The organism is Streptomyces sp. NPDC090021 (assembly GCF_044748225.1).
In the GTDB taxonomy this organism is placed as follows: Bacteria; Actinomycetota; Actinomycetes; order Streptomycetales; family Streptomycetaceae; genus Streptomyces.
In genome coordinates this window covers 56,671-113,884 of the sequence record NZ_JBIVFO010000021.1, presented here as the reverse complement: position 1 = coordinate 113,884, position 57,214 = coordinate 56,671, and the positions used below count along the sequence as shown (strand labels likewise).

Sequence of the window (57,214 nt, the reverse complement as noted above, 5' to 3'; positions counted from 1 at the left end):
GCGCTGTTGGTGAGGCTGCGCTGGAGGGTCAGGGCGGCCTGGCGCTGGCGGGTGTACATGCGGGCGTTGTCGATGTTCAGGGCCGCGCGGGCGACGAGCTCGTCGACCAGGACGCACTCCTGCTCGTCGAAGGGCGGGCGTTCGCGCGTCCGGGTGACGGTGACGGCGCCCAGCACGGTGCCGCGGGCGACGAGCGGGACCAGGCGGGCGGATCCCAGGGTGGCCAGGTAGGCCCGCAGCGCGGCGGCGCGGGGGGAGGTGATCAGGGCGGGGATGTCGGAGACGTAGAGGTTCAGGGGCGTGCCCTCGGTGATGACCCGCTCGTAGACGGTGCCCGCGGGGATCTGGAAGGTCTGGCCGGTGGCGAGTTTCGCGGTGGGGGCGTTCGGGTCGGGGAAGCGGGCCGCGAGGCGGCGCAGGACCCCGCGGGTGGAGGGCGCGGGCGCCGCGCCCTCGTCGGGGCCGAGGACGGACTCCAGCAGTTGTACGTCGGCGGAGTCGGAGAGCTGCGGTACGAGCTGTTCCACGATCTCCTGGGCGGTCTGGTGCAGGTCGAGGGTCGTGCCGATGCGGGCGCCGGCCTCCGCGAGCAGGGCCAGGCGGTGCTGGGCCAGCTCGGCCTCGGCCTGGGCCTGCTGGCTCTCGGTGATGTCGATGAGGGAGGCGATCACGCCGAGGGCCCGGCCGGAGCCGTCCAGGAGGGGGGCGTAGGAGCAGGACCAGGTCCGGTCGTGGTCGGGGTCGGCGGGGGTCCGCCCGGTGCGGCGGACGTCGACGACGGCGGTGCGCCGGTCGAGGACCTGCCGCATCGTCGCCTCCAGGGCGACGGCGTTGACGCCGGGGACGACTTCGGTGAGCCGTCTGCCGAGGTGCTCGGCGGCGGAGACGCCGTTCATGCGGGCCAGCGCGTCGTTGACCCGGAGGAACCTCAGGTCGGGGCCGAGGGTGGCGAGCCCGATGGGTGACTGGGTGAAGAGGCTCTGCAGGGCGGCGAGGGAGTCGCGCATGTGGAGGACCTCGGAGGTCTCCACGGCGATGAGCAGGGCTCCCATCCGCCCGGTGGCGTCGACGGCGGGGACGATCCACATCTCCATCACGACGCGGTGCCCGTCGCGGTGGCGGACGGGGAGGGTGCCGACGACGGTCTCGCCCGCCTGTACCCGGCGGGTCAGCTGGTCGGCGAGTTCGTGGTTGGCCTCGGGGACCAGGACGGAGGCGCCGGGGCGGCCGATGATGTCCTCGGGGCGGTGCCCGAGGAGGTCCTGGGCGGCCAGTGACCACTCCACGATGCGGCCGTCGGCGTCCTCCCGCCACAGGGCGATCGGCAGCAGCTCGCGGAGTACGCCCGCGTAGCCGACAGCCGCCGCCGGCGGGTCCGGCACCGCGCTCGTCGACTGGTAAGTGTCCACACGACCTCACCCCGGGGGCCCGATTCCTACCGATTCACCCTATCCGAGGCGTCGGCGCAGGGCGCTGCGTCCGTCCGGAGGGGCGGGTAAGGACCAGTACCTCCGCCGGGGCGGCGGGAAACCGGATGGCGGGAAAACGGGCGTCGGGAGGCCGCGTGGGGCCGTGCCGGCGTGCCGGCGTCCGCTCGGCGGCCGGGGGCTCCGGGGACGGTCCGTCCGCCTCCGGAGCCCGGACCCCTCACGCGTGCGCCATGAGCTCCTGGACCCCGCCGCTGATCACGGCGGTCACCGGGATCCCAGCCCGGTCGATCAGGCCCGCCGCGACGGTCGCCCGGCGGCCGCTGCCGCACACCACCCAGATTTCCCGGTCCCTGGGCAGCTCGCCGATCCTGCGGGGCAGTTCGGCGAGCGGCACGGCGAGCGAGCCGGGTATGCCGCCCTCGGGGCGGTCCGGCCGCACGTCGAGCAGCAGTCCGCCGTCGAGGTGCCCGGCCGAGGCGGTGGCGTCCACGGTGCGGAAGGTGCGCAGCGGGCGGCCGGCGGCCGTCCAGGCGCCGGTCCCTCCCGCCAGGTATCCGGCGACGTCGTCGTAGCCGATCCGCAGGAGCTGGACCATCGCCTCGTGGGCGGCGTCCGCGGCCGGTTCCGGCAGCACGAGGACCAGGCGGGTGCCGAAAGGGACGACCTCGCCGACCAGGCTCGCGAAGCGGTCGTCGAGCTCGTCGCAGATCGAGTCGGGCAGATGGCCCGCGGCGAAGGCGGCCCGGTCGCGCCCGTCGACGATCTGCGCGCCGCCGCCGGCGAGCCCCTCCACCATGGCCGGGGTGAGCGGGCGCAGGGTGGGCGGGCCGCCGAGGACCCGTGGGCCGTGCCCGTTGATGGGGCCCATGTGGCGGTAGTAGGCGGGGTACGGGGGCAGGCCCGACATCCGTCCCCTGACGAACTCCTCCTCGTCCTGGGCGGTCAGTACGGGGTTGGTGCGCCGCTCCGCGCCGACCGTGCTGGTCCGCTCCCCCGACACCGGGCCGGCGGCGCAGGAGCTGCCCGCGCCGTGTGTCGGCAGGACGCGGGTGCCGTCGGGGAGCAGGGCGAGCCGGCGCAGGGTCCGGTACTGGGCCCTGGCGAGTTCCTCCGTACGGCCGCTGCCGGACAGGTCGGTGCGGCCGGCGTTGCCCACGAGGAGGCTGCCGCCGGTGAAGACGGCCGACGGGGCCCGGTCGGTGTCCTCGAAGACCAGGTAGGAGGTGTGTTCGGCGGTGTGGCCCGGGGTTTCCACGGCCCGTACGGTGATGTCGCCGACGCTGACCTCGTCGTCCTCGGCCATGGGCAGGTGGTCGAAGCCGTAGGGTGCGCGGGCCGGTCCCGCGACCGTGGCGCCGGTCGCCGCTCTGACCTCCAGCGCCCCGGAGACGTAGTCGTTGTGCACGTGCGTCTCCAGGACGTAGCGGATCCCGACGCCCTGGGCGGTACAGGACTCCACCAGGTCCCAGATGTCCCGCTGCGGGTCGACGAGGGCGGCCTCGTCGCCGCTGACGAGCAGGTAGCTGGTGTCCCCGAGTGACGGGGTGGCGATGACCTCGATCGTCGCCTCGGAACCGTTCATACGACCACCACCTCGACAGAGGCCACGGGGTTGCAGCCGTAGCCATGGGCGTTCCACGGGGCCTGCGGCGGCTGCGTGTCGCCGCGGGCGTCGGTCGCGCGGGAGAGCAGCCGGTACGGTCCCGGCTGCTGCGGGGTCCACCGGTGGGACCAGCTCCGCCAGGCGTAGGGCCCGGCGGGCGGTTCGAGGACGGCCTCGTGCCAGCCCCGGAGGTGGTCCGGGTCGCTGCCGTCGTCCTCGTGCGCGGCCCGCACCTCGACCCTGCGGACGGGCACTCCGTCGCCCGACCAGGCGTGGCCCCGGACCAGGGTCTCGTGGCCCCGGCGCACGTCGTCGTCCGGGGCGGGCTCGGTGATGAGCGACTTGACCCGCAGGGTGGTCACGGGGCCTTCGGGGGTGCCGTGCGGGTCGATGTAGAGGTAGTCCTCGGCCTGGAAGACCCCGGCGAAGGGGTCCGTCACGGCCCGTGCCCCGACCAGCCACTTCACATCTGCGACGGCGTACCGGCCGGGGACCAGCAGGCGGACCGGCGCTCCGTGCTCGGGGGTGAGCGGCTCGCCGTTCATGCGGGTGGCGAGGAGGGTGTCCGGGTGGCGGGCCACGGCGAGCGGCAGGCTGCGTTCGAAGGGGGTCCGGCGGCCGCGGACGGTACCGGAGTCGGCTCCGGTGAAGACGACCTCGACGGCCGCCGGGTCGATCCCGGCGCGGTCGGCGAGGAGGCGGAAGGGCACGCCCGCGAAGTGCGCGCAGCCCACGGCCCGCTGGCTCCAGGGCACACCGGGCGGGACCGGCCGCATCAGGCTGCGGCCGTTGCCCGCGCATTCGACGACGACGTCCAGCTCGCGGTGTTCCAGCGTGAGGAGCTCTGCGTGACCGACGGAGAAGGCGGTGGTCACGGCGCCGCCGATCCGCAGCCGCCACCGGCCGGGGCCGGTCGGCGGGATGCCGAAGTGATCGCGTACGAAGAGGGCGTCCGCGGGGGTGACCGGCTCGGCCAGCGCGGCCGACGGGGTCTGGGCGTTGTACGGGTCGGCGGTGACGGTCTCGGGTGCCCAGGCGGTGGCGCCGGGCCCGCGGGCGACCTGGAAGTCCGGCACTGCTGTCATGGCCACACCTCCCGTCGGCCTGGTCCGGAGCGCGACGCGAATTTCTTCCAGCCTACGTCCGCAAACCCCTTGACTCAGGACAAATAGGGAGGAGACTCGTCCATACACCGGATCACCGGAAAGAGCCGCACCTCCCTCAGGAGACGTCCTGGGGTTCGAGTGACTACTCTCCAGGCTCTGGCCAGGCCCCCGGCAGGACCTGTCGACCACGGGAGCCATCGGCGACGGCGGATGGCTCATGGCACCGACGGACTGCCGGGGACTGTCATGGCCTCGATCACGCGGAGGCCGGCCACGCGCGTACGAGCACCGAGGGCCGGATCACCACGCGCCCGAGAGCCGGGCCGAGCGGCAGGGTCGCGGACGCCACGTTCGGCCGACTCCGCTCACTCGCGCAGAACGTCCACGGCGCGCAGGCCGGATGCCGGCTCTCCGCGCCGCGCCGCACGCCCTGGCGGCCTCGCCGACGACGGCCTCAGGCGAAGGCCTCAGGCGAGTTCGCGGGGGCGGGGCGCCTCGGCGGTGTCGAGGACCGCCGCGATCCCCCGGGCCAGGCACGGGATCCGGTGGGCCGGGATGCCGGCGATGTTGATCCGCCCCGAGGTCGTCCCGTAGATCGCGTACTGCCTGCGCAGCCGCAGCATCTGGTTCGGGGTCAGCGGCAGCATCGAGAACATGCCCTTCTGCCGGGCCAGCGAACGGGCCTGCTCCGCGCAGCCGAGATTGCCGAGGTGGGCGGTGAGGTCCGCCCGGTTGGCCATGATCCGGCCGCGCATCACGTCCAGCTCGGCCCGCCAGGAGGCGCGCAGCTCCTCGTCCTGGAGGATCGTGGTGACGACCGCGGCGCCGTGCTCGGGCGGCATCGAGTACAGGGTGCGGGCGGCGTTCTGCAGGGCCGTCTCGGCGTGCCGCACAGCCCGCTCCGAGGAGCCGAGCACGATGGCGCAGCCGACGCGGTCGCTGTAGAGGCCGAAGTTCTTCGAGCAGCTCACGGCGATCAGCATCTCGGGCACCCGGGAGGCCAGCATCCGCGTGGCCAGCAGGTCGGCCTCCAGGCCGTCGCCGAGCCCGTGGTAGGCGAGGTCGACGAAGGGCACCCAGCCACCGCGCAGGGCCGACTCGGCCAGCGCCTCCCAGTCGTCCAGCAGCGGGTCGACGCCCGAGGGGTTGTGGCAGCACCCCTGCAGCAGGACGACGTCGTCGCGTCCCGCGTCCGCGAGCTCCCGCAGTACGCCCGCCGTGTCGAAGCCGCCCTCGGCGTCGCGCCACCCGTAGGTGCGGACCTTGAGCCCGGCGGCCTCCAGGATCGGCCGGTGGTTGACGTAGGCCGGGTCGCTGATCCACACCGTGGCACCGGGGCGGGTACGGAAGACCAGGTCGGCGAGGAGGCGCAGGGCGCCGGAGCCCGCGACGGTCTGGACGGCGGCGGCCCGCTCGGCGGGCCCGTCCGGGCCGAGGACCAGGTCGAGCAGGGAGCTGTTGAAGGCGGTGTTCCCCGACAGCCCGCGGTACTCCTTGGACTCGGAGCGTCGGGCGAGCCGGATCTCGGCCTCGCGGACGGCGGACATGACGGGGGTGGACCCGCTCTGGTCCCGGTAGACGCCGAGGACGAGGTTCAGCCGTTCGGGCCGCTCGTCGCCGCCGAACTCGTACGTCAGGTCCCACAGCGGGTCGGTGGGCGGCGTGGGAAGGAGCTCAAGCATCTGTGGGGACCTCGGGTCGGGGGCGGCGGTTGGCGAGGACGACGCCGGCGGTGATGAGGGGGACGCCGACGAGGACGGCGACGGTGGGTGTCTCGCCGAGCAGGGGGATCGCGAGCAGGACCACGGCGACGGGGCTGAGGCTGCCGACGACGGAGCTTCGTTCGGCGCCGAGGCGGCGGATGGCGAAGGCGTAGAGCAGGCCGGCGCACAGCCCCACCCCGAGGCCCTGTACGACCAGGAACAGTGCGATGTCGGTGCCCGCGGCGTGCGCCATCCCGGTGGGGAGGACCCCGGCCAGGACGAGCAGTCCGATGATCATGAAGGAGGGCAGGCACAGCAGCCCGATCGATCCGACGGGATCGAGGTCCACCTCGCGCAGCCCCACAGTGTAGAGGGCCCACAGGCCGCTGGCGACCAGGAGGATGCCGGAGCCGGCGAGGACGTCGGTGTCCACGGGGACGACGTAGCGCCAGACGAGGGCGAGGACCCCGGCCGCGATCAGCGCGAGGCCGACGGCCTGTGTGCCCCTGGGGACGCCGTGGCCGCGCCGGATCATGATCAGGGAGACGAAGAGCGGGACCATGCCGGGGACGATGGAACCGACGAAGGCCGCGGAGGTCAGCGCTCCGCCGTGCATCGCGGCCAGGAAGAAGGGCACCCCCGCACCGCAGACGATCTTCAGGGCGGGGCCCGGCCGTACCGCGGCGATGGCGCGGCGGCGGCGCCACAGGGCGGGGAGGAGCAGGACGAGGGGGAGGCCGAACCGCAGCAGCGCCGCGTCGGCGGGCAGCAGCGAGGACCTGCTGAGGGCGCGGGCGCTGAGCGCGAACGCCGCCCAGATCGACACCGTCACCAGCAGGGCCAGCATGCCCTGGGCCTGGGGGGAGAGCCCGCGCCGGCCGGGGTGTCCGGCGCGCGGGCCCGCCGCATCGGGAGGCAGGGTCGCCCGGGTGGTGTGCGTCGCGACCAAGGGATCCACTCCAGCCTCTGGAACACGGGCCGGTCCGGTCCGTTCGAGGGCAACGTTAGGGCTTCAGCCGGGGCAGCCGATTGCCAGTTCTGCCTCTCGGACTTACGTTTGGGGCAGGATCTGCCAAGGAGTGGCCATGGACGCAGTCGATCTGCAGATAATCCGGGAATTGCAGACAGACGGGCGCCTTTCCAACCAGGAGCTGGCCGATCGCGTCCGGCTGTCCCCGTCGCCCTGCCTGCGCCGGGTCCGGCGACTGGAGGAGGCGGGCCTGATCCGCGGCTACACGGCCATGGTCGACCAGGTCGCCTTCGGACTGCCGGTGACCGTCTTCGTCCGGATCCGGCTGGAGCGGCACACGGCGGAGGCGGTGCGGCTCTTCGAGGAGCACGTCGCGGTCATCGAGCACATCCAGGACTGCTATCTGATGGCGGGCAGCAGCGACTACCTGCTCCGGGTCGTCATCGAGGACCTGGAGGCCTACGAGGCCCTGGTGCGCCACCGGATCCACGCCATCCCCGGGATCGCCTCGATCGAGTCGAGCTTCGCGTACGGCAGCGTCAAGCAGACCAGGACCTATCCGCGCCCGGCGCCGGGCGCGCCGCGCCGGCCGGTGTGACCCCCTACCGGGTGGCTTCGACCGCCGCCTCGAACGCGGCGTGGGCGGCTTCGCCGAAGAGGACGAAGCGCACCTCCTCGACGTGGGTGCGGGCGGCCAGGACCGTACGGACCGCGATCCGCGCCCCGTCGTCCATGGGCCAGCCGTAGATGCCGGTGGAGATGGCCGGGAAGGCGACCGTACGGGCGCCGAGCTCGTCGGCGACGCGCAGCGACTCGCGGTAGCAGGAGGCGAGCAGTTCCGACCGGTCCTCCTCCCGCGACCAGACGGGGCCGACCGTGTGGATGACGTGTCCGGCGGCCAGCCGTCCGGCGGTGGTGGCGACGGCCCGGCCCGTCGGCAGGCCCTTGCCGTAGTGGCCGCGCCGCAGGTCCTCGCAGGCCGCGAGGATCTCGGGGCCCCCCTTGCGGTGGATGGCGCCGTCTACCCCGCCGCCGCCGAGCAGCGAGGAGTTCGCGGCGTTGACGATGGCGTCGGCCTCCTCGGCGGTGATGTCGCCGCGGACCAGGGTGATGCGGACCATGGGAGTCCTTTCGCGGGTGGGGCTGCGGTCTCAGGCGGCCGTGCGCAGGTGGCGCCAGACCGCCTTGGCGGCGTTGTGGCCGGACATGCCGTGGACGCCGGGACCCGGCGGGGTGGCCGAGGAGCAGAGGAAGACCGCCGGGTGGGCCGTCGTGTACGGGGAGAGGCTGAGCCGGGGACGCAGCAGGAGCTGGAGGCCGGAGGCGGCTCCGCAGGCGATGTCCCCGCCGATGTAGTTGGGGTTGCGGGCGGCGAGCTGGGGCGGGCCGGCCGTGGCGCGGGCGAGGACCAGATCGCGGAAGCCCGGGGCGAAGCGCTCCAGTTGGCGTTCGACGGCGTCGGTGAGGTCGCCGTCCCAGCCGGCGGGTACGTGCCCGTACGCCCAGAAGACGTGTTTGCCCTCGGGGGCCCTGCCGGGGTCGGTCAGGCTGGGCTGGGCCGTGATGAGGAACGGCGCGCGGGGTGCCCGGCCGCCGGAGGCGAGCTGCAGGGCGGCGTCGATGTCGCGCATGCGCGGGCCGACCTGGACGGTGCCGGCGCGGCGCGGTTCCTCGGCTGTCCACGGAACCGGGCCGTCCAGCGCGTAGTCGATCTTGAACACGCTGGCGCCGTACCGGTAGCCGTCGTACGCGCGGCCGAGCCGGGCGATCCTGGCCAGTGCGGTCGGCGAGGTGTCGAAGACGTAGGCGCGGGCGGGCGGGAGGTCGTCGAGCCGCTTGACCTCGAAATCGGTGTGGATCGACCCGCCGAGATCGCGCAGGTAGGAGGCGAGGGCGTCGGAGATCGACTGGGAGCCGCCGCGGGCCATGGGCCAGCCGTTCGCATGGGCGGCGAGGGCGAAGACCAGGCCGACGGCGCCGGTCCCGATGCCGCCCAGCGGGGCGATGACGTGGGCGACGAGCCCCGCGAACAGGGCCCTCGCCCGTTCGTCCTGGAAACGGCGCAGCAGCCAGGTCGAGGGCGGCAGCCCGGCGAGCCCGAACCGTGCGAGGGTGACCGGGTCGCGGGGCAGCGCGGTGTTCGGCAGGGACATGAAATCCCGGGCCAGAGTGTCCCATCGGCCGAGGAACGGCCCGACCAGACGCCGGTAGGCGCCCGCGTCGCGCGCCCCCAGCGACGCCGCCGTCTCCGCGACGGAGCGCGAGAGGACGGCCGCCGTGCCGTCGTCGAAGGGGTGCGCCATGGGCAGCGGGGCGTGCAGCCACTCCAGCCCGTACCGCTTCAGCGGCATCGTGGCGAAGACCGGCGAGCCGGCGCCGAGCGGGTGCACCGCCGAACAGGGGTCGTGCCGGAAGCCGGGGAGGGTGAGTTCCTCGGTCCGGGCCCCGCCACCGACCGTGTCGGCGGCTTCGAAGACGGCCACGGAGAAGCCGCGCCGGGCCAGTTCGACGGCGGCCGTCAGCCCGTTGGGCCCCGCCCCGACCACGACCACATCGAAAATCGACGGCACTTGCGACTCCTTCGTTTCCGGTGGTGGCGCCTGCACCCCCAGGATATGGCGACGCGTACGCGGTACCGGACCCCTTATCGGCCCCGGAGCAGTTCCCGGACGCGTACGGCGGTGGCCTCGTCGCGGCCGACGGCGAACGGCAGGGCGTTGTCCCGGTCCACCCGGAAGGGGACACCCTCGACGGTGCTCTGCGCGCCGCCCGCCTCGGCGACCAGCAGCAGCCCGGCGGCGTGGTCCCAGGCCGAGGGCCAGGTGAAGGCGAGGGCGTCCACCTCACCGCGGGCCACCTTCAGGTACTCCAGGCCGGCCGAGCCGCAGGGGCGGGCCGCGACGCCGGGCACGTCGAGCCGGGCCAGGGTGCGCTTGTTCTCGTCGGAGGTGTAGAGCGGGTGGGCGGTGGCGACCCGCAGGTCGGCGCCGACCTCGGGCGAACCGCTCTGGATCCGCTCGCCGTTGACGTACGCGCCACGGCCGCGGACGGCGGTCGCGAGCTCTTCCAGCGCCGGGGCGAAGGTCCAGGAGGCGAGTATCTCGCCGCGCACCGCCAGCGCGACCAGGGTGCAGAAGGCAGGGTCGCCGTTGACGAACTGGCGGGTGCCGTCGACGGGGTCGACGATCCACACGGGGGCGTCCGCGCGCAGCGCCTCGTACACGGTGGGGTCGGCGTGGACGGCTTCCTCGCCGACCACGGCCGAACCGGGCAGCAGCCGCGTCAGGGAGGCCGTCAGGTGCTCCTCGGCCTTGCGGTCGGCGACGGTCACCAGGTCGTGGGGGCCGCTCTTCTCGTCGACCTCGTGCTCGGCGAGCTGCCTGAAGCGCGGCATGATCTCGATCGCCGCCGCCTTGCGGACGGCTTCTTCCACATCGGGCAGGCCATGGGCCAGGAACTCATCGATCATGCCTCCAGCAAAGCACGCCCGGCCGACAAACCCCACCGCCGGTACCGGACACCCGGGCGGACACCGGGTGTCCTCCGGGTGAACGGCCCCGGGGCGGCCGGGTCCGGCGCCCTCCCCCGGCGCTCTCCCCCGGCGCCCTCCCCCGGCAGCCGCCCCGGCCCCGGCCGCAGCCGGGACCGGGGGCCGCGGCCGTGCGGTCAGGCGGTCAGGCGGTCAGGCGGTCAGGCGGTCAGGCGGTCAGGGCGGGGATGATCTGCGTGCCGTAGGCATCGATCGTGGACTCCTTCGCGTCGTGCATGTCGTACACGGCGAACTGGTCGACACCGAGGTCGCGCAGGGCGCGGAGTTTGTCGATGTGCGCCTCGGCCGGGCCCAGCAGGCAGAAGCGGTCGACGATCTCGTCGGGGACGAAGTCGGTGGACGGGTTCCCGGCGCGCCCGTGGTGGCTGTAGTCGTAACCCTGGCGGGCCTTGATGTACTCGGTGAGCTCCTCCGGGACCATGCTGGAGTGCTCGCCGTAGCGGGAGACCAGGTCGGCGACGTGGTTGCCGACCATGCCGCCGAACCAGCGGCACTGGTCGCGGGCGTGCGCGAGGTCCTCCCCCACGTACGCGGGGGCGGCGACGCAGATGGTGATCGCGGCCGGGTCCCGGCCGGCCTCCGCCGCCGCCTCGCGGACCGCCTTGATCATCCACTCGGTGAGGTAAAGGTCCGCGAGCTGGAGGATGAAGCCGTCGGCCTTCTGTCCCGCCAGGGCGAGGGCCTTCGGGCCGTACGCGGCCATCCAGACGGGCAGCTTCCCGTCCTTGATCCAGGGGATGCGGATCGGGTTGCCGTCGACGGACGCCTCGCGGCCCTCGGCGAGGTCGCGGATGACGTCCATGGCCTCGCCGAGCCGGGCCAGCGTGTTGGGTGCCCGGCCCGCGACGCGCATCGCGGAGTCGCCGCGCCCGATCCCGCAGACGGTGCGGTTGCCGTACATGTCGTTGAGGGTGGCGAAGGTGGAGGCGGTGACCTCCCAGGTGCGGGTGCCCGGGTTGGTGACCATCGGGCCGACGTGCAGCTTCTGCGTGTTGGCCAGGATCTGGCTGTAGATGACGAACGGCTCCTGCCACAGCACGGCGGAGTCGAAGGTCCAGCCGTAGCGGAAGCCGTTGCGCTCGGCGCGCTTCATGAGGCTGATGACCTGGGAGGCGGGCGGGTCGGTCTGCAGGACGAGGCCGAAGTCCATCGGGCGGCTCCTTGACGCTCTTTACAGGTACTGGCAGGTGTCGCGGTGGACGAAGGCCCCGTGGCCGGCCCGGCCGGTGTACTCGCGCCGGTCGATGACGAGTTCACCGCGGGAGAGCACGGTGTCGACGCGTCCGGTGATCCGCTTGCCCTCGTACGCCGAGTAGTCCACGTTCATGTGGTGCGTCTCGGCGGAGATGACCTGCTCGGCGTGCGGATCGTAGAGGACGATGTCGGCGTCGGAACCGGGTGCGATGGTGCCCTTCTTCGGGTAGAGGCCGAACATCCGGGCAGGCGTGGCGCAGGCGATCTCGATCCACCGGCGGCGGCTGATGTGCCCGTCCACCACGGCCTGGTGCAGGAGGTCCATGCGGTTCTCCACGCCCGGCAGCCCGTTGGGGATCTTCGAGAAGTCCCCCCGGCCGAGCTCCTTCTGGCCCCGGAAGCAGAAGGGGCAGTGGTCGGTGGAGACCACCTGGAGGTCGTTGGTGCGCAGCCCCCGCCACAGGGCGGCCTGGTGCTCGCGGGGCCGCAGCGGGGTGGAGCAGACGTACTTGGCGCCCTGGAAGTCCGGCTCGGCCAGGTTGTCGGTGGACAGGAACAGGTACTGCGGGCAGGTCTCCCCGAAGACCGGGAGCCCCTTGTCACGGGCGGCGGCGAGTTCCGCCACCGCCTCCTCCGCGGAGACGTGGACGACGTACAGCGGGGAGCCGGCGACCCGGGCGAGCTGGATGGCGCGGTGGGTGGCCTCGGCTTCGAGGAGCACCCTGCGGACCTCGCCGTGGTGGCGGGGGTCGGTCTCCCCGCGCGCCAGGGCCTGTTCGACGAGGACGTCGATCGCGATGCCGTTCTCGGCGTGCATCATGATCAGCCCGCCGTTGGAGGCGCCGCGCTGCATCGCGCGCAGGATCTGCCCGTCGTCGCTGTAGAAGACGCCCGGGTAGGCCATGAACAGTTTGAAGGAGGTGACGCCCTCCCCCACGAGGAGGTCCATCTCCTTCAGGGTGCCCTCGTTGACGTCCGAGAGGATCATGTGGAAGGCGTAGTCGACGGCGCAGTTGCCGTCGGCCTTGGCGTACCAGGTGTCGAGTCCTTCGCGCAGGGAGTGGCCCACGCTCTGCACGGCGAAGTCGACGATGGTGGTCGTGCCGCCCCAGGCGGCGGCTCTGGTGCCCGTCTCGAAGGTGTCCGAGGCGGAGGTCCCGCCGAAGGGGAGCTCCATGTGGGTGTGCGCGTCGACGCCGCCCGGGATGACGTACTTCCCGGACGCGTCGATCGTGCGGTCGGCCGTCCAGGCACCGGCGGCGGCGGAGCCGTGCGCGGCCAGTGCGGCCACGCGGCCGTCCTCGATCAGGACGTCCGCGTGCAGTTCGTCGGCGGCGGTGACGACCAGACCGCCGCTGATCAGAGTGCGGTTGCTCATGGGAGGTTCCCCCTACTCCACACGGTTCACTTGATGGAGTGCCTGTTCGAGGATCTCGGCGCCCTCTTCCGCCTCGGCGACGGTGAGGGAGAGCGGCGGCGCGACGCGCAGCACGCTGGTGTTGTGGCCGCCGCCCTTGCCGAGCAGCAGACCGCCTTCGCGGGCGGCCTCCAGGACGGCGGAGGCGGCGTCCGGGTCGGCCCGGTCGGTGCCGGGCCTGGTCAGTTCGATGCCCGCCATCAGGCCCCGGCCGCGGACCTCCCGGACGGCGGGGACGGTGGCGGCGATCGCGCGCAGCCGTTCCAGCAGCAGGCCGCCGACGCGGCGGGCGTTGCCCTGGAGGTCGTGTTCCAGGAGGTAGCCGAGGTTGGCGACGCCGGCCGCCATGGTGACCGGTGAGCCGCCGAAGGTGGAGATGGAGTTGGAGTCGAGGCAGTTCATCACCTCGGCGCGGGCGACGACGCCGCCGATGGACATGCCGTTGCCGATGCCCTTGGCGAAGGTGAGGATGTCCGGCGGGCCGTTCTGGGCGTGGGCCTGCCAGCCCCAGAAGTGGTCTCCGGTGCGGCCCCAGCCGGTCTGCACCTCGTCGCTGATCCACAGGATGCCGTGGCGGTCGAGGACCTCGCGGAAGGCGCCGTACAGGCCGTCGGGCGGGGAGGTGAAGCCGCCGACGCCCTGGATCGGCTCCGCGATGAGGGCGGCCACTCCCCCGCGGGCCTGGCCCAGTACGTCCTCCAGGTCCGCGACGGCCGCGGCGGTGAAGGCGGTGTCGTCGAGGTGGGCGAAGGGGCCCCGGGTGCGGACCGCGCCATGGACGTAGTACGTCTGCAGCGGGGACAGGCTGGTCGGGGACCAGCCCCGGTTGCCGGTGATGGAGACGGTGGAGAAGGACCGGCCGTGGTAGCTGTTGCGCATCGCCAGGATCTGGTTGGAGCGGCGGTACGTCGTCGCGAGCAGCAGGGCGGTGTCGTTGGCCTCGGTGCCGGAGGTGGTGAAGAAGACGCGGGCGTCGGGGATGCCGGACAGGGCGGCCACGCGCTCGGCCAGCTCGACCATCGGCCGGTTGAGGTACAGGGTGGAGGAGTGGATGATCCGTCCGGCCTGCTCGGAGACGGCCTTGGTGACCTCGGGCAGGGCGTGGGCGGTCATGGTGGTGAGGATGCCGCCGAAGAAGTCGAGGTAGCGGTTGCCGTCGGCGTCCCAGACGTGGCGCCCTTCGCCGTGGGTGAGCTCGATGGGGTTCTTGTAGTAGAGCGCGAGCCAGTCGGGCAGGACGGTGCGGTGGCGGTTGTGGAGGGGGGTGGGGTTGGTCACGGCTGTACGAGCCCTCCGTAGGCGTCGGGACGGCGGTCGCGGTAGAAGGCCCACTGGTCGCGGACCTCCTTGATGAGGTCGAGGTCGAGGTCGCGGATGAGGAGTTCCTCGTCCTTGTCGCTGGCGACGTCCCCGACGAACTGGCCGCGCGGGTCGACGAAGTAGCTGGTGCCGTAGAAGTCGTTGTCGCCGTACTCCTCCTGGCCGACGCGGTTGATGGCCGCGATGAAGTACTCGTTGGCGACGGCCGCGGCGGGCTGTTCCAGCTGCCAGAGGTGGGCGGAGAGGCCGCGGTGGGTGGCGGAGGGGTTGTAGACCAGCTGGGCGCCGGCCAGACCGAGTTGGCGCCAGCCCTCGGGGAAGTGGCGGTCGTAGCAGATGTAGACGCCGATCCGGCCGGCCGCGGTGTCGAAAACGGGCCAGCCGAGGTTGCCGGGGCGGAAGTAGTACTTCTCCCAGAAGCCCTTGACCTGCGGGATGTGGTGCTTGCGGTACTTGCCGAGGTAGGTGCCGTCGGCGTCGATGACGGCAGCGGTGTTGTAGTAGAAGCCCGCGTTCTCCAGCTCGAAGACCGGGACGACGATGACCATGCCGGTCTCGCGGGCGAGGTCCTGCATACGGCGGACGGTCGGGCCGTCGGGGACGGCCTCGGCCCAGCGGTAGTGCTCGGGCTCCTGGACCTGGCAGAAGTAGGGGGCGTTGAACACCTCCTGGAAGCCGATGACCTTCGCACCCTCGGCGGCGGCCCGGCGGGCGTAGTCCTCGTGCTTGGCGATCATCGATTCGGTGTCTCCGGTCCAGGTGGCCTGGACCAGCGCGGCGCGGACGACTTGGGCCATGAGCTGCTCCTTGCGACGGGAACGCCGGTTCTACGCACGTAGACGGAGTGCGTAGGGAGTAGAACGTAGGCCTCGTCACTGCGCGGGGCAAGACCGCCTTGCACAGTTGGAGCAGTCGGTCACGTTACGTCGCGGCGCGGTCGTTTGCGGTCAGCAGACGAGAGTTTGACGACATGGAGCCGGGAGGATCCGGGCCTCGGCCCACGGCCCCGCCGGCCCGGGTGGCGCGGGGCGGGCGGGGCGGGCGGGGCGGGGGCGGGGTGTCGCGGAATCGGGCGACAGGGCCTACCAGGGGGTGGCGATGCCGGCCACGCGGAGGGCGTGGACGAGGTCTCGGTGGCGCGCACCGGGGAGTAAGCCGGCCACGCGGAGCAGCAGCGGGGTGAGCCACTGGGGGTCGTGCCGGGCCAGGGCGGCGGCCTCCTCGGCGGTACGGACCCGTACGAAGGCTCCGAGCAGGGCTTCGGCCTCACGGGTGCGGCCGGCCGTGCCGAGGGCGAGGGCCGCGTCCGCGACCTCGGCGGCGGGGCGGGCCACGCCCTGCCGCAACAGGGCGTCGCGGTCGGCCTCCCGGTCGGCGTCGCCGAGGGCGGCGGCGGCCGCGGCGAGCCGGTCGGGCGGCAGGGAGGCCGCCTCCCACAGCAGGGTCGTCCAGTCGGCCGCCAGGCCCGCACGGGTCAGTTCGGCGGCCAGGTGGGGCAGTTGCCCGGCGGGCCAGGCCGCGGCCTGGCAGAGCAGGGCGTGCGCCTCCCCGCTGCGGCCCTGCGCGCGCAGCGCGATCAGCTCGGCGGCGACGGCCCGCGGCGAGCCGGCCGGCTGTGCGGGCGCGGGCTCCGGTACGGGTACGGGTACGGGTGCGGGCTCGGGTACGGACGCCCGCTCGGGCCGCGGCCGGCCGAACCGGGCACCGCGCGGGGCGCGATGGACTTCCGGGCTCCCCGGCCCGCCGGGAGCCTCGGCGTCCGGGTGGCCCGGCGGCGGCGTGAAGGCCGGGGCCCCGGGAGCCGCCGACCCGGCGTAGCGGGCGCCTCCGGCCCGCCGCGCCCCCCGCAGCCACCGCCCCTCGGCCCGCCCGACGGGCGGCAGCACATCCGTCTCCCGGGCAGCGGCGCCACCCTCGTCCGCGGGCGGCGACTCCTGACCGTGGGCGTGGCCCGCGCCCTCCCCGGGCACCCGCCCCGGCACACGCGGAGCGTCGCCGTCGGCCGGGCTCCCGGCCCGGGGGCCACCCGGAGACGCATGCCCCGGCCCCGCCGCCGCCGTCGGCGCCTGCGTACGCGGGTCCGCCCAGGCCCGGGCCCCGCCCTGCACCGTCTCGGGTGTCTCCTGTGCGGGTGTGCCGAGCCGGGGCCGGGTCTGCGGGGCCGGGCTCGCCTGGGTCGGGCCCGCCTGGGCCGGGGCCGCCGCCTGCCGGGGTGCGCCGGGGTGGGGGGCGGTGTGCAGGGCGGCGAGGCGGGCCGCCAGGTCTTCGTGGCGGGCCGCGGCGCGGGCCATGTCGTCCTGGGTCCAGGACAGCTCCCGGGTCAGGGCTTCGGTCTCGGCCCGGTCGGCGGTCCCGCCGAGCCGGGCGGTCAGGCTGCGCAGGGCCTCCTCCGACTCGGCCCGCTGGGCGGCCGCCGCCGCCAGCAGGGTCCGCAGTTCGTCCGCACCTCCCGGGAGCCGGTCCCACACGGCCACGGCCGTGGCCCGCAGCTTCGCCGCGTATCCGGTCTCCCGCGCCGCGAGTTCCGCGCCGCCCGACTCCGCCAGGTCCCTCAGCAGGGACTCCACGACGTCCCACGGGGGTATCGCCGCCCCGTTGAGACAGGCCCGCATGCCGTCCGGATCCCGGCGCAGGAACTCCCCGTACCAGCCTGCCCCGGCATCCAGTCTCTGCGTCAATCCCCGCAAGTATCCGGAGAGTTGACTGATCGCCAGTGAAGTCGCGGTCTCCATGACCGCATTGGACCCCACCCGTGTTACGGGCGGGCTACGGGAGTCTCAAAGCTTGACGGCGATCGCGGTGTGCGGCCGCTTCCCGCGCCGCACCAGAGCGGCGGGCACGTCCACCGTCCAGAACTGCCAGGTGTACTTGCGCGACATCAGCCTGCGCACCCGGCGCAGGCCCTCCTCGTCGAGCAGCCGGGCCCGCCCCTCGACCGCGGACACCCCTTCCTCGACGCGTCCCCTAACGTCGCACGGGGCGACGGTGACCCGTCCGTCGTTGCGGATGCGCTTGACCTTCCAGGAGTCGCTGCGGGTCCACACGTACAGCTCACCCCCGTCGGCGACCGCCCACACGGGGGTCGCCACGGGCGTGCCGTCCTTGCGGAAGGTGGTGAGGCTTACGTACCGCGCGCTGCCGAGCTCCTGGAGACCCATACCCGGACCCTAGCGCGCCGGGGCGCTGTGCCGCGGCGTGGTGCTACGGCCTGCCGTGCGGGTGGACGACCATGGCCGAGCCGCCGCCGCGCCGGGAGGTCTCGGCCGCAGCCAGCCACCGGCCGTCGGGCAGCCGCTGGACCCCGGTGGCGGCGCCGATCTCCGGGTTCTGCCGGAAGCCCTGGCCCAGGGCCTCCAGCTCGGCGCGCAGCGGGCTGTTCCACAGGGCCGGTTCCAGGTCGGTCGTGGCCTGGTTGCGCTGGCTGGCCCGCGGCGCGGCGATCGCGTCGACCAGCGGCAGGCCCCGGTCCAGGTGGCCGGTCAGGGTCTGCAGGACGGTGGTGATGATGGTGGCTCCGCCGGGTGAGCCGAGCGCGAGCACCGGCCGGCCGTCGTCCAGCACGATCGTCGGGGACATGGACGAGCGCGGGCGCTTGCCGGGGCCCGGCAGGTTCGGGTCCGGGACGCCCGGCGCCGCCGGGGCGAAGGAGAAGTCGGTCAGCTCGTTGTTGAGGAGGAAGCCCCGGCCGGGGACGGTGATGGCGCTGCCGCCGGTGGACTCGATGGTCAGGGTGTAGGAGACGACGTTGCCCCAGCGGTCGGCAACCGTCAGGTGCGTGGTGTTCTCCCCCTCGTACGTGGTCGGCGCGGCCTGTCCGGTGGAGGCGCAGGGCACCGGGTGGCGCGGGTCGCCGGGGGCCAGCGGGCTGGTCAGGGCCCGGTCCGGATCGATCAGGCAGGCGCGGGAGTCGGCGAACCGCTGGGAGAGCAGTCCACGCGTGGGCACGTCCACGGCGGCCGGGTCGCCCACCCAGCGGCCGCGGTCGGCGAAGGAGATCCGGGAGGCCTCGATGAAGCGGTGCAGGTACTGCGTCTCGGACAGCTTCGAGAGGTCGGTCCGTTCCAGGATGTTCAGGGCCTCGCCGACCGTGGTGCCACCGGACGAGGAGGGCGCCATGCTGTAGACGTCCAGGCCGCGGTAGCCCACCCGGGTGGGTTTCTGCCGCTTGGTGCCGTACGCGCGCAGGTCGCCGGAGGTCAGGTCGCCGGGCCGGACCCGGCGGGTGGCGGCGGGGTCCACCGGGGGCGTGCGGACCGTGCGGACGATGTCCTCGGCGATGGGACCCCGGTAGAGGGCGCCGGTTCCCTTGCGGGCGAGTTCGGCGTAGGTGTCGGCGAGGTCGGGGTTCTTGAAGGTGGAGCCGACGACCGGGAGGGAACCGCCGGGCAGGAACAGCTTCTTGCTGTCGGGGAAGTCCCTGAACCGGGCCTCGTTGAGCTCGGTCTGGGCCCGGAAGGTGGCGTCGACCGTGAAACCGTCTCGGGCCAGTTTCTCGGCGGGGCGCAGGAGTTGGCGCAGCGGGCGGCTGCCCCAGGCGTCGAGGGCGCTCTTCCAGGTGGCGGGGGTGCCGGGGACGCCGACGCCGAGGCCGCTGGTCTGGCCCTCCGCGAAGGGGATCGGCTGTCCGTTCTCCTGGAACAGGGTCGCGGTGGCCGTGGCCGGGGCGGTCTCCCGGCCGTCGATGGTGTGCACCCGGCGCGAGCGGGCGTCGTAGTAGACGAAGTAGCCGCCGCCTCCGATGCCCGCCGAGTAGGGCTCGGTGACGCCGAGGGCCGCGGCGGTGGCGACGGCCGCGTCGACGGCGTTGCCGCCGGAGCGCAGTACGGCGATCCCGGCGGCCGAGGCGTCCGCGTCGACGCTGGCGACGGCTCCGCCGTAGCCGGCGGCGACCGGTACCTTCGCCGGCGGGGCGGGGGCCGGCGCGGCGGGCGGGGCGGCGCCGGTCGTCACGAGTGCGGCGGCTACGGTCAGCAGCGGTAACGTGCGGGCGACGGCGGGACGGTGCATCCGGACCTCCAGTGGCAGCGTGGGCCGAGCCTAGCGCCGGGCCCGGCGCCCCGTCAGGGCGTCTGCCGGGGCGCGCCGTCGGGCGGTGCGCGGTCCGGCGGGGCGCGCCACCGGCGGGTTGCAGGGCACCGCAGGGCGGAAGGGGCGGAAGGGCACCGGGGCGGTGATCCCGGCCGCCGGCACCGCTAGCATCCCGCGCATGAACGACGACGTGCGCAACATCGTGCTCGGGGTGATAGCCACCGCCGTCAGCGGCGGGTTCGGCTGGTTCTCGCGGACCTATCTCTGGCGGCGCGCGCTCCGCCGCAAGCAGGCGTTCTTCGGACTGCCGGCGGGCTCCGACTGCCTGTTCGTGGTCAACCGGCAGATGGGCGGGAAGGAGTCCTCCCTGCATCGCAACGACGCCTTCGCCCTGCTGGAGATCTCCGCCCTGATCAAGGACTGCGGGGCGAACATCCAGATCGTCACGCACGACACCGCCCGTCAGGGCTTCGGCGACCGGGCCGAGTTCTGTGTCGGCGGGCCGACGTCCAACGCCCGCACCACGGCGCATCTCGCTTCCATGCTGCCGGGCATCACCGTCACCATCGACGCCGAGCGGCCCGAGGACCGGGGCGCGATCGAGGTGGGCGGCGAAACTTACCGGTGGCGCAAGGGACTGGAGGAGTACGTGGTGCTGGCCCGGCTGGCGGGCGGAGAGGGCGGGCGGCCGGTGTTCCTGCTGTCCGGGCAGACGGCGGTCAGCAACCAGGCGGCCGCCCGGTACCTGAACCGGCACCACACGCGGCTGGCCCGCAGGTACGGGGCGGAGTCCTTCTGCCTGGTGCTGAAGGTCGTCAACTCCGACGCCTACGGGCCGGACGTGACCGAGCTGGTCGCGGACGTCACCCGGCCGGCCCGGACACCCGCAGCGGCAGCCGTGTGATCCCGTTGACGAAGTGGGACACCAGCCGCCGCGGCGGGCCCGCGAGTTCCGGTACGGGCATGGCCGCGCACCACTCCACTCCTCGTAGAGGGTGCGCAGCTGCCGCGTCAGCGCCGCGGGTTGCAGTCGGCGGCGGGGAGGGTGGTGTCGGTGCCCTGGATGGCGACCGGGATGAGGGTGTCCGGCACGGCGGAGACGCCGAAGGTGCACACCAGCTGTTTGCGGGCCAGGTCGGACAGACCGGCGACGGGGAACGGCACACTGACCGTGATCCCCTTGTCCGGCACGTACGTGCTGACCTCCGCCGTCTCCGACTGCGCGTCGGACACCTTGGGCAGGGCCGTGGTGAGTCCGGCCGCCGAGGCCGGTCCGGTGGGGCCGTCCAGCAGGATCCGCAGGAGCGGCACGGGCGCGAGCATGTAGTCGGTGCCGATGGAGAAGGGCACCGGGACGACCCGGTCGCCGTCCTTGGAGACGTAGTAGAGGGTGGCGGCGTTCTTGCTGCCGGGCACCTTGACGGTGGCGGCGTGGCCGCTCTCGACCACCCCGGTGCGTTTGATCCCGCAGCCGGCGAGCAGCAGGGCGCAGCCGGTCAGGGCGGCGGCGGCCGTGGCGCGGGATCTCGTCGTGCGCCCGGTCACGAGCGGGCCTCCAGCGGCATGTCGAGGGTGAAGAGGGCGCCGCCCGAGGGCCGGTTGGCCGCGCGGAGGGTGCCGCCGTGCAGGCGGACGTTCTCCAGGGTGATGGCGAGTCCGAGGCCGCTGCCGGCGGAGCGGGTGCGGGCCGCGTCGGCCTTGAAGAAGCGGTCGAAGATGTGCGGCAGGACCTCGGGGGCGATGCCGGGCCCGCTGTCGGCGATGTCGATGAGGAGCCGCTCGCCCGCCGCGCCGGGTGCGGTCCGTACGGTGACGCCTACGGGGGCGCCGCCGTGCCGCAGGGCGTTGCCGACGAGGTTGGCGAGGATCACGTCGAAGCGGCGCGGGTCGAGCCGGGCGCGTACCCCGTCGGGCAGGTCGGTGACGACGCGGTCGTCGTCCCAGTGGCGTCGTTCGAGGGTCTTGCGGACGGCTTCGGCGATGTCGACGTCGTCGAGGTTGAGTTCGGCTGCCCGGGCGTCGAAGCGGGAGATCTCCATCAGGTCCTCGACGAGCACGGCGAGTTTGCCGGTCTCGGCGCTGACCAGGTGCAGGGCCTTGGCGGTGTCGGCGTCGAGGCGGGCGGCGTCCTCGTCGAGGACCTCGGTGACGGCGAGCATCCCGGCGAGCGGGGTGCGCAGTTCGTGGGAGACGTCGGAGGCGAAGCGGCGGGCGCGGGTCTCGGCGTCCTGGAGCTCGCGCACGGACTGTTCCAGGGCGCGGGCGGTCTCGTTGAAGGTGCGGGCGAGTCCGGCGAGTTCGTCGGCGCCCCGGACCTCGATGCGGGTGTCGAGGTGGCCGCGGCCGAGGTTCTGGGCGGCGCGCCGCATGTCGCGGACCGGGCGCAGCACACTGCGGGCGGCCAGCAGGGCGGGGATGACGGCGATGGCCAGGCCCGGGACGGCGCCCTGCTGGGCGGCCTCGACCATGGCCTCGACGGTCTGCTTCTCGTTGGAGAGCGGGACGCTGGCGTAGAAGACGACGCCGGTGGCCTCGGTGTATCCGTTGTGTTCGAAGACGGCGGGGACGCCGATGGTGAGCCAGGGGTTGCCGCGCTGGTCCTCGGCGCGCTGGAAGGCGGCGTACTGGTTGTTGCGGACCCGGTCGCGCAGGCTGTCGGTGATCACGGTGGAGGTGGGTGTGCCGGGGTTGGTGGAGACGCGTACGCCGCCGTATTCGCCGAAGATGATCCACGGGTGGGGCTTGCCGCGTTTGCCGAGCTCGATGACGATGCGCTGGAGTTCCTGCTGTTCCATGGGGAGGCGGATCTCCTGCTGCTCGACCTGGTCGCGCAGGGTGCTGACGGCGGTGTCCTGGGTCTGTTTGAGGATGGCGTTGCGGGCCTGCTGGTAGGTCAGGGCCGCGGTGCTTCCCGCGCTGATGGCGGCGACCAGGAGGAAGGCCGCTATCAGCCGGGTGCGCAGCCCGAGGGGTGCTATGCGTCGCACCGCGGCCTACAGGGGGCCGAAGCGGTAGCCGAAGCCGCGGACGGTCTGTATGTAGCGGGGGCTGCGGGCGGGGTCCTCGATCTTGTGGCGCAGTCGGCGGACGCAGGCGTCCACGAGCCGGGCGTCGGCGTGGTAGCTGTGGTCCCAGACGTACTCCAGGAGCTGCTGGCGGGAGAAGACCTGCTCGGGCGAGGCGGACAGGTGCAGCAGGAGTTTGATCTCGCTGGGTGCGAGGGCGACGCGTTCGCCGTTCTTGGCGACGGTCAGTCCGGCGCGGTCGATGGCGAGTTCGCCGTGGGTCTCGATGCCGGGGCGGGTTCCCACCGGGTCGCTGAGCCGGCGCAGCACGGCCTTGATGCGGGCTTCGATGACCTCGGTGCGGGCGGGTTTGACGATGTAGTCGTCGGCGCCCGCCTCCAGGCCGATGACGATGTCGAAGTCGTCGCCGCGTGCGGTGAGCATGATGATCGGCACTTCGCTGGTCTGGCGGATGCGGTGGCATATCTGTACGCCGTTGATGCCGGGCAGCATCAGGTCGAGCAGGACGAGTTCGGGGTGGAAGGCCGCCATCAGGGCGAGTCCCTCCTCCCCCGTCTCGGCGGCCTGCACGTCGTGGCCGCGGCGGCGCAGGCCGAGGCCCACCCCTTCGCGGATGGAAGGGTCGTCCTCGATCAGCAGTACGCGTGGCATCCGGTCAGTATCCCAGGGTGGTCTTCGGCTTCTCCTCCCGCTTCCGGCCGGTCTTGCGCCGCAGGGAGTCCAGCAGGTCGGTGATCTCGGCCAGGCGCAGCGGCCGGGCAAGGAGGACGACGACCAGGGCGAGGGCGGCGGTTCCCGCTCCGACCGCGGCGAAGTCGCCGAAGCCCTCGGCGGCGCGGGCCGCCGCGTACGCCGCCGCGGCCGCGGGCGCGCAGGCCGTCAGCAGCCGCAGGTGGGTGCGTACGGCGGTGGTCCGGCGTTCGCCGCGGCTGCCCGTGCGCGGGCCGAGCCTGCGGGAGAGGGCGTACCCGGTGGCAGCGGCGCCCGCGAGGAAGGCGACGGAGGAGGCGGCGGCCATGCCGGTGACCGCCCAGCGCGGGGAGAGCAGGAGGTAGGCGGCGGCCGACAGGCCGGCGTTGACGGTGACGATGACGAGGTTGAGGAAGAAGGGGGTCCGGGTGTCGGAGAGGGCGTAGAAGCCGCGGGAGAGCACGTACTGCGCGGAGAAGGCGACCAGGCCGGGGGCGAAGGCCGTGAGCATGCCGGCCATGACCGCGATGTCGGCGGCGCCGGTGCGTCCGTAGCCGAAGACGCTGCCCATCACCCAGGGGGCGAGGGCGGCCATGAGGGCGGCGGCGGGGACGACGAGGGCGGCGCTGGAGCGCAGGGCGTAGGAGACGTCGCGGCGGACAGCGCCGAGGTCGCCGTCGGTGGCGGCGGAACTCATCCGGGGCATCAGCGCCGTCACGAGGGAGACGGTGATGATGCCCTGCGGGACGATCCACAGCTGGTAGGCGTTGCTGTAGGCGGTGTATCCGGCGCCGCCCGCGAGGCCGGCGTCGACGGCGCGCTGGCCGGTGGCGGTGGAGAGCCGGGTGACGACCCAGTAGGCGAACTGGTTGGTGAGGACGAGCAGGACGGTCCAGCCCGCGTTGCGCAGGGGGCGGCCGAGGCCGCTGCCGCGCCAGTCGAAGCGGGGGCGCCAGCGGAAACGGGCCGCGCGCAGTGAGGGGATCAGGGCGAGGGCCTGTACGACGATGCCCGCGGTGGTGCCGAGGCCCAGGAGCCGGGTCTCCGCGGCGGTGAGGCCGGTGGCGGCGTCGTGGGAGACGTACAGGAACAGCCCGAAGACGGCGGTGATGACGACGTTGTTGAGGACCGGGGTCCACATCATCGCGCCGAACCGGCCGCGGGAGTTCAGGACCTGGCCGAGGAGGGTGAAGAGCCCGTAGAAGAGGATCTGGGGCAGGCAGTACCGGGCCAGGGCCACGGTGGTGTCGGCCTGGGCGCCGCTGTAGCCGGTGTACGCCGAGACGATCAGCGGGGCGGCGATCACGGCGGTGGCGGTGAGGGCGACGAGGGCCGCGGTGCAGGCGGTGAGCAGCCGGTCGGTGTAGGCGGCGCCGCCGTCGGCGTGTTCCTTGGCGGCCCGGACCAGCTCGGGTACGAAGACGGCGTTGAGCGCGCCGCCGACGAGCAGGATGTAGATGATGTTCGGGACGGTGTTGGCGACGGCGTAGCCGTCGCCGAGCAGTCCGGTGCCCAGGGCCGCGACGACGACGGCGGAGCGGATGAAGCCGGTGGCGCGGGAGACGATCGAGCCGGCCGCCATGAGCGCGCCGCTGCGCAGCACCGAGGTCTTGCGGGGTGCCGCGCCGTCGGTGCCGGGGCCCGCCTGTCTGGTGTCGGTGGCCGTCACCGGCGGGCCAGGTAGGCCTGGAACGCCTTGTAGAGGGTCGCGTTGGCGACTCCGTCCATCGGGATCTCCCATTCACCGAGCGTTTCGACGACCTGTCCGCCGGTGCCGAGCTTCCAGCGCAGCAGCCCGAAAGAACGTTCGTCGGGGTCAAGGGTGGAGGGTACCCCGCGCATGTCGTACTCGTCGGCGCCGAGGGCGTGTGCGTCGCGCATCATGCGCCACTGCAGGGCGTTGCTGGGCCGTACTTCGCGCCGGTGGTCGGCGGAGGCGCCGGTCTGGTACCAGACCCTGCCGCCGGTGCTGATCATGGTGTGGGCGGCGAGGATCTCGCCGTCGTGGACGGCCAGGTAGAGCCGCATCCGGCCGGGCTGTTCCTCGTTCAGGACGCGGTACTGCCGCTCGTAGTACGCGAGGGAACGGCCGAGCCGGAAGCCGTCGCGCTCCTCGGTGATCCGCAGCAGCCGGTAGAACTCGGGCAGGTCGGCGGCGGAGCCGAGGACGGTCTCCACTCCGGCCTTGTCGGCCTTGCGCACGTTGCGCCGCCATTCCTGGTTGAGGCCGGACCACAGGTCGTCGAGGCTGCGTCCGGCCAGCGGCACGCGGAAGACGTGGCGGGGCTGGGCGTCGCCGTCGTCCTCGCCGCCGCAGCGCTTCCAGCCGCGGGTGCGCAGCCGGTCGGCGAGGGCGGCGCCCACGGGGTCGACCTCGGTGGCGAGGACGTCGGATATCCGGCGGCCCGTTCCGGTACCGGCTTTGGCGGTGGCCGCGTCCCAGCGGCGGTAGGCGGGGCTGGGGCCGATACGGACGGCGAAGGCGCCGGCGGCGCGCAGGTGGCGCATGAGCGGGTCGAGCCAGCGGTCGATGCGCGGGTCGGACCAGTCGGCGACGGGCCCTTCGGGCAGGTAGGCGAAGTATTTGCGGGTGCCGGGGAATTGCCGGTAGAGAACGAGTCCGGCACCTTCGATCTCGCCGCCCGGACAGTGCCATCCGACCATTTCCGAGCGCCAGAGATCCTTCACCCGGCCCCATGACGGGTGCTGGAGAAAGCTCGCCGCGGGGGTCCTGGAGAGGAAGGACTGGTATTCGGGGACGGACAGGGTGCGCACCCGGAGCTCGTGGTCCTGGTCCTGCCGGGCGGGGGTAACGAGCAGTGCGCACACGGCTGACGGCCTTCCTGATCGTCCTGAGGGGTCGTTCACAGGACTCTCACAGCCGGCCGTGACCGAAGTGCGCGGCGAATGTGACCGGATGATGACCGTTTCGCTGCGGTCCACGTCACAAGAGAAAGAGCGATCTTTTCCGTGGTTTGTGCAACCTAAAGTCGTCCCGTTCCCATCCTCTTTTGCGAACGTTCACCACCACCACGACTCGAAGGGGCCCTTCGTTGAGCCGCACACGCCGCACCGCCATTGCGGGCACCGCATTTCTGGCCGCCGCGCTGACCGCCTGCTCGGGCGGGAGTGACGGTGGAAGCGACGGCAAGGGCACGGAGGAGTCGAAGCCGAAGGCGCCCATGGCGGTCTCGGTGAACCTCACGGGTGATCAGGTCAAGGCGGGCCGGCCGGTGACGGTGACCGTCGCCGAGGGCAAGCTCGCCGCGGTGAAGGTGACCGACGCCAAGGGGGCGGAACTGCCGGGCAAAATAGCCGACGACGGGAAGACCTGGACCTCGGAGCGCAACGCCCCGGCCGGCGCGGAGTACAGGGTCGAGGCGCAGAACACCGACAGCCAGAGCGCGAGCACCCAGTTCAGGACCAGTGCCGCCGACAAGGTGAACAAGGTCTCGATCAACATCCCCAAGGGCAGCACGGTGGGCGTGGCGATGCCCGTGTCACTCGTCTTCGACAACCCGGTGACGAACAAGGCCGAGGTGGAGAAGCAGCTCAAGGTCACCACCTCCGACAACACCGAGGGCTCCTGGGGCTGGATCAAGGACCACTCCGGCAACGACCGCGTCGACTGGCGTCCCAAGGACTACTGGAAGTCCGGCACCGACGTGAAGGTCGAGATGAACCTGAACGGTGTGGAATCCGGCAAGGGCGGCGGGATGTTCGCCCGGGACTACAGCACCGAGTTCAAGATCGGCAAGGACCGCCGGGTCCAGGTCAGCCTCGACACCAAGAAGCTGACGGTGACCGAGGACGGCCGGACGCAGAAGACGATCCCGATCTCGGCCGGCACCCCGGGCGGCAAGAAGGCGTCCTGGTCCGGGAAGATGGTGATCATGTCGAAGGAGGGCACCATCCGGATGGACTCCCAGACGGTGGGCCTGGACAACGCCTACGACAAGATGGTCGATTACTCGATGCGGATCACCTGGTCCGGCATGTACGCGCACGCAGCACCGTGGAACGAGGCCAACTTCGGCCGGAGCAACAGCAGTTCCGGCTGCGTGGGGATGAGCGACGCCAACGCCAAGGAGTTCTTCGCCCAGTCCCAGATCGGCGATGCCTTCGAGGTGGTCGGCGAGGGCTCCAAGGGCGTCGCCGACATCGGCAACGGCTACGGCGAGTGGAACCTCTCCTGGGACCAGTGGAAGGCCAGGAGCGCCCTGTCGGGCACCCCGCAGAACGACTGACCCGCGAACCCCTCCTCCTGACTCTCGTTCAATTGTTACCACCACGTAACTTACCGACGGGTTACCTTCGGTAAGTCGCTCCCGTTACCGTCGGGTCACTTTCAGGACTCCCGGTGCACGCGAGGAGCGACCGATGGAACGCACCACCACCGCCGCAGCCGTGGCGGCACTCCTGGCGGCGACCGCCCTGGGCCTGGCCCCCCACCAGGCCCAGGCGGCTCCCGCCGCCGCCGCGGCGACCGCTGCCACCACCGCGCGGACCGCCGCCGCGGACCTGCGCTTTCACGACATCCCCGGCTCCGGCGGCATCACCCTCAAGGGCAACGTCTTCACTCCGGACGGGGCCACGACCGGCCGGAAGTATCCGCTGATCGTGCTGCCCACCAGCTGGGGCATGCCGCAGATCGAATACATCACCCAGGCCAAGAAGCTCGCCGACTCCGGCTACGTCGTGGTCAGTTACACCTCCCGCGGCTTCTGGCTCTCCGGCGGGCAGATCGAGGTGGCCGGGCCGCCGGACATCGCCGACGTCTCGGCCGTCATCGACTGGGCCCTCGCCCACACCCCCGCCGACGCGGACCGCATCGGCCTCGGCGGGGTCTCCTACGGCGCCGGCATCACCCTGCTGGCCTCCGCGCACGACCCGCGCGTCAAGGCAGTGGTCGCGATGAGCGGCTGGGCCGACCTCATCGAATCCATCTACTCGGGCCGCACCCAGCACCGCCAGGCCGCCGGCCTGCTCGGCGCCGCGGGCTACCTCACCGGCCGTCCCGGACCCGAACTCCAGTCGATACTGGGCGACTTCCTCGGCTCCCGGCTGGACCGCGAACAGCAGATGATCGAGTGGGGCAGGAAGCGGTCGGCCGCCGAACAGGTGGACCGGATCAACGCCAACGGCGCCGCGATCATGCTTGGCAACGCCTGGGGCGACACGGTCTTCCCGCCCAACCAGTACGCGAAGTTCTACGAGCGGCTGACCGGCCCCAAGCGGCTGGAATTCCGCCCGGGCGACCACGCCACCGCCGAGGGCACCGGCCTGCTCGGCCTGCCCAACGACACCTGGACCAACGCCCACCGCTGGTTCGACCACCACCTCAAGGGCGAGCGCAACGGCATCGACACCGAGGCCCCGGTGCAGATCAAGTCCCGCGGCGACGGCGGCTACGAGGGCTACGCCGACTGGGCGTCGGTGGGCTCCGGCGGCATCGAGAAGCTCGCCCTCACCGACAGCGAACACCTCTTCGCGAACGTCGACTCCGGGGCCAACGGCGGCGTCGTGATCCTCTCCAGCGTCCTGGACCAGTTCTTCACAGCACCTCCGATCGCCTCGATCCCGCTGCTCCCCCGCTCCTTCGCCGCCGTCTGGCAGTCGGGGCGCCACGGCGAGGCCCGCCGCATCCGCGGCACCGTCCGGCTGCACACCACCGTCACGCCCACCAAGGGCGACGGCACCTTCGTCGCGTACCTCTACGACGTCGGCCCGCTCGGCATCGGCAAGCTGGTCAGCAACGCCCCGTACACCTTCCACGGCAAGACCCCGGGCCAGGCCTTCGGCGTGGACCTGGAGCTCTTCTCGACCGCCTACGACGTGCCCGCGGGCCACCGGCTCGCCCTCGTGGTCGACACCGTCGACCCGCTCTACATCGAGCACAACCCCACCGGTGCGCAGCTGACCTTCTCCTCGCCCCCGGGCGATCCCAGATACGTCGCGGTGCCGCTGCGCGAGCGGTGACCGACGGCGGCGGCCGGGCCGCCGGTGGTGTCAGCCCTCGGAGGCCTCCGCGTACGCCTGGCTGAGCTCGGGGGAACCTGTCATCGCCCAGGACACCCCCGACTCGATCACGTTCAGCTCCCGGCCCGACGCCAGGCGGATCGCCGGCTGGCCGTTGGGCCACACCTGCCAGGCGCTCCCCGGGACCGTCCGGACGATCACGGTGCCGAGGTAGAAGCCCGCGTCGTTGCCGAGCCAGGGCACCACCTCGGGGTCCCGCCGCCAGCGGGGCATGAGCTGGTCGAGGGCCTCCAACGAGGTGGGGCTCCCGTCGAGTTCGAGCCCGGCCGCCCGCGCGTGGACCCGCAGCATCTCGCACTCCGCGAACAACTCGGCGACGCCCTCGGGATCGTCCACGAGGGCGGCCGCGAGCCCCGCACCCTGTTCCGTTTCACGCCGGTTCAGCCAGTTGTCCAGGAAAGGGATGTTCATACCGCCCAGCGTCGCACCAGGATCCGCCGGTGGCCACAGGGCGCGCCTGATCCGTTTCGGCGGGCCGTCGGCCTACCGGTCGAGATCGAGGTCGACGACGACCGGTGCGTGGTCGGAGGCGCCCTTGCCCTTGCGCTCCTCGCGGTCGACGTAGGCGTCGGTGACGGCCTTGGTGAAGGGCTCGTTGCCGTAGACCAGGTCGATACGCATGCCCTTGTTCTTGGGGAAGGCGAGCATCCGGTAGTCCCAGAAGGTGTACGGGCGGTCGTACTTCAGCGCGCGCGGGAAGACGTCCGAGAGGCCGGTGGCGCGCAGCACCTCCAGGGCAGCCCGCTCGGCCGGGGTGACATGCGTCAGTCCCGCGAAGACGGCCGGGTCGTAGACGTCCTCGTCGGTCGGGGCCACGTTGAAGTCGCCGAGCACGGCGAAGGGACGCGGGCCGGCCGCGTCCTCGGCGACGGCCGTGGCCAGGGAGCGGAACCAGTCCAGCTTGTAGCCGTAGTGGTCGTGCTCGACCTCCCGGCCGTTGGGCACGTACACCGACCAGACCCGGACCCCGCCGCAGGTGGCGGAGATCGCCCGGGGCTCCTGGACGCCCTCGTAGTCGGGGCCGCCGGGCAGCCCCGTGACCACGTCGTCCAGGCCGACCTTGGAGAGGAGGGCCACGCCGTTCCAGCGGCCGGTGGCGTTGACCGCGGCCTCGTAGCCCAGCTCGCGCAGCTGCTCGTGCGGGAACTGCTCCGCCGAGCACTTGGTCTCCTGGATGCACACGACATCGGTGCCGGAGCTCTCCAGCCAGGCCAGCAGGCGCGGCAGCCGGGCCGTGATGGAGTTGACGTTGTAGGTGGCGATACGCATACCTGCCAACCTACCGCCCGGCACCGACAGCGGCCGTTACACCGAGGTGCTGTCCCCGGCGGTGAGCCGCCCGTGGTCGGTGCCGCCCAGCTTGTCCAGGGCGAAGTCGTAGACCGGCCGGGCGATGTCGGCGAGGTAGGCGTCGTGGATGTCGAGGGCCCGGCGCGGCTTGACCTCACGGAGGTAGTCGATCACCTCGGAGACCTTGTTCCAGGGTGCGTGCACCGGCACCATCAGGGTCTCCACCGGGACCCCGGGCACGGTCAGTGCGTCGCCGGGGTGGAAGAGGGACCCGTCGACGAGGTAGCCGACGTTGGTGACCCGCGGGATGTCCGGGTGGATCACGGCGTGCAGCTCGCCGTGCACCTGCACCTCGAACCCGGCCGCGGTGAAGGTGTCGCCGTGGCCGACGGTGTGCACCCGGCCCGGGTAGGCGGGGGCGAGCCGCTCGGCAACGCTGCGCAGGGTCCACAGCCCGGCCGCCGGGTTCGCGTCGAGGGCGGCCCGCAGCCGCCCCTCCTCGAAGTGGTCGGGGTGTTCGTGCGTGACCAGCAGGGCGTCCGCCCCCAGGCCCGCGTCCGGTTCGCTGAAGGCGCCCGGGTCGATGACGAGCGTGCGCCCGTCCTTCTCCAGCTGGACGCAGGAGTGCAGCCGCTTGGTGAGCTTCATGATCCCAGGCTAGCGGTGGGCAGGCCGGGTCACGGAGTGGCCGTGGAGACCACGTAGACCCTGGGGTGCCCGGGGTCCGTGAGGTCCACCGTGATGTCCCGGCCGGGGCGCGGGTCCTCCTGCTCCAGGCTGGTTCCGTACCAGGTGGCGCGGGGGCTCCAGCTCCAGCCCGCGACCTCGGAGTCGTGGGGGGAGATCGTGACGTCCCCGGCGACCAGCTCGGCGCGGCTGGTGCCGACGGAGGCGAGGAAGCCGTCCAGGTCGGCCGGGGTCACCGCGAACTGGGTGAAGAGCCTGCTGGTGCGCCAGTTGTTGGTCTCCAGGAAGCCGACCTTCCATGCCTTCGCCGGGATCGGCACCTCGTAGATGCTGCGCTGCACCTTGGAGGGCCAGCCCGGGCGCACCGTGGACGCGCCGACCTTGGCGGCCTTGTCGCGTCCGCTCTCCCGGCTCTGCTGGGTGGAGATCGCGAGGTAGCCCGCGGGTACGCCGATCAGCAGGACGATGATGATCGCGGTGATCCAGCGGCGCTTGACGACGTGCCTGCGGTCCTCGGGGGTGGGCCGCGGTGTGCCGCCCTCGTCGGGGGCGGAGGCCTGGTGGGGCAGGGTGGGCGGGTTCACGACTGGGGGTCGTCCTTGGAGTCCGTGGGTGCGGTGGTCTCGCGCCTGCGGCCCAGCTGGCCCAGCTGCGCGTAACGCTCGTAGCGCTCGACCCGTCGGCGGGTGGCGCGGCGGAAGCGCCGGGCGACGAGCCGGGCGAGGTCGGCGGCACCGACCATGCCCGCCTCGGGGCCGAGCTGGGCCTTGGCGATACGGGCCTCCGGGCGGTAGCCGCGGCCGGTGAGGTGGCGGCGGAAGGCGTCCCGGGCGGGGCCGATCAGCAGGTCGTCGGCGGCGCTGACGCCACCGCCGATGACGAAGCAGGACGGGTCGAGGGCGGCGGCGAGATTGGCGATGCCGACGCCGAGCCACTGGCCGATGTCCTGGAGCAGCTCGACGCACATGGCGTCGCCCTCGCGGGCCAGCTCGGTGATCAGCGGCCCGGTGATCTCGGAGACGTTCCCGCCGACCCTGGCGATGATGTTGTACGCGACCGGGGAGTCCGCGGCGGCCAGCTCGCGGGCCTCGCGCACCAGGGCGTTGCCGGAGCTGTACTGCTCCCAGCAGCCGCGGTTGCCGCAGGGGCAGCGGTGACCGCCGGGGACGACCTGCATGTGGCCGAACTCGCCGGCGACCCCGTACCGGCCGCGCTTGACCTGGCCGCCTTCGAGGATGGCGCCGCCGATGCCGGTGCCGAGTGTGATCATGACGAGGTGGTCCTCGCCGCGTCCGGCGCCGAAGCGCCATTCGGCCCAGGCGGCGGTGTTGGCGTCGTTGTCGACCATGACGGGGACCGCGAGCCGGGACTGCAGGGCGTCGCGCAGGGGCTCGTCGCGCCAGGCCAGGTGGGGTGCGAAGAGGACCCTGGAGCGGTCGGCGTCGACCCAGCCGGCCGCGCCGATGCCGACGGCGTGCACGTCGTGCCGGTCGGAGAGGTCCAGCACGAGCTCGACGATGGTGTCCTCGACGACCTTGGGGCTCTTGGACTTGTCCGGGGTCTCGGTGCGGATCTTCTCCAGGATGACGCCGTCGGCGTCGACGACCCCGGCCATCACCTTGGTGCCGCCGATGTCGATGCCGACGGTCGGGACGCGCGGGGCGGTCAGGTGCGACCGCCGCTCACGGGTCCCGATGGTGCGCAGGACGGTGCCTCGCGCCGACCCCCGGTGGGTGAGCGTGAAGTCCCGGTACGTGCTCATCGAGTCGTGTCGTCCCTCGTGGGTGCGGTGGTGCGGGAGGCCTGGTCGGCCGGGCCCGCCGGTCCGGTGCGGCCGGCTCCGCGGGCCGTGGCGTCCGTGACGCCCGGTCCCGATTCTGCCACTCGCTCCAGTTCGTGGCTCAGTTCGTCGAGCTCGGAGCCGCCCGCCATCTGGCGGGTGAGCTCGTCCAGGGTGATCGAGTCACGGGTGTGACTGCCCGCCATGGCGCCGCGCTTGAGCAGCACGAAGCGGTCCCCGACCAGGTAGGCGTGGTGCGGGTTGTGGGTGATCAGGACCACACCGAGACCGGCGTCGCGGGCCGCGGCGACGTACTTGAGGACCACGCCGGACTGCTTGACCCCGAGGGCCGCGGTCGGTTCGTCGAGGACGAGGACCTTCGCCCCGAAGTAGACGGCGCGGGCGATGGCCACGCACTGCCGCTCGCCGCCGGACAGGGTGCCGATGGGCTGGTCCACGTCGCGCAGGTCGATGCCCATGCGCAGCAGCTCGTCGCGGGTGGTGCGGCGCATGAGGTCCACGTCCAGGCGGCGCAGGGGGCCGCGGCCCTTCGTCGGCTCGGAGCCGAGGAAGAAGTTGCGCCAGACCGGCATGAGCGGGACCACGGCGAGGTCCTGGTACACGGTCGCGATGCCGCAGTCGAGGGCCGCGCGCGGGTTGGCGAGCACGGTCTCCTCGCCCTCGATCTCGAAGGTGCCGGCGTCGTGCCGGTGCAGCCCCGCGATGATCTTGATGAGGGTGGACTTGCCGGCGCCGTTGTCGCCGAGGACGCAGGTGATCTCGCCCGCGGAGACCTCCAGGGAGACGTCCTGGAGGGCGCGGATGTTGCCGTAGAACTTGGCCACGCCGGTCAGTCTGACCAGGGCGCTCGTGGCGGCCGGGGTCGCCGTGGTGGTGCTGTCGGTGGTCACTTACTCGCCTCCGCCCGCTTGCGGACCCATGCGTTGAGCAGCGTGGCCAGCAGGAGCATCGCGCCGAGGAAGAACTTGAACCAGTCCGGGTTCCACTGCGCGTACACGATGCCGTTGCTGGTCATGCCGAAGATGAAGGCGCCGACCGCCGAGCCGATGGCGGAGCCGTAGCCGCCGGTCATCAGACAGCCGCCGATGACCGCCGCGATGATGTAGAGGAACTCGTTGCCCACGCCCTCGCCCGACTGGACCACGTCGAACGAGAAGAGGATGTGCTGGCCGGAGATCCAGGCGCACAGGGCGACGCCCATGTACAGGCCGATACGGGTCTTCACGACGGGTACGCCGACGGCGCGGGCCGCGTCCGCCCCGCCGCCCACGGCGAAGATCCAGTTGCCGGCGCGGGTGCGCAGCAGGATCCACGTGGCCACGGCGACCAGGGCCAGCCACCACAGGACGGTGACCTGCAGGGTGACCGCGCCGATCTCCCACTTCGAGGCGAAGACGGCGCGGGCGGAGGGGAAGCCCTCCATGTCGGCGATGGACTTGGTGGAGACCGTGCCGCTGATCAGCTTGGTGAAGCCGAGGTTCAGGCCGGTCAGCATCAGGAAGGTGCCGAGCGTGATGATGAAGCTGGGCAGCCTGGTGCGGGTCAGCATGAAGCCGTTGAAGAAGCCGATGGCCAGGGTGACCAGCAGGGACACTCCGACGCCGACCCAGACGTTGGCGGTCATCTGGTAGCTGAACATCGAGCTCACCAGGGCCGAGGTCGTGACCATGACACCCGCGGAGAGGTCGAACTCGCCGCCGATCATCAGCATCGCCACGGGGGCCGCCATGATCCCGATGGTGGAGGCCGAGTACAGGATCGTGCTGAGGCTGGAGGCCTGGAGGAAGGTGGGGGCGGCGACGGAGAAGAAGACGAACACGGCGACGGCCCCGACCACCGCGCCCAGCTCGGGCCGCCCCAGCAGCCGGCGGACGAGCGAGGCCGGCGCGAGCCGCTCGTCGACGGCGGTGGCGGCGCTCATCGGCTGCCCCGCTCGATGTACTCCTCCAGCTCGGCGGCCTCGGCGGCGGTGACGATCTGCGGTCCGGTGAGCACCGGGCGGCCGCCGCCGAGCACGTCCGCGTTGTAACGGTAGAGCCAGAGCAGGTCGACGGCCTCGTACCCCTGCAGGTAGGGCTGCTGGTCCACGGCGAAGCCGAGGGCGCCGGACTTGAGGTCGCGGGCCACCGCCTCGTTGAGGTCGAAGGTGTCGACCTCGGCCTTGCTCCCGGCGGCCTCCTTGGCCTTGACCGCGGTGGGGGCGAAGGGCGCGCCGAGGGTGACGATCGCGTCGATGGACGGGTCCGCCTGCAGCTTGGCCTGGACGGCCGCCTGGACGGAGGGCATGTTGGTGCCCTCGACGTAGAGGTTCTCCATCGTTCCGGGGAAGGTCTTCTTCGCGCCGGCGCAGCGCTGCTCGTGGCCGACGTTGCCCTGCTCGTGCAGGACGCAGACGGCATTCCTGCGGCCGCGCTTGCCCAGCTCCGTGCCGACCGTCTCGCCGGCGATCGTCTCGTCCTGGCCGATGTGGGTGAGCGCCCCGTACGCGGCGGACTGCGCGGACCCGGAGTTGACCGTGACCACCGGGATGCCGGCCTTGACGGCCTTGGCGACGACGTCCTTGAGGGCTTCCGGCTTGGCGAGGCTGACGATGATCCCGTCGACCTTCTGGTCGATGGCGTTCTGCACGAACTGCGCCTGCTGCTGCGCCTGGTCGTCGTGGGCGTAGACGAAGTTGATGTTGTCCTTCGCCGCGGCCTCCTTGGCGCCCTTCTGGACGATGTCCCAGAAGGTGTCGCCGTCGCCCGCGTGGGTCACCATCGCGAAGGTCCAGCGCGGGGTGGAGACGGCGGGGCGGCCCGCCTCCGCGGCCTTCGCCCGCTCCTCGGCGCGCTTGCCGCCCGTACTGCTGCAACCCGCGAGCGAGGCCCCCAGTACCGCCGCGAGCACGGCGCCCACGACGCGTACCCCTGTCCGAACCCTAGCCACGTCGCCGCGCCCTTCCCTCGTCCGTCTCATCCGTCGTCCCGGCGCTCACGCCGTCCGTCATCATTCGGTCATTCCGGTTTCAGCCGCCCAGTATCCGCCACAGTGGACCATGAAGGGCCATCGGGGCATGCACCCGCAGACCGACACGACGGGATCGCGGATCGGCACGGGAAATCCTCAAGATCGATGCGAGCGGATTGACAGGTTCCCCCGACGGGGCCAGGTTGAGTCCATGCGCATCGGGCTCATCGGAACCGGCCGGATCGGCTCGTTCCACGCGGCCGTCCTCGCCCGCCACCCGGAGGCCGGCTCGCTCCTGCTCGCGGACTGCGACCCCGCGCGGGCGGCGCGCCTCGCCGACCGGCTCGGGGCCACGGCCGCGCCCTCCGTGGAACAGGTCTTCACCTGGGGCGTGGACGCTGTGGTCGTGGCGTCCTCCACCGACGGGCACGCGGAGCTGGTCGTACGGGCGATCCGCGGCGGCCTGCCGGTGTTCTGCGAGAAGCCGGTCGCCCCCGACCTGAACCGCACCCTGTCCGTGCTGCGTGAGGTCTCGGCCCTGGGCGGGCTGCTCCAGGTGGGCTACATGCGCCGCTTCGACGCGGGCTACCTCACGGCCCGGGAGCTGGTCCGCTCCGGCGCCCTGGGCCGGCTGCACACCGTACGGACGATGACGGCCGATCCGGCGCCGCCGGCCGCCGACTACCTGGCGACCTCGGGCGGCCTCTACCGGGACTGCATGGTCCACGACTTCGACATGGTGCGGTGGGTGACCGGGCACGAGGTGGTGGAGGTGTACGCGGCCGGGTCGGACGCGGGTCCGCCGCAGTTCCGGCAGACGGGGGACGTCGACACGGCGGCCGCGCTCCTCGTCCTGGACGACGGGACCCTGGTCACGTCCACCGGGACCCGCTGCAACGGCGCCGGCTACGACGTGCGGATGGAGCTGGCCGGGGAGCGGGACCAGGTCTCCGCCGGCCTCGACGACCGGACGCCGATCGCCTCGACCGAGCCGAACGGGCCGCCCCCCGCGAGCAAGCCGTGGACCGGCTTCCTGGAACGCTTCGGCCCCGCGTACGAGGCCGAGCTGAACGCCTTCGTGCACCTGGTGCGCGGCGAGGGCGAGAACCCCTGCGACGGACGGGAGGCCCTGGCCGCGCTGCGGGTGGCGGAGGCGTGCGAGCTGTCGCGGCGGGAGCGGCGCCGGGTCCGGCTGGAGGAGCTCCCGGACCTGCCGGGCCGGTAACCGGAGCCGTGACCGGTTCGGTGACCGGTTCGGTGACCGGTTCGGTGACCGGTTCGGTGAGCAGGGCATCCGGCCACCCTACGGTGGCCCTCCCCGGCTGACTGCGGCGCTTTCCGGACACGCTCAGGCAGGTGCCGCGGTGACCGCCCGCCGCCCCCAGGCGGTGCCGGCGAGGACGAGGAGCACGCCGGCGTATCCGAGGGGCCCCAGGTGCTCGCCGCCGACGGCGATGCCCGCCACGGCCGCCCACAGGGGCTCGGTGCCGAGCAGCAGGCTGACCCGGGAGGGCGAGGTACGGCGTACGGCCCACATCTGCACGAAGAAGGCGAAGAGGGTGCAGAAGACGGAGAGGAACGCCAGCCCGGCCCACTGGGCGGGCCCGAAGTCGGCCGCGGCGGCCCAGGGGCTCGCGCCGGTCCCGGGTACGGCGGCCAGCAGGGCGAAGACGAGCACGGCCCCGCCGAGCTGCACGGTGGTCAGCGACAGCGGATCGGCACCGCGCACGCCCTCGGACCGGGCCATCAGCAGCACGTGCAGGGTCCGGGCGAGGGCGGCGCCGAGAATGAGCAGGTCACCGAGGCCGGGCACGGTGAAGCCGGCGCCCTGGGTGAGCAGCACGACGCCGAGGACGGACAGCGCGGCGGCGCCGAGGAACCCGGCGGACGGAGCCTTCCGCTTCACCGCGGCATCGGCGAGCGGGGTGAAGATCATGGTCAGGCTGATGATCAGCCCGGCGTTGGTGGCGGAGGTGTGGACGACCCCGTAGGTCTCCAGCAGGAAGATCCCGCCGAGTACGAGCCCCAGCAGCCCGGCGCCGCGCAGCTGGGCGGGGGTGAGCGCGCGCAGCCGCGCCCACCCGGCGACGACCAGCACGGGCAGCACGAGCGCGAACCGCAGCACGAGCACGGCGATCACGGTGTGCGCGGTGGTGATGCCCTTGGCGGCCAGATAGCTCCCGCCCCACACGACGGCGACGGCCAGCACGGGCAGATCGGCGAGCCACGCGCGGCGGGGTGCGGCGTGCAGGGTGGGCGAGGCGACGGCCACGGAGGTCTCCAACGTCACTCGGGAGGTGGAGACATCGGCGGCTCGCACGGTTGCGGGGCACACCGTACCGGAGCCGATCATGCGGGGCGACCCGTTTCCGGGCCTCGCGCCCCCGGCCCGTAGAGTCGGGCGCATGGCTGATCTTTACGCCGTGGATCTGGCGTTCGACCTGCTCGACACCACGCCCGACGCCGTACTCGCGGAGGTGCGCCGCCACCTGACGGGGGACGGCCTGCTCGCGCCGCGCGGCGCGGCGTGGCACATCGGCGGGATGCTCGTGGGCGAATTCGGCCCGGCCGAACGCGACGGCTGGGCCCTGACGGCCCGCCAGGAGATCCATGAGGACCAGCTCCCGGCCCTGGAGGACCTCCTCCTGCTCCTCACCCCGCACATCCGCCCGCCGGGCCCGGTCGGCCGCATCCGCCACCACGCCCACGAGTCCCCGGACCTCCTGGTCCTGCGGGAGGGCCGCGTGGTCCAACTGGCCCTGGACCGGCGGTAGCGGAGCAGTCCGACGGCCTTCCGGCGCGTGTACGCCGAACCGGACCGGTACGACGGCCCGCGCGCGGGCCCGGCCGACGCGGACGGCGGCCCGCACGACGTCCAGGGCCACGGCGGCGTCGACGCCCGCTACGACGAGCCGACCGGGCTCCTCGCCGCGCACGGGCGGCGGCCCGCCGATGCGCGGCGCCTGGTCGGAGAGCCGGGCTTCGACGCGGGCGACCGCTACCGCGCCGACGGGCTCGACCAGTGGTCCCGGCGGCATCCGGCCGGGTGCGGCCGGTCAGGAGCCGACGGTGCCGAACGACGCCCGCCCGGTGGGCCGGTAGGTGTGGATGGCCGTCCCGGCGGGGGTCGTGCGGGACGCCGTCAGCTCGTACGCGGTCGGCAGCCCGCCGGTGGGGAACAGCCTCCTGCCGGCCCCCAGCGCCACGGGGAACACCATCAGGTTGATCTCGTCGACGAGATCCCGGGCGAGCAGCCACTGCGCGAGCTGCCCGCTCCCGTGCACCTGCAACTCCCCCTCCAGCGCGTCCTTGACCCGGACGATCTCGCTCTGCAGGTTCTCCCCGTCGAGCACGGTCGCCGGCCCCCAGGCCGGGTCCTCCAGGGTGGTCGAGGCCACGTACTTGGGCAGCCGGTTCAGCCCGCCCGCCACGGGGTCGGCGCTGTCGTCGTGCTCGGGCCAGTAGCCGGCGAAGATCTCGTAGGTCCGCCGCCCGAGCAGGAACGCCCCGGCCCGGCCGAACACCTCGGTGATGAACTCCCCCATCCCCTCGTCGACGTACGGTGCGACCCACCCGCCGTACTCGAACCCGTCGCTGCGGTCCTCGTCGGGCCCGCCGGGCGCCTGCATCACGCCGTCCAGCGTGACGAAGGTGGTCAGTGTCAGCTCGGCCATGCCTCTGCGCTCCTCGCTCGATCGTCCCTGCACGAAGGCAGACTCCCGGACCGCCCGGAACTCATCTCCCTCCGCCACGCGAACGACTGCCCGAACGGCGCAGCACCTCCGATCCCCGCCGGGAACGCGGAGTCGGATTCCCGCCAGCAGCGGTCGCGGCCGGTCCCGGGCCGCCGGTCCCGGGCGGAGCGGTCCCGGGCGGGCCGGCCCCGGGCACGATCGCAGTGGCTCCGGCCGGCCCGTCCGGCCGCCTCCGGCCGTGGACCACGGCCGGCGCGAACCGTCGCCGCCGCCGGGGCGCACCGGCGGCGGTGCGCCCCGGCGGGACGTGCGGGCCCCGGGGGTGTCGGCCCCCGGGGTGGTCAGGGGTACGGGGTCAGCCGCCCAGCTCCTGGTGGCGGGCGGTCAGCGCCGCCGCGCCGGCCTCGGTCAGCGAGCCGAAGAGCCGCAGGCGGGAGAAGCCGCCGTCCGGGAAGATGTCGATCCGTACGTGGGTGCCCACCGCCGGGGTGTCCAGTACGAAGCGGTGGTTGGTGTCGGGCTGCAGGCGGGTGCGCGGCAGGAACTCCGTCCACTCGCCCTCCTCACCCGTCTTCACCGACAGCGAGGCCCAGCCGGCCGAGTTGCCCTTGAGGTACGCGGTGTCGATCTCGACGGCGCGGATCTCGGACTCGGTGACGAGCTGGTAGCGGATCCAGTCGTTGCCGTTGTCGCGGCGGCGGGCGGTCTCCCAGCCGTCGTCCATCTTGCGGGAGCGGCCCGGGTTGATGGTGTTGGTCGGCGGGGAGTAGAAGCGGTTGGAGGCGTCCTGCACGGAGCCGCCGTTCTCCAGCGCCACCACGTCGAAGGAGCCGAGCGCCGCGAGCCACTTCGGGTCGGGCAGGACCTCGCCGTGGACGCGCAGGCGGGCGATGCCGCCGTCGGGGTGCTGGTTGACGCGCAGGTGGGTGAAGCGCTGCTCGGTGTCGACCTCGAAGCCGTTGGCGGCGTGGCCGCCGACCGCCGTGCGGGGCACGATGGTCGTCCACTTCACGTCGTCGCCCTGGAGCTCCTCCGGGGTCGGCGCGAGGGCGCCCTCCCAGTTGGTGGCCTCGATGGAGACGGCCTGCGGCATGTTGCCGCGGAAGTGGGCGGTGTCGACGACGATGCCGCGGATGACGCCGGGCGCGCCCAGGCGCACCAGTGCCCAGTCGTGGTCCTCGGGGGTCGGCCAGGGCTGGGTGGCGCAGACGCCGCGGCGGCGGCGGGTCTCCCAGCCGTCCATGACCTTGCCCTTGTGGCCGAAGTCCTCGGGGTCGAAGTGCGCGGCCTCGGAGATCAGGAGGTTCTCGCGCTGGGCGAAGAACTCGTCGTTGGCGGCGATGACACCGGCGCCCAGCTCACGGGCGGCGAGGTTCGCGTACTGGGTGAAGGGGAAGTCCGCGGTGCGGTAGTCCGCGTACGGGTCGCCGCCCCCGTACGGGTTCGCGTTGCCGGTGAAGGATTCAATCGCCACTGGTCAGTTCTGCCTTTCGAGGAGGAGGCCCGTGGGCTCGGTCGGGGTGCCGTGGTCGGCGATCTGCGTGCCGCGCAGCCAGGTGGACTTCACGACGCCGTGCAGGGTCCTGCCCGCGTACGCCGTGACCTGGTTGCGGTGGTGGAGTTCGGCCGGGTCGACGGTGAACATTCCTTCGGGGGCGAGCACGGCGAAGTCGGCGTCACGGCCGGCCTCGATCGCGCCCTTCTGCGCCAGCCCGGCGAGGGCGGCCGGGGCCGCGGACATCCAGCGGACGACGTCCTCCAGGGTCCGGCCGCGGCGGCGCGCCTCGGTCCAGATGGCGGGCAGGCCGAGCTGGAGGGAGGAGATGCCGCCCCACGCGGTGGAGAAGTCGCTGGTCTTCAGGTCCGCGGTGGAGGGCGAGTGGTCGGAGACGATGCAGTCGATGGTGCCGTCGGCGAGCGCGTCCCACAGCAGGTCCTGGTTGGCGGCCTCGCGGATGGGCGGGCAGCACTTGAACTCGCTCGCGCCGTCGGGCACTTCCTCGGCCGTCAGGGTGAGGTAGTGCGGGCAGGACTCCACGGTGATGCTGACGCCCTCGGCCTTGGCGGCGGCGATCAGCGGCAGCGCGTCGGAGGAGGACAGGTGCAGGACGTGGACGCGCGCGTTCAGCCGCTTGGCCTGGGCGATCAGGTTGCCGATGGCGGTGTTCTCGGCGTCGCGCGGCCGGGACGCGAGGAAGTCGGCGTACTTGGGACCGGGGACCACGGGTGCGGCATCGAGGTGGTGCGGGTCCTCGGCGTGCACGATCAGCAGGCCGCCGAAGCCGGTGATCTCGGCGAGGGAGGTGGCCAGCTGCTCCTGGTCGAGCTCGGGGAACTCCTCCACGCCCGACGGCGACAGGAAGCACTTGAAGCCGTAGACGCCGGCTTCGTGCAGCGGGGCCAGGTCCTTGACGTTGTCCGGGAGGGCGCCGCCCCAGAAGCCGACGTCCACGTGCGCCTTGGTGCGGGCGACCTCCTGCTTGACGCGCAGGTTGTCGACCGTGGTCGTCGGCGGGAGGGAGTTGAGCGGCATGTCGAGGATCGTGGTGATGCCGCCGGCCGCGGCGGCGCGGGTGGCGGTCCAGAAGCCCTCCCACTCGGTGCGGCCCGGGTCGTTCACGTGGACGTGGGTGTCGACCAGGCCGGGGAGCAGGACGTCGTCGCCGAAGTCCTGCAGCCGGGCTCCGGCCGGTACCTCGGCGTCGTGTGCCAGCACGGCCGTGATCTTCCCGCCGGCGACGGCGACCGAGGCGGCGCGCGTCCCCTCGGGGGTGATGACGCGCGTCGAGCGCAGTACCAGTTCCACAGCCACGTCGGCCACCGGAACCTCCCCATCTACTTCCACAGAGCGAAATTCAACGTTCTGTTGACGGAGTCTTCCCGGCGATTCGGGAGCAGTCAAGAGTGCCCGGACGGACCACTGACACACCGGGATCGCAATTGGATGTTTCCACAGGATGGAATTAAGATTTCACTATCCAGAATGTAGCTACCACCACGGGAGTCGGGCGGATAACTTCACGAGGACGTCCGCCACCCGGACAAACCACCTCTGACCGGCGACGACGGCCCCGACCCCAGCACTGGGACCGACGCCGACCGCCGGGTAGGCTGCTCCCTTGCCTGCCAGCACCGAAAGGACCGCGCCGTGCCGACGTCCAGCGCCAGCACCACCGACGCTTCCTCAAAGACCCCTGCCGCAAGCGGTGGCGTCCAGTCCCTTGAGCGCGCCTTCGATCTGCTCGAACGCATGGCGGACGCCGGGGGCGAGGTCGGCCTGAGCGAGCTCTCCGCCGCCAGCGGCCTGCCCCTGCCCACGATCCACCGCCTGATGCGCACGCTGGTGGCCTGCGGGTACGTGCGCCAGCAGCCCAACCGACGGTACTCCCTCGGCCCCCGCCTGATCCGCCTCGGCGAGTCCGCGTCGCGCCTCCTGGGGACCTGGGCCCGCCCCTACCTCGCCCGGCTGGTCGAGGAGACCGGGGAGACGGCGAACATGGCCCTGCTCGACGGGGACGAGATCGTCTACGTCGCCCAGGTGCCGTCCAAGCACTCCATGCGCATGTTCACCGAGGTCGGCCGCCGGGTGCTGCCCCACTCCACCGGTGTGGGCAAGGCGCTGCTCGCCCACACCCCGGCCGACGAGGTACGCGCCCTGCTGGCCCGCACGGGTATGCCGGCGGCGACCGAGAAGACCATCACCACGCCCGAGGGCTTCCTGGAGGCGCTGGAGCAGGTCCGCCGGGCCGGCTACGCGGTCGACGACAACGAGCAGGAGATAGGAGTCCGCTGCCTCGCCGTGTCGGTGCCGAACTCGCCGACCGCCGCCGCGATCTCCATCTCCGGCCCGGCCGGCCGCGTCACGGAGGCCGTGACCGAGTCCTTCGTCCCGATCCTCCAGAACGTCGCCGCAGAGCTGTCGGTGGCCCTGTCCAACCAGACCCCGGCCTGAGGGGCGTCCGGCGGATCAGGGCCGGACACCTCTGGACAGACCGCACGAAGAGGCCCTGGTGGTCCCTCGCCCGGAGGGGACCACCAGGGCCTCTTGCGTACCCGTGCCCAGGGCCTCTTCCCTGACCGTGCCCGGGGCCTCTTCCCTGACCGTGCCCGGGGGCCTCTTCCCTGACCGTGCCCGGGGCGCCCCGGGCACGCGCTCAGGGCGTCCGCAGCGGCGCGGGGCTCGAAGCCGTCAGCCGGCCGTCCGCCATCGTCGCCGTACGGTCCATCCGCTCCAGGTGGGCGTGGTCGTGGGTGACCAGCACGGTGGCGGTGGAGCGCTCGCGCGTCAGGGTGACCAGCAGGTCCAGCACGGCCGCGCCGCGCTCGTGGTCGAGGGCGCTCGTCGGCTCGTCGACCAGCAGCACGGCGGGCTCGTTCATCAGCGCACGGGCGATGTTGATCCGCTGGCGCTGGCCGCCGGAGAGCTGGTGGGGGCGCTTGTCCGCCTTGTCGGCCAGGCCCACCGCGTCCAGCAGCTCCAGTGCGCGCCCGCGCACGGCCCTCGCGGGGCGTCCCGCCACGTGCGCCATGACCTGCAGCTGCTCGGCGGCGGTCAGCGAGGCCAGCAGGTTCGGCTGCTGGAAGACGATGCCGATCTTCTCCCGCCGCAGGGCCGCCTTCTCGGCGGGGCCGAGCCGTGTGGTGTCCTCCCCCGCTACGACGACCCGGCCGCTGTCCGGGGTGACGAGCGTGGCCGCGACCGCGAGCAGGGAGGACTTGCCGGAGCCCGAGGGCCCGATCACCGCCGTGAGGGTGCCGGCGGGCACCTCCAGGCCGACCGCGTCCAGGGCGGTGAGCCGGCTCTCCCCGTCGGGGTAGGTGAGTGTGACGTCGTGGACGAGGAGGGTCATCGGGCGCTCCCGAGGGCGGTCAGCGGGTCGACGGCGGTGATCCGCCGGATGGACAGGGCCGCACCCAGCGCACCGAGCGCGATCATGATCGCGGCGGGGACGAGCACCGTGGCTGCGTCGAGGACGAAGGGCACGTCGCCACCGCTGATCAGCGCGCCGAAGCCGGCGGCGAGCGCGGTGCCCAGCCCCGTGCCGAGGGCGAGCATGACCACGGCCTGGCCGAGGGCGTCCCGCAGGAGGTACGGGGTGGAGGCGCCCAGGGCCTTCAGGACGGCGATGTCGCCGCTGCGCTGGATGGTCCACACCGTGAAGAAGGCGCCTATGACCAGGGCGGAGATGGCGAAGAGGAAACCGCGCATCAGCTGGAGCGAGCCGTTCTCGGCCTGGTAGGAGCCGATGGCGCCGAGGGCCTCGTCGACGGTCTGCGCCCTGGTGCCCGCCGCCCGGTCCGCGGCGGCGAGGTCCATGCCGCTGCCGGAGACGGCGACGACGGTGGCGAGGGTGTCGACGGAGGTGCCGGGGTTGCCGATGCGCTGCCAGTCGTTCAGGTCCATCCAGACGACCGGTGTGTGGCTGTGGGCGGCGGTGCCGGCGACGGCGGCCACGGTCAGTTCGAGCGAGCCGATCCTGATCCTGGCGCCGGCGGTGAGGCCGCCGAGCTCCTTCGCCGCCTTCTCGGCCAGGACCACCCGGCCCTGCGCGAGGCCCGCGCCGCGCGGCGCCAGCCCGCCCGCGGGGTCCACGCCGAAGACCGAGACGGCGGCGGTGCGCTCACCCGAGACGGCGTTGGTGGTGCGGATACCGAGGGGCTGCGCCGCCTTCACCCCCGGCTGCTCGCGCCAGGCCAGCCATGCGGACTCGGGCACCTGGGAGCTGGTGAAGGACACCTTCTGGTCCCCGGCGGGCGCGGCGAAGGCCAGGTGCGAGGCGGGCAGGCCGGTGACGGCCGAGATGTTCTCCCGGGCCAGTCCGGCGGTGAGCCCGGACAGCAGGCCGACCAGCAGCGTGATCAGCAACACGACCGAGCCCATCAGGGCGAAGCGGCCCTTGGCGAACCGTAGATCTCTCCATGCGACGAACATGTCCCCCACCCTGGTCTTCCGTGTGGGCACAAGGCATCGCGCCACAGTAGGGATCCTCGTATCGATCGGTGCACCGGGACATCAAACTTTCGGTTGACCGGGGCCCGCCGGGACCGCTTTACGCTGGTTCGGACATGACTGCTGCCGCTCCCCCCGTCCCGCCCGGTGCCTGCCCGCTCCCACCCGAGCCCGCGCCCGCGCCCGCGCCCGTACCCGCGACCGCGCCCGTACCCGCGACCGCGCCCGTACCCGCCGCCCGGCCCCTGACGCCGGTGTCGAAGGTGCTGACGCTGTGCCTGCACGCCCTGCTCCTCGGGCTGCTCGTCCTGGCCGCCGGCCGGGCCGTCGCCGACTCCGCGCCCCGGGCCGGCTGGGTGATCGCCGCCTGCGCGCTGCTCGCCGCCGTCTACGCCGCGGGCGTACGGGCGCCGGTCGTGCACCGCTCGCCGCGGGCCGGCGCGGTGTGGCTGGCCGGGCTCGGGGCGGCCTGGGCGGGCCTGCTGGCCCTCTCCCCCGACGGGCTGTGGATCGCCTTCCCGCTGTACTTCCTGGAGCTCCACCTGCTGCGGCTGCGCTGGGGGGTCGCGGCCGTCGCGGTGACCGCCTGCGCCGCCATCGGCGGCTTCCTCGCGCACAGCAGCGTGGCGACCCCCGGGGCCTTCCTGGGGCCGCTGCTGGGCGGTGCCGTGGCGGTGGCGACCGTACTGGGCTACCAGGCGCTGTACCGGGAGAGCGAGCGGCGCCGGGAGCTGATCGAGGAGCTCATCACGACCCGGGCCGAGCTGGCCGCGGCCGAACGCAGCGCCGGGATCCTGGCCGAGCGCGAACGCCTGGCCCGGGAGATCCACGACACCCTCGCGCAGGGCCTGTCCTCGATCCAGCTGCTGCTGCGGGCCGCCGAGCGGGCCCTGCCGGAGGGGGCGCCGGCCCTGCCGCACATCGCGCAGGCGCGGGAGGCCGCCCAGGAGAACCTCGCCGAGGCACGCCGCTTCGTACGCGCCCTCACCCCGCCGGACCTGGAGCACGGCTCGCTGGCGGCGGCGCTGGAGCGGCTGTGCGCCGGGGTGCCGGGGCCGCGGGTGCGGTTCTCGCTGAGCGGACGGCCGCGGGTGCTGCCCACCCCGTACGAGGTGGCGCTGCTGCGGATCGCCCAGTCGGCGCTGGCCAACGTGGTGCGGCACGCCCGGGCCGGGCGCGCCGAGATCACGCTGACCTTCATGGACGCCTCGGTCACGCTGGACATCGTCGACGACGGGCACGGCTTCGACCCGTCCTCGGCCGCCTCCGGCTCCGGATCGGGCGACGGGGGGTTCGGGCTGCCCGCCATGCGCTCGCGCGCCGAGACCCTGGGCGGGCTGTTCACCGTGGAGTCCGACCCGGGCCAGGGCACCGCCGTGGCCGTCACCCTGCCGCTGCCCCTGGAACCGCTGGACGCCATGGACCCCGTGGAGGCGCCGTGACCATCCGTCTCCTGCTCGCCGACGACCACCCGGTGGTCCGGGCGGGCCTGCGCGCGGTGCTGGACACCGAGGCGGACTTCGCGGTGGTGGCCGAGGCGGCGACCGCCGAGCGGGCGGTGGAGCTGGCCGCCCGCGAACCGGTGGACGTCGTCCTGATGGACCTGCAGTTCGGGCCGGGCATGCACGGCTCCGAGGCGACGGCCCTGATCACGGCGCGCCCGGGCGCCCCCCGGGTGCTGGTGCTGACCACGTACGACACCGACGCGGACATCCTGGCGGCGGTGGAGGCGGGCGCCTCGGGCTACCTGCTGAAGGACGCCCCGCCGGAGGAGCTGGCGGCGGCCGTACGCACGGCCGCCGCGGGCCAGTCGGCACTGGCCCCGGCGGTCGCGCTGCGGCTGATGGACCGGATGCGGACGCCCGCGGAGGCGCTGACGAAGCGGGAGCTGGAGGTGCTCCAGCTGGTGGCGGACGGCCTGTCGAACCAGCAGATCTCCAAGCAGCTCTTCCTCAGCCAGGCCACGGTCAAGTCGCACCTGGTCCACGTGTACGCGAAGCTCGGCGTCGAATCCCGCACGGCGGCGGTCGCGGCAGCCGCCACCCGCCGCCTGATCCGCACCCCGTAGCCCGGGCCCGGGTCACCGCCGCCCCACCCCCGCGGCGCCCCCCGTCACCCGTCACCCGTCCGCACGGTCAGGCCACCCAGTACGGACGGTTCACCGAGGGGGGCAGGGGCACGCCGTCGTGGAAGGCGGCCGCCAGGCGGCGCACGCCCTCGTCCAGGCGGTCGGCGGGGAGGGTGTACGGGATGCGGAGGCGGTGTTCGAAGGTGCCCGGGTCGACTCCGAAGCGGGCGCCGCGGGTGATGTGCACGCCGGCGGCCGCGGCCCGCTCGGACAGGGCCGAGCCGACCGGCTCGCCGAGGTCGACCCAGAGCGAGAGGCCGCCCGGCGGTACCTGCCAGGACCACTCCGGGGTGTGCCGCCGGAGGGAGTCCACCAGGGCGGCGCGCCGGCTCCGCAGCTCGGCGAGCCGTGCGGGCAGGGACCGTTCCATGCCGGCCAGCAGCAGGAGTGCGACGAGCTGGTCGAGGACGGAGCCGGTCATGTCGGCGGAGACCCGTACGGCCGTCAGCTCGGTGATCATCTTCGCGCCGGCCCGGATCCAGCCAACGCGCAGGCCGCCCCAGTGGGTCTTGCTGAGCGAGCCGATGGTCACCACGTGGTCCGCGCCGCCGCGCGGGGCCAGGGAGGCCAGCGGCGCAGGGGCCGGCACGTCCAGGGCGATGTCGGCGATGGTCTCGTCGACCACCAGCCAGGTACCGGTGCGCCGGGTCGCCGCGAGCAGCCACAGCCGCTGCTCCTCGGGCATGAGGGCGCCCGTGGGGTTGTGGAAGTCGGGGATCACGTAGGCCAGCCGGGGCACGGTCTGGCGCAGCGTGGACTCGGCGATCTCCATGTCCCAGCCGGCGTCGGAGACGGCGATCGAGCCGGTGCGCAGGCGGGCGTGACGCAGGGCGTCGAGGGCGTTGGCGTAGGTGGGGTTCTCGGTGACGACCCGGTCGCCGGCCCGGCAGAGCAGGCTGACGACGAGGCTGAAGGCCTGCTGGGCGCCGGAGGTGACGAGGATCTGCTCGGGGCGGGTGGGCAGGCCGCGCCGGGTGAAGCGCTCGGCGACGGCCTCCCGCAGGTCGGGCAGGCCGAAGGGGTGGTAGCCGGGGGTCCGGGCGGCCTCGGGCAGCCGGGGGGCGGCCCGGGCGACGGCGTCGGCGAGGAGGCCGTCGGGGGCGCCCATGGCCGCGATGGCCAGGTCGATGCCGGGCTTGCCGTCGGCGCCGGGGCCGCCGGCGCCGACGAGGGCGTGGGCTCCGACGGGGCGGTGGCCGTCGGGGAGTTCGGTCCAGGTGCCGGAGCCGCGCCGGCTGCGGACGTAGCCGCTCTCGCGCAGCAGGTCGTAGGCGCCGGTGACGGTGGCCCGGCTGGCGCCGACGGCTTCGGCGAGCTCGCGTTCGGCGGGCAGCCGGACGTGGAGGGCGATACGGCCGTCGAGGATCAGGGTGCGGAGGGCGTCGGCGAGCGCCCGGTAGCCGGGGCGTGCCAGTACCCCGGCAGGGAGCAGGGCCGCGAGCTGGCGGCTGCCGATGGTTCTGTCCGCTGTCCGGACCACTCGCCCGTTCGCCATGCCAACCTCCCTCGATTGGCTCTGACGACCAGGCCAATCCAGGGTCCAGACTCGCGGTATTGGCCCCTGATTGGCAAGGAGACTCCGCACATGCTGACCGACCGCGACGAACGCGCCCTGCTGGCCGCCGCCGAGAACCGCGTCTCCCGTCCACTGCGGATCGGGGCCGCACTGGCCTGCGTACGGCGCGCCTTCGCACGGCGGCCGCAGGACCAGGACCGCACGCGGGGGCGAGAATCGGTGGCATGTCAGCCAACACGCACTCCGGTTCGCCCGTGATCGCGGGACTCCTCCTGGCCGCCGGCGGCGGCCGGCGGCTCGGCGGCCGCCCCAAGGCCCTGCTGCCCTACCGCGGCCGGCCGCTGGTGGAGAACGCCGTACGGGTCCTGCGGGAGGCGGGCTGCGGCCCGGTGCACGTGGTCCTCGGCGCCTCGGCGGCCGAGGTCCGCGAGCGCGCCGACCTGAGCGGCTGCGTGGTCGTGGACAACCCGGACTGGGCGCAGGGCATGGGTTCCTCGCTACGGGTGGGCCTGGCCTCCCTGGCCGGTACGGACGCCCGCGCCGCCCTGGTGTCGCTGGTCGACCAGCCGGGTATCGGCCCAGCGGCCGTGGCCCGGGTCCGGGAGGCCTACCGGTCCCCCGCGAGCCTGGCGGCGGCGGCGTACGGCGGGGAGCGCGGGCACCCGGTGCTGTTCGGCGCGGACCGCTGGGCGGACATCGCGGCGACGGCCACGGGCGACAAGGGCGCCCGGGTCCACCTGGCGCGCCACGCCGGAGAGCTCATGCTGGTGGAGTGCTCCGACGTCGCCGAGGCCTACGACATCGACACACCGCCCGACCTGGCACGACTGCTCTGAGCACCGTGTGACGACAGTGGCACTGAGGGCCACCGGAAAGTGGAATCTGTCGACTCAGAGAATCTCGACATCAACAAACCATTGAACTTCCACCATGAGGAAATTACTATCCACTGGTCAGAAGCGCCCTGAACCCACAGACGGCGCCCGCGACCGTATTTCGGAGCTCTCCACACCCGGCGGCACTGCGTGCCGTCTCGCGCGAGCATTCCCCGCGGCCGCCAGGCACCGCCGCTGAAGGAGTGACAGATATGTCCGCACCAGCGCCGTCCCCGCTGGCCATCGTCGATGCCGAGCCCCTGCCCCGGCAGGACGAAGTCCTCACCGAAGCGGCCCTCGCCTTCGTGGCCGAGCTCCACCGGCGGTTCGCCCCCCGCCGCGCCGAGCTCCTCGCCCGCCGCGGCGAACGCCGCGCCGAGATCGCCCGCACCTCCACCCTCGACTTCCTCCCGGACACCGCACAGGTCCGCGAGGGCGACTGGAAGGTGGCGCCGGCCCCGGCCGCGCTGAACGACCGCCGTGTGGAGATCACCGGTCCGACGGACCGCAAGATGACCATCAACGCCCTGAACTCGGGCGCCAAGGTCTGGCTCGCCGACTTCGAGGACGCCTCCGCCCCCACCTGGGAGAACGTGGTCCTCGGCCAGCTCAACCTGATCGACGCCTACGAGCGCCGCATCGACTTCACCGACGCCCGTACGGGCAAGGCCTACGCCCTGAGGCCGGCCGCCGAGCTCGCGACCGTCGTCATGCGGCCGCGCGGCTGGCACCTTCAGGAGCGCCACCTGCAGTTCGAGGGCGGACCGGCCTCCGGCTCGCTCGTGGACTTCGGCCTGTACTTCTTCCACAACGCCAAGCGCCTGATCGACCTCGGCAAGGGCCCGTACTTCTACCTGCCGAAGACGGAGTCGCACCTGGAGGCGCGCCTCTGGAACGACATCTTCGTCTTCTCCCAGGACTACGTCGGCATCCCGCAGGGCACGGTCCGCGCGACCGTCCTGATCGAGACGATCACCGCCGCGTACGAGATGGACGAGATCCTCTACGAGCTGCGCGACCACGCGGCGGGCCTGAACGCGGGCCGCTGGGACTACCTCTTCTCCATCGTGAAGAACTTCCGCGACGGCGGAGAGAAGTTCGTCCTGCCGGACCGCAACGCGGTGACGATGACCGCCCCCTTCATGCGGGCCTACACCGAACTGCTCGTCCGCACCTGCCACAAGCGCGGCGCGCACGCCATCGGCGGCATGGCGGCCTTCATCCCGTCCCGCAAGGACGCCGAGGCCAACAAGATCGCCTTCGCGAAGGTCAAGGCCGACAAGGACCGCGAGGCCGGCGACGGCTTCGACGGCTCCTGGGTCGCCCACCCCGACCTGGTCCCGATCGCCATGGCCTCCTTCGACGCCGTGCTGGGCGACAAGCCCCACCAGAAGGACCGCCTGCGCGAGGACGTCTCGGTGGCCCCGGGCGAGCTCATCGCGATCGACTCCCTCGACGCGAAGCCGACGTACGAGGGCCTGCGCAACGCGGTGCAGGTCGGCATCCGCTACATCGAGGCCTGGCTGCGCGGTCTCGGCGCCGTCGGCATCTTCGGCCTGATGGAGGACGCGGCCACCGCTGAGATCTCCCGCTCGCAGATCTGGCAGTGGATCAACGCCGGGGTCGTCTTCGAGAACGGCGAGAGGGCCACGGCCGAGCTGACCCGCGCGCTGGCGGCCGAGGAACTGGCTGCCCTGCGGGCCGAGTTCGGCGAGGAGGCCTTCGCGGCCGGCAAGTGGCAGCAGGCCCACGACCTCTTCCTCAAGGTCTCCCTGGACGCGGACTACGCGGACTTCCTCACGCTCCCCGCGTACGACCAGCTCGTCGGCTGACATCCCGGATCCGGCCGACACGCACAGCGGCCCGAACCGTCCCGCTCCGCCCCCGCTGCCCACGGCAGCAGGGGCGGAGCCATGTGATCACCGGACAGTGCGTCAGCAGGTCTGCGCAGACGGGGAGTCGGGCGGAAGCGGAACGGACCGACCCGAACGACCGATCGGTTGTTACTTGTTCGTAACATGACTGTACCTAGCGGTAACAAGCGGCCCCGTGTCACCTTTCCGATGCCACCGGCCGGCGGTATCCCCCACTTCCCAGCCACGTCACGGGCAACGCGTTCGTTGCCCCGCTTCGGCGTGGCCGAACGCAGGAGTTCCGCAGTGATCGGATTCCGCAACGTCAGCAAGGACCGGGAGCCCAGTCGGGTGCGACGACTGGCCTGTGCCGCCGTGACCGTGTCGCTCGCCACCGGCACGCTGCTGGCCGGCGGCGCCGGGACCGCCGGGGCCGCCCCCGGGAACGGGCCCACGGCCGTGGTGTCCATGGGCGACAGTTACATATCCGGCGAGGCGGGACGCTGGAAGGGCAACAGCCTGACCAACACCGGCAGCCGCAACGGCACCGACCGGGGCTGGGTCGGCGGCAGCACCTACGACCCGGCCAAGGTGTACGGGGCCACGGCCGGCGGCTGCCACCGCTCCGACTCGGCCGAGGTGCACAGTGCCGGGGCGATCGCCGACGTCGCCGTGAACCTCGCCTGTTCCGGGGCCGTCTCGCGGAACGTCTTCCGTGCCTCCCACGGCGGGGTCTCCTACAAGGGCGAGGCGCCGCAGGCCGATCAGCTGGCCGCGGTGGCCGCGAGGAACGACGTCAAGGTCATCGCGCTGTCCATCGGCGGCAACGACCTGGGCTTCGCGGACATCATCAAGGACTGTGCCCTCGACTTCGTCATCTGGAACTCGTACTGCTACGACGACCAGCAGTACGGCGTCGACCGGAAGATCGACGCCGTCATGGCCGACGTCGGCAAGTCGGTCGACGAGATCCGGGCCGTCATGCGCACGACCGGGTACGCCGACTCCTCCTACCGGATCGTGCTGCAGTCCTACCCGTCGCCGATCCCGCGCGGCGCGGAGAACCGGTACCCCCAGAGCGACTGGAGCCGGTTCAACACCGGCGGCTGCCCGTTCTGGAACCGGGACTCCGACTGGGCGCGCGACTCGCTCGTGCCGCAGATCGCGAACCGCATCAAGGGCGTGGCCGCGGCCAAGGGCGTGCAGTTCCTGGACCTGCGGGACATGCTCCAGGGCCGCGAGGTGTGCGCGAAGGCGAGCAAGCTGGTGAGCTCCACCGTCCCGGCCTCGGCGAGGACGAGCGAGTGGGCGCGCTGGATCGACAACAACGAGTCCCAGGGCCTGATCCAGGAGTCCATGCACCCCAACCACTACGGCCAGCTGGCCGCCGGCCGCTGCCTGGCCCTGGCGGTGGCGCAGCCCGCCTCCTCCGCCTCCAGTTGCAAGAACACCGCGGGGAGTGACCACACCGGAATGTTCCTGACCTCGGCGCCCTAGCAGGCGCGCCGTCACCGTTCGTACGGGCGCACGGCGGTTCGCCCGTACCGGACGCGGCGGTGCGCTCGCCACACCCGCAGTGGGTGGCGAGCGCACCGCCGTGCTTCCTGCGACCGGTCAGTGGACCGGCACCGGTTCGGGTGCGGCCCCCGAGGCCGCGCGCTTCCTGGCGCCGAGGTGGTTGAAGGCCAGGTTCAGCACGATGGCCACCACGCAGCCGGTGCTGATGCCGGAGTCCAGGACGACCAGCAGGTCCTTCGGGAAGGCGTGGTAGAAGTCCGGTGCCGCGATCGGGATCAGGCCGATGCCCACCGAGGCGGCGACGATCAGGGCGTTCTCGCCCTTCTCCATGGCCGCGCCGGCCAGGGTCTGGATGCCGCTGGCGGCCACCGAGCCGAACAGGACGACGCCGGCGCCGCCGAGCACCGGCAGCGGAACCACTCCGATGACGGAGGCCGCCATCGGGCAGAGGCCCAGCAGGATCAGGATGCCGCCGCCCGCGGCGACGACGAAGCGGCTGCGCACCTTGGTCATGGCGACCAGACCGATGTTCTGGGCGAAGGCGCTGCACATGAACCCGTTGAAGAGCGGGCTGATCGCGCTGCCGAGGGTGTCGGCGCGCAGGCCTCCCGCGATGGCCCTCTCGTCCGCCGGCCGTCCGACGATCTTGCCCAGCGCCAGGATGTCGGCGGTGGACTCGGTCATGCAGACGAGCATCACGATGCACATCGAGACGATCGCGGCGACCTGGAACTGCGGGGCGCCGAAGTGGAAGGGGGTGGGGAAGCCGATCACCGAGGCGTTCCTGACGGCGTCGAAGCTGGTCATCCCCAGCGGGAGGGCGATCAGGGTGCCCGCGACCAGGCCGAGCAGGATGGAGATCTGCTGGAGGAAGCCGCGCAGGAACCTGCGCAGGAGCAGGACGATCACCAGGGTGACGGCGGCCATGCCGATGTTCCGCATCGAACCGTAGTCGGTGGCGGTGCGGTTGCCGCCCTGCGACCAGTTGAAGGCGACGGGCAGCAGCGAGACGCCGATCAGGGTGATGACCGTGCCCGTGACGACGGGCGGGAAGAAGCGGACGAGTTTGCCGAAGTAGGGGGCGGCGGCGAAGCCGATGGCCCCGGCGACGATGATCGCGCCGAAGATGACGGGGAGGGCGTCGGCGCCCTCCCCCTTCCCTATGGCGATCATCGGGGTCACTCCGGCGAAGGAGACGCCGTTGACGAAGGGGAGTTTGGCGCCGACCTTCCAGAAACCGAGGGTCTGCAGGAGGGTGGCGAGGCCCGCGGTGAAGAGCGAGGCTCCCATCAGGAAGGCGGTCTCGGTGGCGGAGAGGCCGACCGCCGGGCCGACGATCATGGGCGGGGCCACGACACCCGCGTACATGGCGGCCACGTGCTGGAGACCGCTGGTGAACATCTTCAAAGGAGGCAGGGTCTCGTCGACCGGGTGCTTCTCCTCCGGGACTGCGACTGCGTCTTTGCGAAACCTGGGCGCTTTGGCCACGGCTTCCTCCGGTCGGGTAACACGTCGGCAGGGACGTGGGTGTCATGGAGGTGGTGCGAAAGCGGTGCGAGTCGAGCACTGTATGCAGTTGTGGGTGGAGCGACTACTGGTCCCAAGGGGTGCAGAAACGATTCGCCCAATCGCCGCTTCCGCGCTGCGCCATGGCACTGCCGGCACGAGTCACCGCTCCCGGGGACGCCTTCGGATCTCCTCGGGCGCCACCCGGGAACGGCTGCCCACGGACCCCGCTCGGGTCCGCGGCCGCCGGCCGGGGGCCGTCCCCCCCGGCCGGACTCCGGGGGATCAGGCCTGCGCGATCCGCGCGAGGCGCTGGGCCTCTTCCCGCGTGGACACCGCGATGGCGTCCTCGTCGGCGAAGAGCAGCCGGTTGTTCTCGACGATCTGCTTGCCGTTGACGAACGAGGCCGTCACCGGGGCGGCCGCACCGAAGACCAGGGCGGTCACCGGGTCGGCGATCGAGGAGTGCAGGAAGGTGCTGAGGTTCCACAGCACCAGGTCGGCGCACTTGCCGACCTCCAGCGAGCCGATGTTGTCGGCACGGCCGAGGACCTGGGCGCCGCCGTGGGTGCCCAGGCGCAGGGCCTGGCGCGCGTTCAGGGCGCGCTCGCGGTGGACCGGGTTCAGGCGGTTGATCAGCAGCGCGTTGCGCAGCTCGGTGTGCAGCTCACCGGACTCGTTGGAGGCGGTGCCGTCCACGCCGAGGCCGACCGGTACGCCGGCGGCGAGCATGTCCGGGACGCGGGCGATGCCGGCGGCCAGACGGGCGTTGGAGGACGGGCAGTGCGCGACGCCGGTCCTGGTACGGGCGAACGCGGCGATGTCGGAGTCGTTCATGTGGACGCTGTGCGCCATCCACACGTCCTCACCCAGCCAGCCGGTCGACTCGAAGTAGTCGGTCGGGCCCATGCCGAAGAGCTCGTGGCAGAACTTCTCCTCCTCGACGGTCTCGCTGCCGTGGGTGTGCATGCGCACGCCGAGGCGGCGGGCGAGCTCGGCGCCCTGCTTGAGCAGCTCGGTGGAGACCGAGAAGGGGGAGCAGGGGGCGACGGCGACCTGGGTCATCGAGTCGAAGGAGGCGTCGTGGAACTTCTTGACGGTCGCCTCGGTGTCGGCCAGGGCGCCTTCGAGGGTCTCGACGGCGTGGTCCGGGGGCAGGCCGCCGTCCTTCTCGCTGCGGTCCATGGAGCCGCGGGCGAGGGTGAAGCGGACGCCCATCTCGGACGCGGCGCGGATGATGGAGCCGGAGAGGTCGCCGGAGCCCTTGGGGAAGACGTAGTGGTGGTCCATCGCGGTGGTCACACCACCCTTGGCCATCGCGGCGAGGGAGCCCTGCGCGGCCGTGTACGTCATCTGCTCGTCGATGCGCGCCCACGTCGGGTACAGCGCGACGAGCCAGTTGAAGAGGTTGTGGTCGGTGGCCAGACCACGCGTGATCCACTGGTAGAAGTGGTGGTGCGTGTTGACCAGGCCGGGGGTCACGAGGTGTCCGGTGCCGTCGATCCGGCGGACCACGTTCTCGAGGTTCTCGGGGGCGTTGCCCGCACCGATGAACTCGATCCTGTTGCCCGCGATGACGATGTGACCCGAGGCGTACTCGGTGTCATGGGCGTCGACGGTCGCGATCGCACAGTTCTCGATGACGATGCGCGGGGCGGCGCTGTCAGGGGCTGCCGATGCTGCCATGGGACTTCCTCGTGCTTTCAGTGGCGGTGCGGGCACGGCAATACCCAGGGGATTTGAGTGCCGGAGCCGGGGCCTTGGCAGCTGACAGTACTGCCGCCCCATGGGGTGCGTCCGGGTGCCGATTCAGGAAGTGGGGCCGTGTCGCGCGGTCCCGGGGCCACTGCGGTGCCCCGGGCCGCGCGTGCCGCGCTCTAGAGGTTGGTCATGTCCACCGGGATGCGCGCGTCGGCGCCGTCCCGCAGGATCGTGGCCTCGATCAGACCGTACGGACGGTCCGCGGCGAAGTACACCTCGTTGTCGTTCTTGAGGCCGAAGGGCTCAAGGTCCACGAGGAAGTGGTGCTTGTTCGGGAGCGAGAAGCGGACCTCGTCGATCTCCGAACGGTGGTTGATGATGCGCGAACCCATCTGGTACAGGGTCTGCTGCAGCGAGAGGGAGTAGGTCTCCGCGAAGGCCTGCAGCATGTGCTTGCGGGTCTCGGCGTAGGACTTCTCCCAGTTGGGCATCCGCTGCTCGTCGTCGGACCAGTTGAAGCGCCAGCGGCTCGACACCTGGGTGGCCAGGATGCGGTCGTACGCCTCCTGGAGGGTCGTGTACTTGTCCTTCACGTAACCCCAGAACTCGGAGTTCGTGGAGTTCATGACGACCAGGTCCTTGAGGCCGGAGATGACCTCCCAGTTCTGG

The 57,214-nt window shown here is 72.5% G+C and carries 50 protein-coding genes (2 of these 50 running past the window's edge); 12 read left to right on the top strand and 38 right to left on the bottom strand.

Annotated elements, in window-relative coordinates; translation table 11 throughout:
- The 5 genes from ACIPXC_RS18880 to ACIPXC_RS18860 form a co-directional block, all read right to left on the bottom strand.
- On the bottom strand, positions 1-1,409 hold the 5' portion of the coding sequence (locus ACIPXC_RS18880; protein ID WP_401619174.1) for a SpoIIE family protein phosphatase. It extends 658 nt beyond the left edge of the window; 1,409 of the gene's 2,067 nt are visible here — the first part of the coding sequence; the start codon lies at positions 1,407-1,409; its stop codon lies beyond the left edge, outside the window.
- Between the two features lie 238 nt (positions 1,410-1,647).
- Complete coding sequence (locus ACIPXC_RS18875; protein ID WP_401619172.1) at positions 1,648-3,012, bottom strand: rhodanese-like domain-containing protein; 1,365 nt, start codon at positions 3,010-3,012, stop codon at positions 1,648-1,650.
- The gene (locus ACIPXC_RS18870; RefSeq protein WP_401619169.1) at positions 3,009-4,118 is read right to left on the bottom strand and encodes a sulfite oxidase; all 1,110 of its coding nucleotides are present in this window, start codon (positions 4,116-4,118) and stop codon (positions 3,009-3,011) included. Before ACIPXC_RS18870 ends, ACIPXC_RS18875 begins: the two co-directional genes overlap by 4 nt.
- Positions 4,119-4,606: 488 nt before the next feature.
- Entirely contained in the window at positions 4,607-5,821 is a 1,215-nt protein-coding gene (locus ACIPXC_RS18865; protein ID WP_401619166.1) for an aromatic amino acid transaminase, read from the bottom strand.
- Positions 5,814-6,791: a DMT family transporter gene (locus ACIPXC_RS18860; protein ID WP_401619163.1), complete on the bottom strand. Its 978-nt coding sequence runs from the start codon at positions 6,789-6,791 to the stop codon at positions 5,814-5,816. Before ACIPXC_RS18860 ends, ACIPXC_RS18865 begins: the two co-directional genes overlap by 8 nt.
- Before the next feature lie 136 nt (positions 6,792-6,927).
- Between ACIPXC_RS18860 and ACIPXC_RS18855 the strand changes: the two genes are divergently transcribed.
- Entirely contained in the window at positions 6,928-7,410 is a 483-nt protein-coding gene (locus ACIPXC_RS18855) for an Lrp/AsnC family transcriptional regulator (RefSeq protein WP_386462367.1), read from the top strand.
- A 4-nt stretch (positions 7,411-7,414) separates the two neighbouring features.
- On the opposite strand, the gene ACIPXC_RS18850 is transcribed toward ACIPXC_RS18855, so the two are convergent.
- From ACIPXC_RS18850 to ggt, 10 genes are all read right to left on the bottom strand, one after another.
- Positions 7,415-7,933 carry an O-acetyl-ADP-ribose deacetylase gene (locus ACIPXC_RS18850; RefSeq protein WP_401619159.1) on the bottom strand — a complete coding sequence of 173 codons (519 nt, stop codon included), beginning with the start codon at positions 7,931-7,933 and terminating at the stop codon, positions 7,415-7,417.
- A 30-nt stretch (positions 7,934-7,963) separates the two neighbouring features.
- Positions 7,964-9,382, bottom strand: a complete 1,419-nt coding sequence (locus ACIPXC_RS18845) for a phytoene desaturase family protein (protein ID WP_401619156.1) — start codon at positions 9,380-9,382, stop codon at positions 7,964-7,966.
- A gap of 74 nt (positions 9,383-9,456) precedes the next feature.
- Complete coding sequence (locus ACIPXC_RS18840; protein ID WP_401619153.1) at positions 9,457-10,281, bottom strand: inositol monophosphatase family protein; 825 nt, start codon at positions 10,279-10,281, stop codon at positions 9,457-9,459.
- A gap of 229 nt (positions 10,282-10,510) precedes the next feature.
- The gene (locus tag ACIPXC_RS18835; protein ID WP_401619150.1) at positions 10,511-11,512 is read right to left on the bottom strand and encodes a TIGR03842 family LLM class F420-dependent oxidoreductase; all 1,002 of its coding nucleotides are present in this window, start codon (positions 11,510-11,512) and stop codon (positions 10,511-10,513) included.
- Between the two features lie 21 nt (positions 11,513-11,533).
- Positions 11,534-12,934 (bottom strand): dihydropyrimidinase, encoded by a 1,401-nt coding sequence (gene hydA, locus ACIPXC_RS18830; protein ID WP_401619147.1) that lies wholly within the window; start codon positions 12,932-12,934, stop codon positions 11,534-11,536.
- Positions 12,935-12,946: 12 nt separating this feature from the next.
- Positions 12,947-14,251, bottom strand: a complete 1,305-nt coding sequence (locus ACIPXC_RS18825) for an aspartate aminotransferase family protein (RefSeq protein WP_401619144.1) — start codon at positions 14,249-14,251, stop codon at positions 12,947-12,949.
- Positions 14,248-15,090 carry a nitrilase-related carbon-nitrogen hydrolase gene (locus tag ACIPXC_RS18820; protein WP_401619141.1) on the bottom strand — a complete coding sequence of 281 codons (843 nt, stop codon included), beginning with the start codon at positions 15,088-15,090 and terminating at the stop codon, positions 14,248-14,250. The genes ACIPXC_RS18825 and ACIPXC_RS18820 overlap by 4 nt, the downstream gene beginning before the upstream one ends.
- A 285-nt stretch (positions 15,091-15,375) precedes the next feature.
- Positions 15,376-16,971: a hypothetical protein gene (locus ACIPXC_RS18815; RefSeq protein WP_401619138.1), complete on the bottom strand. Its 1,596-nt coding sequence runs from the start codon at positions 16,969-16,971 to the stop codon at positions 15,376-15,378.
- Between the two features lie 99 nt (positions 16,972-17,070).
- The gene (locus ACIPXC_RS18810; protein WP_401619135.1) at positions 17,071-17,451 is read right to left on the bottom strand and encodes a PPOX class F420-dependent oxidoreductase; all 381 of its coding nucleotides are present in this window, start codon (positions 17,449-17,451) and stop codon (positions 17,071-17,073) included.
- Between the two features lie 43 nt (positions 17,452-17,494).
- On the bottom strand, positions 17,495-19,300 hold the full coding sequence (gene ggt / locus ACIPXC_RS18805; protein ID WP_401619133.1) for a gamma-glutamyltransferase: 1,806 nt from the start codon (positions 19,298-19,300) through the stop codon (positions 17,495-17,497).
- 199 nt (positions 19,301-19,499) lie between these two features.
- On the opposite strand from ggt, the gene ACIPXC_RS18800 reads away from it, so the two are divergent.
- Positions 19,500-20,225, top strand: coding sequence for a hypothetical protein (locus ACIPXC_RS18800; protein WP_401619130.1), 726 nt, complete (start codon positions 19,500-19,502; stop codon positions 20,223-20,225).
- Positions 20,226-20,332: 107 nt separating this feature from the next.
- Here ACIPXC_RS18800 and ACIPXC_RS18795 read toward each other — a convergent pair whose 3' ends face one another.
- Genes ACIPXC_RS18795 through ACIPXC_RS18775 form a run of 5 tightly spaced genes read right to left on the bottom strand, consistent with a single transcriptional unit; the run spans position 20,333 to position 25,866 of the window.
- On the bottom strand, positions 20,333-20,866 hold the full coding sequence (locus ACIPXC_RS18795) for a hypothetical protein (protein ID WP_401619127.1): 534 nt from the start codon (positions 20,864-20,866) through the stop codon (positions 20,333-20,335).
- On the bottom strand, positions 20,863-22,308 hold the full coding sequence (locus ACIPXC_RS18790) for an ATP-binding protein (RefSeq protein ID WP_401619125.1): 1,446 nt from the start codon (positions 22,306-22,308) through the stop codon (positions 20,863-20,865). Before ACIPXC_RS18790 ends, ACIPXC_RS18795 begins: the two co-directional genes overlap by 4 nt.
- A 6-nt stretch (positions 22,309-22,314) precedes the next feature.
- Positions 22,315-22,998 (bottom strand): response regulator, encoded by a 684-nt coding sequence (locus ACIPXC_RS18785; protein ID WP_401619121.1) that lies wholly within the window; start codon positions 22,996-22,998, stop codon positions 22,315-22,317.
- Positions 22,999-23,002: 4 nt separating this feature from the next.
- Entirely contained in the window at positions 23,003-24,706 is a 1,704-nt protein-coding gene (murJ, locus tag ACIPXC_RS18780) for a murein biosynthesis integral membrane protein MurJ (RefSeq protein ID WP_401619118.1), read from the bottom strand.
- Positions 24,703-25,866 (bottom strand): lipid II:glycine glycyltransferase FemX, encoded by a 1,164-nt coding sequence (locus tag ACIPXC_RS18775; RefSeq protein ID WP_401619115.1) that lies wholly within the window; start codon positions 25,864-25,866, stop codon positions 24,703-24,705. The genes murJ and ACIPXC_RS18775 overlap by 4 nt, the downstream gene beginning before the upstream one ends.
- Positions 25,867-26,090: 224 nt before the next feature.
- Between ACIPXC_RS18775 and ACIPXC_RS18770 the strand changes: the two genes are divergently transcribed.
- Both ACIPXC_RS18770 and ACIPXC_RS18765 read left to right on the top strand, forming a co-directional pair.
- The gene (locus tag ACIPXC_RS18770) at positions 26,091-27,284 is read left to right on the top strand and encodes an Ig-like domain-containing protein (protein WP_401619112.1); all 1,194 of its coding nucleotides are present in this window, start codon (positions 26,091-26,093) and stop codon (positions 27,282-27,284) included.
- Between the two features lie 133 nt (positions 27,285-27,417).
- Positions 27,418-29,016 (top strand): CocE/NonD family hydrolase, encoded by a 1,599-nt coding sequence (locus ACIPXC_RS18765; RefSeq protein ID WP_401619110.1) that lies wholly within the window; start codon positions 27,418-27,420, stop codon positions 29,014-29,016.
- Between the two features lie 30 nt (positions 29,017-29,046).
- Here ACIPXC_RS18765 and ACIPXC_RS18760 read toward each other — a convergent pair whose 3' ends face one another.
- From ACIPXC_RS18760 to ACIPXC_RS18725, 8 genes are all read right to left on the bottom strand, one after another.
- Positions 29,047-29,487, bottom strand: coding sequence for a DUF6278 family protein (locus ACIPXC_RS18760; protein ID WP_401619107.1), 441 nt, complete (start codon positions 29,485-29,487; stop codon positions 29,047-29,049).
- Between the two features lie 72 nt (positions 29,488-29,559).
- Complete coding sequence (locus ACIPXC_RS18755) at positions 29,560-30,345, bottom strand: exodeoxyribonuclease III (RefSeq protein WP_401619104.1); 786 nt, start codon at positions 30,343-30,345, stop codon at positions 29,560-29,562.
- A gap of 36 nt (positions 30,346-30,381) precedes the next feature.
- A complete protein-coding gene (locus tag ACIPXC_RS18750) occupies positions 30,382-31,014 on the bottom strand; it encodes an MBL fold metallo-hydrolase (RefSeq protein WP_401619102.1) in 633 nt (210 codons plus the stop codon).
- 29 nt (positions 31,015-31,043) lie between these two features.
- Entirely contained in the window at positions 31,044-31,637 is a 594-nt protein-coding gene (locus ACIPXC_RS18745) for a hypothetical protein (protein ID WP_401619100.1), read from the bottom strand.
- Positions 31,634-32,815 (bottom strand): ROK family glucokinase, encoded by a 1,182-nt coding sequence (locus ACIPXC_RS18740; RefSeq protein WP_401619096.1) that lies wholly within the window; start codon positions 32,813-32,815, stop codon positions 31,634-31,636. Before ACIPXC_RS18740 ends, ACIPXC_RS18745 begins: the two co-directional genes overlap by 4 nt.
- A complete protein-coding gene (locus ACIPXC_RS18735; protein ID WP_401619093.1) occupies positions 32,812-33,744 on the bottom strand; it encodes an ATP-binding cassette domain-containing protein in 933 nt (310 codons plus the stop codon). The genes ACIPXC_RS18740 and ACIPXC_RS18735 overlap by 4 nt, the downstream gene beginning before the upstream one ends.
- Positions 33,741-34,775 (bottom strand): ABC transporter permease, encoded by a 1,035-nt coding sequence (locus tag ACIPXC_RS18730; protein WP_401619090.1) that lies wholly within the window; start codon positions 34,773-34,775, stop codon positions 33,741-33,743. Before ACIPXC_RS18730 ends, ACIPXC_RS18735 begins: the two co-directional genes overlap by 4 nt.
- Positions 34,772-35,752, bottom strand: coding sequence for a sugar ABC transporter substrate-binding protein (locus ACIPXC_RS18725; protein WP_401619087.1), 981 nt, complete (start codon positions 35,750-35,752; stop codon positions 34,772-34,774). Before ACIPXC_RS18725 ends, ACIPXC_RS18730 begins: the two co-directional genes overlap by 4 nt.
- 262 nt (positions 35,753-36,014) lie before the next feature.
- Between ACIPXC_RS18725 and ACIPXC_RS18720 the strand changes: the two genes are divergently transcribed.
- The gene (locus ACIPXC_RS18720) at positions 36,015-37,028 is read left to right on the top strand and encodes a Gfo/Idh/MocA family oxidoreductase (protein WP_401619084.1); all 1,014 of its coding nucleotides are present in this window, start codon (positions 36,015-36,017) and stop codon (positions 37,026-37,028) included.
- Positions 37,029-37,151: 123 nt separating this feature from the next.
- Here ACIPXC_RS18720 and ACIPXC_RS18715 read toward each other — a convergent pair whose 3' ends face one another.
- Positions 37,152-38,093: a DMT family transporter gene (locus ACIPXC_RS18715; protein ID WP_401619081.1), complete on the bottom strand. Its 942-nt coding sequence runs from the start codon at positions 38,091-38,093 to the stop codon at positions 37,152-37,154.
- Between the two features lie 115 nt (positions 38,094-38,208).
- Between ACIPXC_RS18715 and ACIPXC_RS18710 the strand changes: the two genes are divergently transcribed.
- On the top strand, positions 38,209-38,577 hold the full coding sequence (locus ACIPXC_RS18710) for a hypothetical protein (protein ID WP_401619078.1): 369 nt from the start codon (positions 38,209-38,211) through the stop codon (positions 38,575-38,577).
- Positions 38,578-38,859: 282 nt separating this feature from the next.
- On the opposite strand, the gene ACIPXC_RS18705 is transcribed toward ACIPXC_RS18710, so the two are convergent.
- The 3 genes from ACIPXC_RS18705 to allB all read right to left on the bottom strand — a co-directional run bounded on the left by ACIPXC_RS18705 (position 38,860) and on the right by allB (position 42,310).
- Positions 38,860-39,477 (bottom strand): dihydrofolate reductase family protein, encoded by a 618-nt coding sequence (locus ACIPXC_RS18705; protein ID WP_401619077.1) that lies wholly within the window; start codon positions 39,475-39,477, stop codon positions 38,860-38,862.
- Between the two features lie 376 nt (positions 39,478-39,853).
- Positions 39,854-40,972, bottom strand: coding sequence for an allantoicase (alc, locus tag ACIPXC_RS18700; RefSeq protein WP_401619074.1), 1,119 nt, complete (start codon positions 40,970-40,972; stop codon positions 39,854-39,856).
- 3 nt (positions 40,973-40,975) lie between these two features.
- The gene (gene allB / locus ACIPXC_RS18695) at positions 40,976-42,310 is read right to left on the bottom strand and encodes an allantoinase AllB (protein WP_401619211.1); all 1,335 of its coding nucleotides are present in this window, start codon (positions 42,308-42,310) and stop codon (positions 40,976-40,978) included.
- 336 nt (positions 42,311-42,646) lie between these two features.
- Here allB and ACIPXC_RS18690 point away from each other — a divergent pair, with 336 nt between their 5' ends.
- On the top strand, positions 42,647-43,450 hold the full coding sequence (locus tag ACIPXC_RS18690; protein ID WP_046779830.1) for an IclR family transcriptional regulator: 804 nt from the start codon (positions 42,647-42,649) through the stop codon (positions 43,448-43,450).
- Positions 43,451-43,652: 202 nt separating this feature from the next.
- Here ACIPXC_RS18690 and ACIPXC_RS18685 read toward each other — a convergent pair whose 3' ends face one another.
- Positions 43,653-44,348 (bottom strand): ABC transporter ATP-binding protein, encoded by a 696-nt coding sequence (locus ACIPXC_RS18685; RefSeq protein ID WP_401619071.1) that lies wholly within the window; start codon positions 44,346-44,348, stop codon positions 43,653-43,655.
- Complete coding sequence (locus ACIPXC_RS18680) at positions 44,345-45,430, bottom strand: ABC transporter permease (RefSeq protein WP_401619068.1); 1,086 nt, start codon at positions 45,428-45,430, stop codon at positions 44,345-44,347. The genes ACIPXC_RS18685 and ACIPXC_RS18680 overlap by 4 nt, the downstream gene beginning before the upstream one ends.
- A gap of 134 nt (positions 45,431-45,564) precedes the next feature.
- Here ACIPXC_RS18680 and ACIPXC_RS18675 point away from each other — a divergent pair, with 134 nt between their 5' ends.
- Both ACIPXC_RS18675 and ACIPXC_RS18670 read left to right on the top strand, forming a co-directional pair.
- Complete coding sequence (locus ACIPXC_RS18675) at positions 45,565-46,890, top strand: sensor histidine kinase (RefSeq protein ID WP_401619065.1); 1,326 nt, start codon at positions 45,565-45,567, stop codon at positions 46,888-46,890.
- On the top strand, positions 46,887-47,516 hold the full coding sequence (locus ACIPXC_RS18670; protein WP_037915682.1) for a response regulator transcription factor: 630 nt from the start codon (positions 46,887-46,889) through the stop codon (positions 47,514-47,516). The genes ACIPXC_RS18675 and ACIPXC_RS18670 overlap by 4 nt, the downstream gene beginning before the upstream one ends.
- Before the next feature lie 67 nt (positions 47,517-47,583).
- On the opposite strand, the gene ACIPXC_RS18665 is transcribed toward ACIPXC_RS18670, so the two are convergent.
- On the bottom strand, positions 47,584-49,071 hold the full coding sequence (locus tag ACIPXC_RS18665; protein WP_401619062.1) for a PLP-dependent aminotransferase family protein: 1,488 nt from the start codon (positions 49,069-49,071) through the stop codon (positions 47,584-47,586).
- A 245-nt stretch (positions 49,072-49,316) separates the two neighbouring features.
- Here ACIPXC_RS18665 and ACIPXC_RS18660 point away from each other — a divergent pair, with 245 nt between their 5' ends.
- From ACIPXC_RS18660 to ACIPXC_RS18650, 3 genes are all read left to right on the top strand, one after another.
- A complete protein-coding gene (locus ACIPXC_RS18660; protein WP_401619059.1) occupies positions 49,317-49,928 on the top strand; it encodes an NTP transferase domain-containing protein in 612 nt (203 codons plus the stop codon).
- Positions 49,929-50,179: 251 nt separating this feature from the next.
- On the top strand, positions 50,180-51,799 hold the full coding sequence (gene aceB, locus ACIPXC_RS18655; RefSeq protein WP_401619056.1) for a malate synthase A: 1,620 nt from the start codon (positions 50,180-50,182) through the stop codon (positions 51,797-51,799).
- 327 nt (positions 51,800-52,126) lie between these two features.
- Entirely contained in the window at positions 52,127-53,317 is a 1,191-nt protein-coding gene (locus ACIPXC_RS18650) for a GDSL-type esterase/lipase family protein (protein WP_401619054.1), read from the top strand.
- Between the two features lie 117 nt (positions 53,318-53,434).
- Here ACIPXC_RS18650 and ACIPXC_RS18645 read toward each other — a convergent pair whose 3' ends face one another.
- The 3 genes from ACIPXC_RS18645 to pucL form a co-directional block, all read right to left on the bottom strand.
- Positions 53,435-54,826 carry a nucleobase:cation symporter-2 family protein gene (locus ACIPXC_RS18645; RefSeq protein ID WP_401619052.1) on the bottom strand — a complete coding sequence of 464 codons (1,392 nt, stop codon included), beginning with the start codon at positions 54,824-54,826 and terminating at the stop codon, positions 53,435-53,437.
- Between the two features lie 303 nt (positions 54,827-55,129).
- A complete protein-coding gene (locus ACIPXC_RS18640; protein WP_401619049.1) occupies positions 55,130-56,530 on the bottom strand; it encodes an 8-oxoguanine deaminase in 1,401 nt (466 codons plus the stop codon).
- A gap of 191 nt (positions 56,531-56,721) precedes the next feature.
- Positions 56,722-57,214, bottom strand: the 3' portion of a protein-coding gene (gene pucL / locus ACIPXC_RS18635; protein ID WP_046779820.1) for a factor-independent urate hydroxylase. 431 nt of this gene lie beyond the right edge of the window; only the last 493 of its 924 coding nucleotides appear in the window; its start codon lies off the right edge, out of view; the stop codon is at positions 56,722-56,724.

Coding starts and splice junctions, on each gene's coding strand:
- ACIPXC_RS18875 (WP_401619172.1), bottom strand. CDS start 3,012: ATGAACGGTTCCGAGGCGACGATCGAGGTCATCGCCACCCCGTCACTC.
- ACIPXC_RS18870 (WP_401619169.1), bottom strand. CDS start 4,118: ATGACAGCAGTGCCGGACTTCCAGGTCGCCCGCGGGCCCGGCGCCACC.
- ACIPXC_RS18865 (WP_401619166.1), bottom strand. CDS start 5,821: ATGCTTGAGCTCCTTCCCACGCCGCCCACCGACCCGCTGTGGGACCTG.
- ACIPXC_RS18855 (WP_386462367.1), top strand. CDS start 6,928: ATGGACGCAGTCGATCTGCAGATAATCCGGGAATTGCAGACAGACGGG.
- ACIPXC_RS18850 (WP_401619159.1), bottom strand. CDS start 7,933: ATGGTCCGCATCACCCTGGTCCGCGGCGACATCACCGCCGAGGAGGCC.
- ACIPXC_RS18840 (WP_401619153.1), bottom strand. CDS start 10,281: ATGATCGATGAGTTCCTGGCCCATGGCCTGCCCGATGTGGAAGAAGCC.
- ACIPXC_RS18835 (WP_401619150.1), bottom strand. CDS start 11,512: ATGGACTTCGGCCTCGTCCTGCAGACCGACCCGCCCGCCTCCCAGGTC.
- hydA (WP_401619147.1), bottom strand. CDS start 12,934: ATGAGCAACCGCACTCTGATCAGCGGCGGTCTGGTCGTCACCGCCGCC.
- ACIPXC_RS18820 (WP_401619141.1), bottom strand. CDS start 15,090: ATGGCCCAAGTCGTCCGCGCCGCGCTGGTCCAGGCCACCTGGACCGGA.
- ACIPXC_RS18810 (WP_401619135.1), bottom strand. CDS start 17,451: ATGGGTCTCCAGGAGCTCGGCAGCGCGCGGTACGTAAGCCTCACCACC.
- ggt (WP_401619133.1), bottom strand. CDS start 19,300: ATGCACCGTCCCGCCGTCGCCCGCACGTTACCGCTGCTGACCGTAGCC.
- ACIPXC_RS18800 (WP_401619130.1), top strand. CDS start 19,500: ATGAACGACGACGTGCGCAACATCGTGCTCGGGGTGATAGCCACCGCC.
- ACIPXC_RS18785 (WP_401619121.1), bottom strand. CDS start 22,998: ATGCCACGCGTACTGCTGATCGAGGACGACCCTTCCATCCGCGAAGGG.
- ACIPXC_RS18765 (WP_401619110.1), top strand. CDS start 27,418: ATGGAACGCACCACCACCGCCGCAGCCGTGGCGGCACTCCTGGCGGCG.
- ACIPXC_RS18760 (WP_401619107.1), bottom strand. CDS start 29,487: ATGAACATCCCTTTCCTGGACAACTGGCTGAACCGGCGTGAAACGGAA.
- ACIPXC_RS18755 (WP_401619104.1), bottom strand. CDS start 30,345: ATGCGTATCGCCACCTACAACGTCAACTCCATCACGGCCCGGCTGCCG.
- ACIPXC_RS18750 (WP_401619102.1), bottom strand. CDS start 31,014: ATGAAGCTCACCAAGCGGCTGCACTCCTGCGTCCAGCTGGAGAAGGAC.
- ACIPXC_RS18740 (WP_401619096.1), bottom strand. CDS start 32,815: ATGAGCACGTACCGGGACTTCACGCTCACCCACCGGGGGTCGGCGCGA.
- ACIPXC_RS18730 (WP_401619090.1), bottom strand. CDS start 34,775: ATGAGCGCCGCCACCGCCGTCGACGAGCGGCTCGCGCCGGCCTCGCTC.
- ACIPXC_RS18720 (WP_401619084.1), top strand. CDS start 36,015: ATGCGCATCGGGCTCATCGGAACCGGCCGGATCGGCTCGTTCCACGCG.
- ACIPXC_RS18710 (WP_401619078.1), top strand. CDS start 38,209: ATGGCTGATCTTTACGCCGTGGATCTGGCGTTCGACCTGCTCGACACC.
- ACIPXC_RS18705 (WP_401619077.1), bottom strand. CDS start 39,477: ATGGCCGAGCTGACACTGACCACCTTCGTCACGCTGGACGGCGTGATG.
- ACIPXC_RS18685 (WP_401619071.1), bottom strand. CDS start 44,348: ATGACCCTCCTCGTCCACGACGTCACACTCACCTACCCCGACGGGGAG.
- ACIPXC_RS18680 (WP_401619068.1), bottom strand. CDS start 45,430: ATGTTCGTCGCATGGAGAGATCTACGGTTCGCCAAGGGCCGCTTCGCC.
- ACIPXC_RS18675 (WP_401619065.1), top strand. CDS start 45,565: ATGACTGCTGCCGCTCCCCCCGTCCCGCCCGGTGCCTGCCCGCTCCCA.
- ACIPXC_RS18665 (WP_401619062.1), bottom strand. CDS start 49,071: ATGGCGAACGGGCGAGTGGTCCGGACAGCGGACAGAACCATCGGCAGC.
- ACIPXC_RS18660 (WP_401619059.1), top strand. CDS start 49,317: ATGTCAGCCAACACGCACTCCGGTTCGCCCGTGATCGCGGGACTCCTC.
- aceB (WP_401619056.1), top strand. CDS start 50,180: ATGTCCGCACCAGCGCCGTCCCCGCTGGCCATCGTCGATGCCGAGCCC.
- ACIPXC_RS18640 (WP_401619049.1), bottom strand. CDS start 56,530: ATGGCAGCATCGGCAGCCCCTGACAGCGCCGCCCCGCGCATCGTCATC.